This is a genomic window from Sphingobacterium gobiense (assembly GCF_002980575.1).
GTDB lineage: Bacteria > Bacteroidota > Bacteroidia > Sphingobacteriales > Sphingobacteriaceae > Sphingobacterium > Sphingobacterium gobiense.
Genome location: NZ_PVBS01000002.1, coordinates 1038084 through 1095754, shown reverse-complemented (window position 1 = coordinate 1095754; position 57671 = coordinate 1038084). Strand labels below are relative to the sequence as shown.

57 protein-coding genes (2 of these 57 cut by a window edge) are annotated in these 57671 nt (G+C 40.9%); 42 read left to right on the top strand and 15 right to left on the bottom strand.

Features of this window, described 5'->3' with window-relative positions:
• A protein-coding gene (locus C5749_RS13330) for a citrate synthase (protein ID WP_105726655.1) crosses the window boundary here: on the top strand, nt 1-1051 show its 3' portion. 236 nt of this gene lie to the left of the window's left edge; the window shows 1051 of its 1287 coding nt (coding positions 237-1287); its start codon lies beyond the left edge, outside the window; its stop codon occupies nt 1049-1051.
• 44 nt (nt 1052-1095) lie between these two features.
• Here C5749_RS13330 and C5749_RS13325 read toward each other — a convergent pair whose 3' ends face one another.
• On the bottom strand, nt 1096-1875 hold the full coding sequence (locus tag C5749_RS13325; RefSeq protein ID WP_105726654.1) for an META domain-containing protein: 780 nt from the start codon (nt 1873-1875) through the stop codon (nt 1096-1098).
• 215 nt (nt 1876-2090) lie between these two features.
• On the opposite strand from C5749_RS13325, the gene nuoH reads away from it, so the two are divergent.
• From nuoH to C5749_RS13280, 9 genes are all read left to right on the top strand, one after another.
• Entirely contained in the window at nt 2091-3164 is a 1074-nt protein-coding gene (nuoH, locus tag C5749_RS13320) for an NADH-quinone oxidoreductase subunit NuoH (RefSeq protein ID WP_105726653.1), read from the top strand.
• A gap of 43 nt (nt 3165-3207) precedes the next feature.
• On the top strand, nt 3208-3741 hold the full coding sequence (locus C5749_RS13315; protein ID WP_105726652.1) for a 4Fe-4S binding protein: 534 nt from the start codon (nt 3208-3210) through the stop codon (nt 3739-3741).
• Nucleotides 3741-4289: an NADH-quinone oxidoreductase subunit J family protein gene (locus C5749_RS13310; protein WP_105726651.1), complete on the top strand. Its 549-nt coding sequence runs from the start codon at nt 3741-3743 to the stop codon at nt 4287-4289. Before C5749_RS13315 ends, C5749_RS13310 begins: the two co-directional genes overlap by 1 nt.
• A complete protein-coding gene (gene nuoK / locus C5749_RS13305) occupies nt 4286-4591 on the top strand; it encodes an NADH-quinone oxidoreductase subunit NuoK (protein ID WP_105726650.1) in 306 nt (101 codons plus the stop codon). Before C5749_RS13310 ends, nuoK begins: the two co-directional genes overlap by 4 nt.
• Nucleotides 4592-4598: 7 nt before the next feature.
• The gene (locus C5749_RS13300; RefSeq protein ID WP_105726649.1) at nt 4599-6623 is read left to right on the top strand and encodes an NADH-quinone oxidoreductase subunit 5 family protein; all 2025 of its coding nucleotides are present in this window, start codon (nt 4599-4601) and stop codon (nt 6621-6623) included.
• 3 nt (nt 6624-6626) lie between these two features.
• Entirely contained in the window at nt 6627-8231 is a 1605-nt protein-coding gene (locus C5749_RS13295; protein WP_105726648.1) for a complex I subunit 4 family protein, read from the top strand.
• Nucleotides 8232-8247: 16 nt separating this feature from the next.
• On the top strand, nt 8248-9726 hold the full coding sequence (locus C5749_RS13290; protein ID WP_105726647.1) for an NADH-quinone oxidoreductase subunit N: 1479 nt from the start codon (nt 8248-8250) through the stop codon (nt 9724-9726).
• A 410-nt stretch (nt 9727-10136) separates the two neighbouring features.
• Nucleotides 10137-10742: a DUF4254 domain-containing protein gene (locus C5749_RS13285; protein WP_105727051.1), complete on the top strand. Its 606-nt coding sequence runs from the start codon at nt 10137-10139 to the stop codon at nt 10740-10742.
• A gap of 5 nt (nt 10743-10747) precedes the next feature.
• A complete protein-coding gene (locus C5749_RS13280; protein ID WP_105726646.1) occupies nt 10748-11803 on the top strand; it encodes a glycosyltransferase family 9 protein in 1056 nt (351 codons plus the stop codon).
• Here the strand turns inward: C5749_RS13280 and C5749_RS13275 are convergent.
• Entirely contained in the window at nt 11720-12502 is a 783-nt protein-coding gene (locus C5749_RS13275) for a glycosyltransferase family 32 protein (protein WP_105726645.1), read from the bottom strand. The two genes, C5749_RS13280 and C5749_RS13275, sit on opposite strands and share 84 nt — an antisense overlap.
• Nucleotides 12503-12564: 62 nt before the next feature.
• On the opposite strand from C5749_RS13275, the gene C5749_RS13270 reads away from it, so the two are divergent.
• The 4 genes from C5749_RS13270 to C5749_RS13255 all read left to right on the top strand — a co-directional run bounded on the left by C5749_RS13270 (nt 12565) and on the right by C5749_RS13255 (nt 16933).
• Entirely contained in the window at nt 12565-13341 is a 777-nt protein-coding gene (locus C5749_RS13270; RefSeq protein ID WP_219847980.1) for a glycosyltransferase family 2 protein, read from the top strand.
• 73 nt (nt 13342-13414) lie between these two features.
• The gene (locus tag C5749_RS13265; protein ID WP_105726644.1) at nt 13415-14506 is read left to right on the top strand and encodes a glycosyltransferase family 8 protein; all 1092 of its coding nucleotides are present in this window, start codon (nt 13415-13417) and stop codon (nt 14504-14506) included.
• A gap of 24 nt (nt 14507-14530) precedes the next feature.
• Complete coding sequence (locus C5749_RS13260; RefSeq protein WP_105726643.1) at nt 14531-15580, top strand: WaaS/CpsH family glycosyltransferase; 1050 nt, start codon at nt 14531-14533, stop codon at nt 15578-15580.
• A gap of 63 nt (nt 15581-15643) precedes the next feature.
• Nucleotides 15644-16933 carry a glycosyltransferase gene (locus C5749_RS13255; RefSeq protein ID WP_105726642.1) on the top strand — a complete coding sequence of 430 codons (1290 nt, stop codon included), beginning with the start codon at nt 15644-15646 and terminating at the stop codon, nt 16931-16933.
• 56 nt (nt 16934-16989) lie between these two features.
• Here C5749_RS13255 and C5749_RS13250 read toward each other — a convergent pair whose 3' ends face one another.
• From C5749_RS13250 to C5749_RS13240, 3 genes are all read right to left on the bottom strand, one after another.
• Complete coding sequence (locus C5749_RS13250; RefSeq protein ID WP_181151417.1) at nt 16990-17616, bottom strand: glycosyltransferase family 2 protein; 627 nt, start codon at nt 17614-17616, stop codon at nt 16990-16992.
• A 43-nt stretch (nt 17617-17659) separates the two neighbouring features.
• Nucleotides 17660-18841 carry a glycosyltransferase family 2 protein gene (locus C5749_RS13245; RefSeq protein WP_105726640.1) on the bottom strand — a complete coding sequence of 394 codons (1182 nt, stop codon included), beginning with the start codon at nt 18839-18841 and terminating at the stop codon, nt 17660-17662.
• Between the two features lie 191 nt (nt 18842-19032).
• Nucleotides 19033-20469: an MAC/perforin domain-containing protein gene (locus C5749_RS13240; RefSeq protein WP_181151415.1), complete on the bottom strand. Its 1437-nt coding sequence runs from the start codon at nt 20467-20469 to the stop codon at nt 19033-19035.
• 358 nt (nt 20470-20827) lie between these two features.
• On the opposite strand from C5749_RS13240, the gene C5749_RS13235 reads away from it, so the two are divergent.
• Nucleotides 20828-21892, top strand: a complete 1065-nt coding sequence (locus C5749_RS13235) for a hypothetical protein (RefSeq protein WP_105726638.1) — start codon at nt 20828-20830, stop codon at nt 21890-21892.
• A gap of 8 nt (nt 21893-21900) precedes the next feature.
• On the opposite strand, the gene C5749_RS13230 is transcribed toward C5749_RS13235, so the two are convergent.
• Complete coding sequence (locus C5749_RS13230) at nt 21901-22779, bottom strand: hypothetical protein (RefSeq protein ID WP_105726637.1); 879 nt, start codon at nt 22777-22779, stop codon at nt 21901-21903.
• A gap of 99 nt (nt 22780-22878) precedes the next feature.
• Between C5749_RS13230 and C5749_RS13225 the strand changes: the two genes are divergently transcribed.
• Nucleotides 22879-23247 carry a hypothetical protein gene (locus C5749_RS13225; RefSeq protein ID WP_146113754.1) on the top strand — a complete coding sequence of 123 codons (369 nt, stop codon included), beginning with the start codon at nt 22879-22881 and terminating at the stop codon, nt 23245-23247.
• Nucleotides 23248-23502: 255 nt separating this feature from the next.
• Here C5749_RS13225 and C5749_RS13220 read toward each other — a convergent pair whose 3' ends face one another.
• Nucleotides 23503-23886 carry an HU family DNA-binding protein gene (locus C5749_RS13220; protein WP_105726635.1) on the bottom strand — a complete coding sequence of 128 codons (384 nt, stop codon included), beginning with the start codon at nt 23884-23886 and terminating at the stop codon, nt 23503-23505.
• A 682-nt stretch (nt 23887-24568) separates the two neighbouring features.
• On the opposite strand from C5749_RS13220, the gene C5749_RS13215 reads away from it, so the two are divergent.
• From C5749_RS13215 to purE, 6 genes are all read left to right on the top strand, one after another.
• Nucleotides 24569-25255 (top strand): zinc metallopeptidase, encoded by a 687-nt coding sequence (locus C5749_RS13215; protein WP_105726634.1) that lies wholly within the window; start codon nt 24569-24571, stop codon nt 25253-25255.
• A gap of 153 nt (nt 25256-25408) precedes the next feature.
• Nucleotides 25409-26752 carry a signal recognition particle protein gene (gene ffh / locus C5749_RS13210; RefSeq protein WP_105726633.1) on the top strand — a complete coding sequence of 448 codons (1344 nt, stop codon included), beginning with the start codon at nt 25409-25411 and terminating at the stop codon, nt 26750-26752.
• A gap of 24 nt (nt 26753-26776) precedes the next feature.
• Nucleotides 26777-27361 (top strand): NADH-quinone oxidoreductase subunit A, encoded by a 585-nt coding sequence (locus tag C5749_RS13205; protein WP_105726632.1) that lies wholly within the window; start codon nt 26777-26779, stop codon nt 27359-27361.
• 7 nt (nt 27362-27368) lie between these two features.
• Nucleotides 27369-27863 (top strand): NADH-quinone oxidoreductase subunit B, encoded by a 495-nt coding sequence (locus C5749_RS13200; RefSeq protein WP_105726631.1) that lies wholly within the window; start codon nt 27369-27371, stop codon nt 27861-27863.
• 18 nt (nt 27864-27881) lie between these two features.
• The gene (locus C5749_RS13195) at nt 27882-29024 is read left to right on the top strand and encodes a 5-(carboxyamino)imidazole ribonucleotide synthase (RefSeq protein ID WP_105726630.1); all 1143 of its coding nucleotides are present in this window, start codon (nt 27882-27884) and stop codon (nt 29022-29024) included.
• 4 nt (nt 29025-29028) lie between these two features.
• Nucleotides 29029-29538, top strand: coding sequence for a 5-(carboxyamino)imidazole ribonucleotide mutase (gene purE, locus C5749_RS13190; protein ID WP_105726629.1), 510 nt, complete (start codon nt 29029-29031; stop codon nt 29536-29538).
• Here purE and C5749_RS13185 read toward each other — a convergent pair.
• Both C5749_RS13185 and C5749_RS13180 read right to left on the bottom strand, forming a co-directional pair.
• Nucleotides 29535-30125 carry an RNA polymerase sigma factor gene (locus C5749_RS13185; RefSeq protein ID WP_105726628.1) on the bottom strand — a complete coding sequence of 197 codons (591 nt, stop codon included), beginning with the start codon at nt 30123-30125 and terminating at the stop codon, nt 29535-29537. The genes purE and C5749_RS13185 overlap by 4 nt on opposite strands.
• Nucleotides 30126-30402: 277 nt before the next feature.
• Nucleotides 30403-31674, bottom strand: coding sequence for a serine hydroxymethyltransferase (locus C5749_RS13180; RefSeq protein ID WP_105726627.1), 1272 nt, complete (start codon nt 31672-31674; stop codon nt 30403-30405).
• Between the two features lie 273 nt (nt 31675-31947).
• On the opposite strand from C5749_RS13180, the gene C5749_RS13175 reads away from it, so the two are divergent.
• From C5749_RS13175 to C5749_RS13145, 7 genes are all read left to right on the top strand, one after another.
• Nucleotides 31948-32301 (top strand): HesB/IscA family protein, encoded by a 354-nt coding sequence (locus C5749_RS13175; RefSeq protein WP_105726626.1) that lies wholly within the window; start codon nt 31948-31950, stop codon nt 32299-32301.
• 185 nt (nt 32302-32486) lie between these two features.
• Nucleotides 32487-35903, top strand: a complete 3417-nt coding sequence (gene ileS, locus C5749_RS13170; protein ID WP_105726625.1) for an isoleucine--tRNA ligase — start codon at nt 32487-32489, stop codon at nt 35901-35903.
• 8 nt (nt 35904-35911) lie between these two features.
• Nucleotides 35912-36292 (top strand): TraR/DksA family transcriptional regulator, encoded by a 381-nt coding sequence (locus C5749_RS13165; RefSeq protein ID WP_181151412.1) that lies wholly within the window; start codon nt 35912-35914, stop codon nt 36290-36292.
• A gap of 69 nt (nt 36293-36361) precedes the next feature.
• Complete coding sequence (locus C5749_RS13160) at nt 36362-37012, top strand: lipoprotein signal peptidase (protein ID WP_105726623.1); 651 nt, start codon at nt 36362-36364, stop codon at nt 37010-37012.
• Nucleotides 37013-37025: 13 nt separating this feature from the next.
• Nucleotides 37026-37982, top strand: coding sequence for a M20/M25/M40 family metallo-hydrolase (locus C5749_RS13155; RefSeq protein WP_105726622.1), 957 nt, complete (start codon nt 37026-37028; stop codon nt 37980-37982).
• Nucleotides 37970-38893: an SDR family oxidoreductase gene (locus C5749_RS13150; RefSeq protein ID WP_105726621.1), complete on the top strand. Its 924-nt coding sequence runs from the start codon at nt 37970-37972 to the stop codon at nt 38891-38893. The genes C5749_RS13155 and C5749_RS13150 overlap by 13 nt, the downstream gene beginning before the upstream one ends.
• 19 nt (nt 38894-38912) lie before the next feature.
• Nucleotides 38913-39437: an acyl-CoA thioesterase gene (locus tag C5749_RS13145; protein WP_105726620.1), complete on the top strand. Its 525-nt coding sequence runs from the start codon at nt 38913-38915 to the stop codon at nt 39435-39437.
• A gap of 35 nt (nt 39438-39472) precedes the next feature.
• On the opposite strand, the gene C5749_RS13140 is transcribed toward C5749_RS13145, so the two are convergent.
• The 4 genes from C5749_RS13140 to C5749_RS13125 all read right to left on the bottom strand — a co-directional run bounded on the left by C5749_RS13140 (nt 39473) and on the right by C5749_RS13125 (nt 41877).
• The gene (locus C5749_RS13140; RefSeq protein WP_105726619.1) at nt 39473-39880 is read right to left on the bottom strand and encodes an EVE domain-containing protein; all 408 of its coding nucleotides are present in this window, start codon (nt 39878-39880) and stop codon (nt 39473-39475) included.
• Complete coding sequence (gene gldC, locus C5749_RS13135; protein ID WP_105726618.1) at nt 39877-40227, bottom strand: gliding motility protein GldC; 351 nt, start codon at nt 40225-40227, stop codon at nt 39877-39879. Before gldC ends, C5749_RS13140 begins: the two co-directional genes overlap by 4 nt.
• Nucleotides 40228-40300: 73 nt before the next feature.
• On the bottom strand, nt 40301-40540 hold the full coding sequence (locus C5749_RS13130) for a hypothetical protein (protein WP_245893777.1): 240 nt from the start codon (nt 40538-40540) through the stop codon (nt 40301-40303).
• A gap of 5 nt (nt 40541-40545) precedes the next feature.
• Nucleotides 40546-41877 (bottom strand): DEAD/DEAH box helicase, encoded by a 1332-nt coding sequence (locus C5749_RS13125; protein WP_105726616.1) that lies wholly within the window; start codon nt 41875-41877, stop codon nt 40546-40548.
• A gap of 80 nt (nt 41878-41957) precedes the next feature.
• Between C5749_RS13125 and C5749_RS13120 the strand changes: the two genes are divergently transcribed.
• Nucleotides 41958-44096 carry a S46 family peptidase gene (locus C5749_RS13120; protein ID WP_105726615.1) on the top strand — a complete coding sequence of 713 codons (2139 nt, stop codon included), beginning with the start codon at nt 41958-41960 and terminating at the stop codon, nt 44094-44096.
• 132 nt (nt 44097-44228) lie between these two features.
• Nucleotides 44229-44408 (top strand): histone H1, encoded by a 180-nt coding sequence (locus C5749_RS13115; protein WP_105726614.1) that lies wholly within the window; start codon nt 44229-44231, stop codon nt 44406-44408.
• 76 nt (nt 44409-44484) lie between these two features.
• Here C5749_RS13115 and C5749_RS13110 read toward each other — a convergent pair whose 3' ends face one another.
• Nucleotides 44485-45276, bottom strand: coding sequence for a GLPGLI family protein (locus C5749_RS13110; protein ID WP_105726613.1), 792 nt, complete (start codon nt 45274-45276; stop codon nt 44485-44487).
• Nucleotides 45276-48041, bottom strand: coding sequence for an outer membrane beta-barrel protein (locus C5749_RS13105; RefSeq protein ID WP_105726612.1), 2766 nt, complete (start codon nt 48039-48041; stop codon nt 45276-45278). The genes C5749_RS13110 and C5749_RS13105 overlap by 1 nt, the downstream gene beginning before the upstream one ends.
• 224 nt (nt 48042-48265) lie before the next feature.
• Here C5749_RS13105 and C5749_RS13100 point away from each other — a divergent pair, with 224 nt between their 5' ends.
• The 11 genes from C5749_RS13100 to C5749_RS13050 form a co-directional block, all read left to right on the top strand.
• Nucleotides 48266-49636, top strand: coding sequence for a dipeptidase (locus C5749_RS13100; protein ID WP_105726611.1), 1371 nt, complete (start codon nt 48266-48268; stop codon nt 49634-49636).
• Between the two features lie 49 nt (nt 49637-49685).
• Nucleotides 49686-50426 carry a lysophospholipid acyltransferase family protein gene (locus C5749_RS13095; protein ID WP_105726610.1) on the top strand — a complete coding sequence of 247 codons (741 nt, stop codon included), beginning with the start codon at nt 49686-49688 and terminating at the stop codon, nt 50424-50426.
• Between the two features lie 32 nt (nt 50427-50458).
• On the top strand, nt 50459-51217 hold the full coding sequence (locus tag C5749_RS13090) for an ABC transporter ATP-binding protein (protein WP_105726609.1): 759 nt from the start codon (nt 50459-50461) through the stop codon (nt 51215-51217).
• 123 nt (nt 51218-51340) lie between these two features.
• Nucleotides 51341-51562, top strand: a complete 222-nt coding sequence (locus C5749_RS13085; RefSeq protein ID WP_017258669.1) for a DUF2795 domain-containing protein — start codon at nt 51341-51343, stop codon at nt 51560-51562.
• Nucleotides 51563-51623: 61 nt separating this feature from the next.
• Complete coding sequence (locus tag C5749_RS13080) at nt 51624-52082, top strand: hypothetical protein (RefSeq protein WP_105726608.1); 459 nt, start codon at nt 51624-51626, stop codon at nt 52080-52082.
• 243 nt (nt 52083-52325) lie between these two features.
• Complete coding sequence (gene trpD, locus C5749_RS13075; protein WP_105726607.1) at nt 52326-53315, top strand: anthranilate phosphoribosyltransferase; 990 nt, start codon at nt 52326-52328, stop codon at nt 53313-53315.
• A gap of 1 nt (nt 53316) precedes the next feature.
• Complete coding sequence (locus C5749_RS13070) at nt 53317-53937, top strand: phosphoribosylanthranilate isomerase (protein ID WP_105726606.1); 621 nt, start codon at nt 53317-53319, stop codon at nt 53935-53937.
• A complete protein-coding gene (gene trpB, locus C5749_RS13065; protein ID WP_105726605.1) occupies nt 53930-55114 on the top strand; it encodes a tryptophan synthase subunit beta in 1185 nt (394 codons plus the stop codon). Before C5749_RS13070 ends, trpB begins: the two co-directional genes overlap by 8 nt.
• A gap of 5 nt (nt 55115-55119) precedes the next feature.
• Complete coding sequence (gene trpA, locus C5749_RS13060) at nt 55120-55890, top strand: tryptophan synthase subunit alpha (RefSeq protein WP_105726604.1); 771 nt, start codon at nt 55120-55122, stop codon at nt 55888-55890.
• A gap of 125 nt (nt 55891-56015) precedes the next feature.
• Nucleotides 56016-56453, top strand: a complete 438-nt coding sequence (locus C5749_RS13055) for an HYC_CC_PP family protein (protein WP_105726603.1) — start codon at nt 56016-56018, stop codon at nt 56451-56453.
• 111 nt (nt 56454-56564) lie between these two features.
• Nucleotides 56565-57671: the start of a TonB-dependent receptor domain-containing protein gene (locus tag C5749_RS13050; RefSeq protein WP_105726602.1), read on the top strand. The gene runs 1458 nt beyond the window's last position; 1107 of the gene's 2565 nt are visible here — the first part of the coding sequence; the start codon lies at nt 56565-56567; its stop codon lies off the right edge, out of view.

Sequence of the window (57671 nt, the reverse complement as noted above, 5' to 3'; positions counted from 1 at the left end):
GTCTACTTTTCTTGAAGTGGCTTACTTATTGATATACGGAGTACTTCCTACCAAAGACGTCCTAGAAAAATTTCGTTCCGATATCAGAAAGCAGATGATGATACACGAAGATATGAAGAATTTCTTCGTCGGTTTTCCTTCCAAATCTCACCCTATGGGTCAGCTGTCCTGTTTGGTTGGTGCGTTATCAGCCTTTTATCCTGAATCGTTAAATCCGAACGCAACAGAAGAAGAGGACAACAAGACGATTATCAATCTGATAGCAAAGATGCCGACTATTGTTTCATGGATACAGAAAAAATCACTGGGTCAACCCGTGGTTTATCCTAAAAACAACTATGGCTACATTGAAAACTTCCTGAATATGATCTTCGGAGAAGTGACGGGAGAAACTAATTTTGATCCCGTCGTTATTAGCGCAATGCATAAATTATTGATCTTGCACGCGGATCATGAGCAGAATTGCTCTACATCTACCGTCCGTATAGTGGGTTCATCCAACGCTAATTTATATGCTTCTATTTCAGCAGGTATCAACGCGCTATGGGGTCCGCTACACGGAGGCGCAAACCAAGCGGTTATTGAGATGTTGGAAGCCATTAAAAATGATGGTGGTGATGCGGAGAAATACCTTGCAAAAGCGAAAGACAAAAATGATCCATTCCGCTTAATGGGTTTTGGACACCGTGTCTATAAAAACTTCGACCCTCGTGCTAAAATCATCAAAAAAGCTTGTGATGATATTTTAGAAAGACTAGGCGTCCAGGACCCTGTATTGGATATTGCGAAAAAGTTAGAAGAGGCAGCACTAAACGACCAATACTTCATCGATAGAAAACTATATCCTAACGTTGATTTCTATTCAGGTATCATTTATCGTGCTTTAGGTTTTGAGTCAGACATGTTTACCGTATTGTTTGCCTTGGGTCGGCTTCCGGGATGGATTGCACAATGGAAAGAGATGCGCGACAATAAAGAGCCTATCGGGCGTCCACGCCAAGTATATGTCGGCGAGACGAAACGCGATTACGCCAATTTCGATAAGCGATAAACAAAAAAGACACGATTTTGATCGTGTCTTTTTTGTTTATCGTTTTATTTTTTCTGCCAACGCATCACCACAATATCGTCCATAATCATGGTCAATGTGGAATCCTGTACGTCAAATGATGTCACACGCTCGATATTTTTAAAGAACACTTGCTCACCATTTCCCGGACAAGCCATCTTGGTCGACATCAGTGGACCAAATGAAATAGCATGCCCATCGATGCTCACCGTGCCCGAAAAATTATTACAGCTGCTGTTGCCATTCACTTTATTTTTTGCCAGATCAAACGTAATTGTTGGTTTCCGGGTGGCATACAACGTATTAAAGTCGGTTTCGGGTTCCATAATATAGTCCAGTTCCCAAGTGCCGGTCAACTTATCCGATTGATCCACAACCAATGTAAACTTAGCCAATGCATCTCCGTCTCTCCCTTTCGATAGTATCATGGTGTCTTCCATTACTTTATAGGTATCTGCTTCATCAAACAGCGTACGTAATCCGTTCTCGATGCTCATATCTTCACATGCCATCATTGTTGACATACCACGTGAGAATGAGATTCCATTGTTCTTCTTTAAGCTATACTCACCTCCTACACCATTACAACCTCCGCTCGCACCATAACGTCCACTTTCTTCATCCAATTCCAAATACGGCATTTTCCCGTTTACTGTCGCCGGAACGACGCTGCCGTTCAGTTCGACCAATTGCCACTTCTTTCCTACTAACGTCGGTACACTGTTACTCGCCGACTTTCGGACCGCACAACCTGCCAACAAAATCATAATCAAGAGGCCGACATAAATAAAGTTATTCTTTTTCATTTGTATGTAGTTATTTGTAAGTATACGAAAAGTATTCGTTGTTCTTTCATTAAACAACCCTTTAAACGAAAGGTTTGAGAAGGGCGCTACAAGGTTAACATTTAATGGCCCGAAATAAAATCTACTATTTCAGTATATTTTTTTTAAATATTATGGCGTTTTGCTACGTTTTCCGTATGTTTGCATCTAATTAAGAACTATTCTAAAAAGACAAATTGGCCGATTTCATTGTCCATATTATTGTGCCTGTCGTAATCTTTGCTTTCATTGCGGGGTTCACGCTGTTTGCCGTATATGCGGAGCGTAAAATCGCAGGCTTTGTACAAGACCGTTTAGGTCCAATGGAAACAGGGAAATATGGTCTTATGCAAACGTTGGCAGATATTTTAAAACTACTCCAAAAAGAGTTTATTACACCATCGGCGGCCGATAAGGTATTGTTTGCAATTGCCCCAATCGTGATATTTGTCGCCGTATTCATCGGCTTTAGCGTCATCCCGTGGGCGCCTGACTTCATCCCCGCGAACACCAATACAGGGCTCTTTTTCATCATGGCTATTGTAGCAATTGACGCTATAGGTATTTTGATGGCCGGCTGGGGCTCTAACAACAAATATTCGTTGTTGGGATCTATCCGCGCCATTGCACAGATGGTATCCTACGAACTACCTGTAGGGCTTTCACTTATTGCGGCGGTCATGATTACACAGACGTTAAACCTTAATGACATCGTCTACCTGCAAGGAATTGCATCACCCGAGCAAATCTATTTTATGGGATTTTGGAATGTAACCGATATCGGTGGAATTTTCGCTTGGCACATTTTTCAAGCTCCCCATCTTCTGATTGTTTATGCCATTTTCTTTATCGCGTCGCTTGCGGAATGTAATCGTGCTCCTTTTGATATTCCAGAAGCAGAATCAGAGCTTATTGGTGGCTTCCACACGGAATACGGCGGAATTAAATTTGCTTTTCTGTTTCTAGCAGAATACGCGATGATGTTCTTAGTGGCGATATTGGGCGTGGTGATTTTCTTAGGGGGATGGAACAGTCCGCTACCCAACATCGGGAGTTTACGTCTTGCCGACTGGACAACAGGACTAGGCTGGGGAGTTGTATGGACACTGTTAAAATCACTGACAATCGTCGGTATACAGATGTGGATTCGTTGGACACTACCTCGTTTTCGGGCTGACCAACTGATGACCTTATGTTGGAAAATTCTAATCCCGCTAGCGTTCGTTTGTCTCGCTATATCGGGATTATGGAGAATATTAGTTATGTTGTAAACGTAAGATAGCTTTGGTATTAAAAACAACCATACAAGGATTTATGACTGCCGTTAAAGGCTTATTTTTAACGGTCAAACACCTGTTTGGTGCGCACAAGTCCCGTAATACGTTCGATATTCGTGACGAAAACTACTTCAAGCAACAAAAAGGCGTTACCACGGTACAGTACCCAAAGGAAAAAATGCCTATTCCCGAAGTTGCACGTTATCAATTGCAAGTTGACATTGAAGATTGCATTGTCTGCGATTTATGCGCGAAAGCATGTCCGGTAGATTGTATCGATATCCAGGCCATCAAATCGGTAGGTGTCATCGGGAAAACGTCAGATGGTAGTGTTAAACGGCTATATCCTGAGAAATTTGATATTGACATGGCAAAATGCATGTATTGTGGCCTATGTACAGTCGTATGCCCTACAGAGTGCATTACCATGACCGACCAATACGACCGCAGCACATCAAAACTGACGGATCTAATCTATGGTTTTTCCGATATGACAGACGAAGAAATTGCTGAACGAAAAGAAGAGTGGACACGCTTTCAAGCTGATAAGGAGGCAGCTAAGAAAAAATAATGACGATAGAATCCTTATTATTCTACGCTTTTGCCTGCATGGCCATTGTTTCCGCTCTTTTGTTAGTCAACATACGTAATACTGCCCGTGCACTGTTTCTGCTTTTCATCGTGCTTTTTGCCATGGCAGGGCTTTACCTTTTCGCATTGGCAGATTTTATAGCCATAACCCAGATATTAGTATATGTAGGCGGAGTGCTTATTCTCCTAATATTTGCTTTTATGCTATCCAATAAAGAATTACTTAACGATTTGCAGTCTACATCTAAGCATTTTATTTCATTGCCTAATTGGCAGGCACTGGTTCTAGCTTTCGCTTTTCTCGGCGTTATGGTATACAGTTATATCAGCTGGTCGCAACACATGCCGCAATGGATTGCGCAATCCGAAGCCAAAGGGTCAATTATCTTGCCTACAGACAACAATATCAAAGCATTGGGATTCAAGTTTATGACCCAATACGTATTACCATTTGAAATTATATCTGTTTTCTTAATGATGGCCCTTATCGGAGCTGCACACGTATCGCGGAAGGAGGACGATATATGATCAGTCTTACCCATTTTTTAGTTGTTAGTGCGTGTATTTTTTGCATCGGTTTGTATGCGGTGCTTGCTAAACGCAACACCATTATGATCTTGGTGGGCATCGAACTCATGATTAACGCTGCTATACTGAATTTTGTGGCGTTCGGAAAATACGATAAGATAAATTACGGCGGCCAAGTTTTCGCTTTATTCGCCATCGTTCTTGCAGCTGCGTCCGTCGCTGTGGGGTTAGCCCTTATCTTAAACGTATATCGGCATTTTAAAACCATTAATCCCCAAGACATCCACGAATTGAAAGACTAAAGTGAACATGCTTCTCCCAATATCGCCCATTATTGCCAGCATCCTCGTGATGTTATTTCCTTTGGTGGCCTCCGTTCTACAGGCCATGCTCGGTAAAAAAGCGATTTCAGGCAATATGGCTTTAATAGCTATCTTAGGAAGCACCATCATCAGTCTATTTGGTGTATTCTTGCCTGTGTGGAATAGTACATCGCTGCAACAAAAATGGGAGTGGTTTACTATTGGAGACCATACGCTTCATGTAGGGATACTTGTAAATAACCTCACAGCATTGATGCAACTGGTCGTCTGTGTTATTGCGTTACCTGTACATATTTACTCACGCGCCTATATGAAAGGTGATAGCGGTATACACCGTTATTGGATGTACCTAAGCTTATTCTGTTTCGCCATGTTGGGGCTCACGGTATCTCTCAATCTGTTGCAACTCTATATCTTCTGGGAACTAGTGGGTTTCGCCTCTTACTTGCTGATAGGTTTTTGGTTTACTAAAGAAACTGCTGCACAGGCCAATAAAAAAGCGTTTCTAATTAATAGAATCGGAGATCTTGGTTTTCTTATCGGGATAGCCCTTGTTTATGCTCATTGTGGCACACTAGATCTAGCTACCTTGTTTAATCAAACAGGGTTCTTTAAAGACATTGATATCGGTCTTATATCATCTATTGATAAGAACGCCACTTGGGTTACTTTCGCGGGGTTAGCATTTTTCTTAGGTGCTATGGCTAAATCAGCCCAATTCCCGCTGCATGTATGGTTACCCGATGCGATGGAGGGCCCTACCTCTGTATCATCCCTTATCCATGCGGCAACGATGGTGGCAGCAGGTGTTTTTCTACTATGCACTGTTTTTCCACTTTTCAATGAAACGGTTTTACTCATCATTGTTATTATCGGCACCCTCACTGCGCTTTCCGGAGCTCTTTTTGCTTTGGGGCAATATGATATAAAAAAAGTACTGGCCTTTTCGACCATTTCCCAATTGGGCTTTATGATGGTCGGCGTTGGCATTGGTGCATGGGATGCCGCCATGTTCCACCTTACTACCCACGCCTTTTTTAAATGTTTACTGTTCTTGTGCGCCGGAGCACTCATACATGAAATGACACATTGGAAAGCAAAAGCACAATTGGATTTCGATCCAAAGGATTTACGGCACATGGGAGGTCTACGCCGTTTTATGCCCAAGACCTTTATTTGTATGGTAATCGCTTCCTTATCCCTTGCCGGATTCCCGTCCACTTCGGGATATCTTTCCAAGGATAGTATCGTGATTACTGCATACGAATGGGCAAGTCATCTTGGCGGTGCTTATGTGTTGATTCCGATATTGTTGATTATCATCAGCATACTAACAGCATTTTACATCGGACGACTTATTTTAAAGGTGTTTTTTGGTTCTTTTAAATACCGCTCTCATATTAAAACCATTAAATTCCATGAGGCGCCGAAGGCAATGCTTATACCCATGGTTTTTCTTGCTGCAGCTAGTCTATTCCCACTTTTCGGATTGTCATTAGCGGATTATCATAGCTCCTGGATTATGCAAACATTGGACGCTAATACCATCTATCCTACGCAAGCACAAGCTCATTTATTCATCCCTGCTCTTTTAACGGGAGGAGCTATCTTGGGATGGCTCGTCGGGTGGAGCTGGTACGTAAAAAAGAAATATCCATTGTCCGAGAACAACAGGCTGGTACACTTCGCAAATAAACAAGGTTATTTAAACGAGTTTAACGAAAGCATATTCGTAAAAGGAACACTAGAACTTAGCCGTATACTATATATTTTTGATCAATACATGGTAGACGGAATCACCAAGTTTTTTTCGTGGTTTGTACGTGGGCTTTCTGCGGCCGTCTATTGGTTTGACAAATATATCGTCGACGGGCTGGTCAATTCGTTTGCCCAGGCGACGTATTATATCGGCCACCTTGTCCGGCATGTTCAAAATGGACAGTTACAGGGATATCTGGGCTTCGCGCTGACGATTGTTATTTTGGGAATACTTTATCTGATAATTACATAAGAAATGGGCTTGTTATCCATATTGATCTTTTTACCACTGGTTGCTACGTTACTGATCCTAGCCATACCATCGTCGGCGAAAGCGACATATAAATACATTGCTTTATGTTTCACCCTTCTGCAATTCGGTATTTCGCTTTATCTCTACGGAAATTTCGATGCCAAGTTGGGTGGTATCGAACAAATGGATGCTTACCAGTATGTCGAGCAATTAGCATGGATACGCATGGACCTGGGCACCGTAGGGAAATTAGAAATAGATTACTTCATCGGTATAGATGGTATTTCGCTGCCCCTTATCGTATTAAGCACACTGGTGATGCTAATGAGCGTTGGCGCTTCGTGGAACATCGATAAAAGCCCGAAAGGTTATTTCGCCCTGCTGATGATATTGAATATGGCGGTGATGGGTGTTTTTTCCGCATTGGACTTTTTCTTATTCTATGTATTCTATGAGGTGATGCTGCTTCCCCTTTATTTCCTCATCGGCATATGGGGAGGCGCTCGGCGGGAATATGCTGCTATCAAGTTTTTTATTTATACCTTATTAGGATCAGTACTCATGCTTTTGGTTATCGTGGGGCTTTACTTCTCGGTCATCAACCCAGCAACGGGAGCACATACGTTCAATATGTTGCACATGATGAACCCCGCTAACTATGTCGATGGTTCTTTCTTTGCTCATATCACCAATTACCATGAAGTCTTTGGTATACCCGCTCGTCTGATCGGCTTTATTGTTTTGTTTTTCGCTTTTGCTATCAAAGTACCGATTGTGCCGTTGCACACCTGGCTACCGGACGCACACGTAGAGGCACCTACGCCCGTCTCCATTATTCTTGCCGGTGTATTGCTAAAAGTCGGTGGATATGGTATCATTCGGGTCTGTTACAGCATTTTTCCCGATATAGCTGCCAACACCAACTGGTGGCTCGCACTGATCGGGGTCATATCGATAGTATATGGCGCACTCAACGCATTGGCACAAAAAGACCTAAAACGCATGATTGCCTATTCCTCCGTATCCCATATGGGATTCGTACTATTGGGAATCGCCTCGCTCACTGCGGAAGGACTCGCAGGCGCTATGTTCCAAATGGTTTCTCATGGATTCCTCAGTGCGGCACTATTTTTCTTGGTCGGCGTGCTTTATGACCGCGTACACGACCGCTATATCTATAACTTCCGCGGCCTCGCCTCGCTGATGCCTAAATATACCGCTTATGTGGCTATAGCATTTTTTGCCTCATTAGGTCTGCCCGGTTTCTCTGCTTTCATTGGCGAAGCTTTTGTCATCATTGGTGCGTTCAATGCCGAAAGCATGTCAACCGGCATACCTCGCTGGATGGCAGTGGGTGGCTCTATTGGCATATTATTGAGTGCGGCATATTTCTTATGGACACTACAACGTATGTTTTTCGGCCAAACACGACTACAAGGCGGACAAGCCTGGCAAGAAGCATTAACCGATCTGAACACACGCGAACAAGTTGTCTTGTTCCCCACAGTTGCACTGGCATTGCTGCTCGGTATTATGCCTTCCCTGGTGTTCGGCAACCTCAACGCTTCCGTAATACAACTCATTGATTTAATAAAACCCTACTTGTAAAATTAAGCATAGCAACGTGAACGTCTCCATACCCCATATACTCGATCAGATCATCGCTTCCGTTCCGCTTTTCAAACCGGAACTAGTGCTGATTATCGGTTTTATCGTGTGCATCTTCACGGCCCTTTTCTTCGAAAAACGTTGGAAAAACAGCACTTTTATTGCTTGTATGGTTACGCTGGCATTTTCACTGTACTACCTCATTGACCAAATGCCTAATACGGGAACAGGATTTTCAGGCATGTGGCTAGTCGATCCACTAAGTACCTATGCCCGTCTTGTGATTATTTGCAGTACACTGATCATCGCTATCTTTCTACAACAACGTCACTCCAAAAAAAACAATGGAGATGTATACAGCATACTGTTGGCTGCTACATTAGGCATGCATGTATTGAGCAGTACGAGTAATTGGTTAATGGCTTTCATCGGAATAGAAATGGTCTCTATCGCTTCCTATATTTTGGTGGGGTATTTTTCGCAGAATAAAGTCCAATCAGAAGCCGCAATGAAGTATGTTCTTTTTGGGTCGGTATGTGCCGCGGTGATGCTCTATGGTCTTTCGCTCGTCTATGGATTAACGGGCAATCTGGATTTCCAGTCGGCCATGCATTTACAAGGACTAATGGATGCGCCCAAAGCTATTATCACGCTCGCTTTACTTTTTATATTTGTCGGGATAGGATTTAAGCTTAGCTTTGTACCTTTTCACGTATGGAGCCCCGATGTCTACCAAGGTGCGCCTACCGCTATTACCGCTTTTTTATCCACTATACCTAAAGTGGGCGCAATTGTCTTATTTGCGCGTCTTTACCAATCGTGGACATCTACCGCATTTTATTTTTCAGAATTAAGCACTTGGTTTATCATCGGAGTGGCCATCGTCACGATGCTTATCGGTAATCTCGCTGCGCTTCGACAGCAGGACGTTAAACGGATGATGGCGTATTCATCCATCGGACATACCGGCTTGCTCCTCATGGCCGTATTTGCTTATCAAGATGCTTTCAGCTACTTGTTATTCTACATTGTTGCATACGTCGTCATGAATTTAGCTAGTTTTATCTTTATCGACCAAATTGAGCAACAAACAGGCTCTACTTCCCTCCTTTCCTACGCAGGTCTAGGCAAAAAGATGCCGTTATTATTTACGGCATTTACGTTGGTTGCTGTCTCGCTTATCGGTATACCGCCAACGGTAGGTTTTGTAGCGAAGCTGATGGTATTTACCTCCACATTTTCCTTTTTTCAATCTTCCGGTGACACAGGTGTTCTCGTAATGCTTATTGTCGGCGCATTAACATCGGTTATCTCGCTTTTTTTCTATTTCAAGATTCCGTTATACGCCTTTTTGCGTGACACCGATCAGCCCGTAGCGGTTAAAAAACAGATTAGCGTTTTGCTTTGTATCGCATATACCTTAACCATATTGGTTATTCTATTTGGGATATTTCCTAATTGGTTAATGGCCTATTTATCAACTTCTTTTTCTTGATAAAAAGAAGCAAAAAATCAAGGCTGAGTATCGTTCGGCTATCTTTGTTGTCTATTCCTGAACAGAACGAAACTCCCTTCGGTCAAACAACGTTCTGTTCTATACGGAATAGTCTGCTCAAAGATGACCGCCGAACAATACAAGGCCAATTTAATCCGCCTAATCGCAATTGTTTATTAACCGTTTTGTTTACGCAATTGCACAATCCCTCCTTAATAACATTCAATGTCGCATGCGAATGTTTTACAACTGTATAAACTCATCCTTAGTACTATCCCTAATGTAAAACATTCGAGGCGACGAGCTTTATGGATTCGTGTTTATTTTTGGTGTCCATGAACTCACTTTGTTCGGTTTTGCTTCTTTTTCGCGGAGAAAAAGAAGATAAAAAAATCCTTATCTTTGCTTTTATGATCAGTGCAATTGCCAATAACATATTTCAACGTGCCATTGAGGATTATCATCGTTACGATGACATTGACCATCCTATGGAGAATCCGTACGACAGTCAGTCGTTAGAACATCTACTGTATCTAAAATGCTGGATAGATACCGCGCAGTGGCACATGGAAGACGTTGTCCGCAATCCGGATATCGCACCTGAAGAGGGGCTGAACTGGAAGCGCCGTATCGATAAGCAGAATCAGGTACGCACGGATACCGTAGAATATATCGATAGCTACTATTTACAGCAGTTCCATGATGTGCGTGCCAAAGAACATGCGCGAATCAATACGGAAAGTCCAGCTTGGGCTATCGATAGGCTATCTATTTTGGCGCTGAAGATATATCACATGGAACAAGAAACCAAACGCACCGATGTGGACCAGGCACATATTGCATCTTGTCAGTCGAAATTAGAAATATTGCTTGAGCAACGCAAAGACCTGTCACAAAGCATTGATGAATTACTTACCGATATAGCGTCTGGAGATAAATACATGAAAGTCTATAAGCAGATGAAAATGTATAACGATCCATCCCTGAATCCGGTACTCTACGGAAAAAAACAATAAGAAAGATGGAGACAGTCCGCGTATTGGTTATACGCTTCTCGGCGATGGGGGATGTGGCGATGGTGGCTTCTGTCTTACGAGAGCTCAGCGCGCAAAATAAGCGGATACAGCTCGTGATGGTAAGTCGTCCACAGTTTGCCGCATTTTTCGACGGCATTCCGAACCTCACTTTTCACCCTATCTTTCCTGATGAACAACATAAAGGAGCCAAAGGGTTATGGCGGCTTTTTAACGAGCTGAAAAAGTACGATATTGACTACGTAGCCGATCTGCATAACAACATTCGTTCACGGATTCTTACCTTGTTCTTTAAAACTGCCGGTTATCGTCTGGCCATCCTCGATAAAGCACGCCATCGAAAAAAAGAGCTAATAAGAAAAAGACATAAAGTTTTCAAGCCACTACGCCGTACTGTTGAGCGTTATGCCGACGTTTTTAGAATGCTCGGTTTTTCATTGAAATTAAGCCATCAACTACAAAGAGAAGTGCGCCCCGTACCCGATACCTATTCCTCTTTACTAACATCAAAAGCGATCAAAATCGGTATTGCACCGTTTGCGCAGCATCCTTACAAAGTCTGGAATTTGAACCACTGGGATATTATTTTCAGCACATTCCCGGCCTCTACATATAAATTTTTCATTTTTGGCGGCGGAAAACAGGAACTCGAGCAGGCGACAACATGGAGCAAACAGCATCCCCATGTTCATAATACGATCGGCCAGTTTGGCGTAAAGGCCGAACTTGACCTCATCAGCCATTTAGATTTAATGATTAGCATGGACTCCTCTGGTATGCATATGGCCTCCCTAGTAGGTACGCGTTGTCTATCTATCTGGGGAGCCACACACCCTTATGCGGGATTTTTAGGCTATGGACAATCGAAGGATGATTGTATCCAAGTAGAACACCCGAACCGGCCCAGCTCCATCTATGGAAATAAATCCTGTATTTGTAATGGTGTCGAAGCTATCAATCTAGTGACGCCGAAGATGGTGGTCGAGAGGATACAAAAAGAAATTCTTCCTATTTCCAAGGGTATAAGCCAATCGGGAGGCTAGTATTAACGGTGTACGTTCTATTTTTCGGGACAGCGATCGCCAATAGTAAGCGATATTCTTCTTTTTATTCCCCCAAGAATCCTCCCACCAATGGATCGCAATTGTATTCGATGTAATACAACTTTCATCATACGTTTCCATCCACGAAAAGGGATAAAAGTAATCCTTTGTAAGTACGAGCACATCTTCTAATCGTTGGGTTTTATAGGTGTCTACACCGTATCTCTTCATCAAGAGTTCGCTTGAGACGACCGGTGCTGCCATAGGGTGATATTTCATACGCTGCAGCTTCTCGGTTTCCTGCAAGCAAAGTTCGACAAAGCTACTACCCTTTTCACATCCAATAATTGCCGTATTAAAAGGAAACCTCGACACCCCCATCTCCGTTTGGAATCCAATAAAGGCTTTTTCACCGAGTAAATGATCAAATGTCTTTAATACTTCTACATCCGTATCGAAATAGATGCCTCCGTGTTTAAAAATAGCATATAAACGCATATAATCCGCAATAAATGCCCATCGCTTCTGTTTATACAAAACTTTTAGAAAAGGCATGCTGTCGAAAGGTGTATTGGATTCGTCCCATCTAATAACCTCGTAATCGGGCAAGTGCCTTTTCCACGATGTAATACACTTTTGAATGGTTTCACTATATTCCCCTCCCCCATACCAACAAAAATGAATTATTTTAGGAATCATCGTTTTGCTTTCTAATTTATTTATCTTTGCCCAAACTTAGGTAAAATGCATAGCATTCACCAATGCCTAAAGAAAAAATTATTGATATGGGCGTAAGCGGACTGGTTATTACCTTCAACGAAGAAAAACATATTGAAAAATGCATCAAGGGTTTACAGAAGGTCTGTGATGAGGTTATCATTATCGATTCTCATAGCCAAGATAAAACCGTCGAAATCGCCACATCGCTAGGAGCAACCGTTATTTCTCAGCCTTTTTTAGGCGACGGACCGCAACGTAGCTTCGGGCTACAATTCTGTAAAAACGAGTGGATATTAAATGTGGATACCGATGAGTTTCTGGATGACGATTGTTATCCGTTCTTTGAGAAAAAGGAATATCTCCAACTTCCTTATGATGCTTATAGCTTCAAAAGGAGAAACTTTCTAAAAGACAAAGAGATAAATTTTGCAGATTGGTATCCGGATTATGCTTGTCGTTTTTTTAATAGAAACACAGCTCATCCTTCCGTCCACCTGGTACACCAACGCATCGTTGCTACTAACCTGAAAAAATCCAACATGCACTTATTACATTATGCATGGGGTAGTTTCCACCAATTGATTGCCAAAAAAAACCAGTATACCGATTGGCAAGTAGAAGAGTTTATCAAAAAAGAAAAAAAAGTGAATGCCTTTTCTCCCGTAATACACGGCGTTACAGCCTTCTTTAAAGCCTATTTTTTAAAAAAAGGTATATTTCATGGCATAGATGGTGTAACGTTTTCGTTAATCCAATCGTTCTTCTCTTATATGAAGTATGCAAAAATGCTGGAAGTACAGCGGCAACGTAACAAATAGGTGGCATATATTTTGCAACTTCAGACACTTCATATATATATACTGGGGTGAGATACGGACTAAACATTAATAGATGATAAATTTTTTACCAACGCTTAAACACAGTACACAACCGGCAAGAAATAGAAGGGCTGTTGCATTATGCGTGGATAGCGCCTATCTGCCATATGCCTCCTTCGTTGCAAGCCAGATTCTGGAAAAAGAGACAACGCGCGATTTCGACATTGTAATCTGTCTGCCCGATACCGACAAGATTCCGGCATCTACCCGCGAGGATATCCGCTATTGTACCGTTGATTTCTCCGTAATCGATGGGCTTCCGGTCGGCCGGCTTTCATCGGCAACTTACCATAAAATATTTTTACCTGCTCTTTTTAAAGACGAATACGAGCAAATCTTATATCTAGATGCCGATGTTTATGTAAGTGCCCCTTGTATTTCACAGATTCTGGACAGTAATCAAGAAGGTAAAGGACTCATGATGGCTATCGATATATCGGAAATCGAACGTAAATCGGGCTTTAACTTCCATAATGCGTATCTAAACCGCTATATCGCTTTAAAGCATCAATACAGAAACGCGGGCGTGATTCTATTTAATACCAAGCGTCTACTTGAAATAGGCTATTTGGAAAAAATGATGGCGTACGCACGAAAAAACAGACAAAAACTTTTACGGCACGATCAGACGTTGATTAACACCGTGCTATATGACGAAATTGGATCTTTATCTTTTTTATATAATTACCAGCTTATCGATACAACTATACCTTTATCAGCAGAATTTCAGCCTAAAATCTTTCACTTTGTAGGTGAATTGAAGCCGTGGAATACAGAACATGGTTTTATTGGCTCCTTCCACACCGAATATGAGCGCTATATCGGACAACATTTCCCTGCTCATCAGATAACCTCTAAAACGGAGTTTGAACTGAAATATGAAAGCCGTAAGAAAAAACGCAAATACAAGAATGTTATTCGCGAACGGATGTCCTTGGGTGTATTTGTTGGCAAGGAAAAATTGAAACATGTGCTTTCTTTCTTTGACGAGAAATCTCCGGATAACGTTATGAATAGCCCCAAGATACGTCAGATTGTATCACGATTCAGAAGTACGATCGATACCTCAATTTATGAGTGTGAAATGGGTGCTTCGAGGGTTTAAGGGATAATTATGTTGGTATAAAATATGGAGTATTTTAAAGAAAAAAAAATAATACTCGCGATTCCGCAGAGCTTTTCGTTACACGAAGCTTTTATAAAACAATTAGAATCGCTAGGGCTTCAAATTATCGATATTAGCTATATCGTAGATAATTTTAAATACAAAAATCTACAACAACGTCTTTATAATAGCTTTCGAAAACTATTTTTAAAAGATTATGAATATAAGAATACATTAAAAGCCAAATTGGCCGAAGACAAAATTCAGAAAGCCCTCTCTGGTATAGATAAGGTAGATTACGCATTATTTATTAGACCCGACTTCTATACTTTCGATATTATAGAAAAGGTAAAAAAAATAGCGGACAAAACAGTGGGATATCAATGGGATGGACTAAATAGATTTCCTAACGCCTATTCCAGAATTAACCTATTTGAACGCTTTTTTGTATTCGATCCCGAAGATTTGCGCGCATCAGGAACACTCCCTATTACTAATTTTTATTTCGATTATTCTTTAGATGAAAATGGTGCAGCAGCATCAGATGTATTCTTCCTAGCTACTTATATAGAGAGCAGAATGGAGGAAATTTATAAGTTTTTTAACACAGTAAATTTACTATCGTTAAATGTAAATGCGCTTATTTATACCACAAAAGAAGAAATAGCAGACTACGTTCACAAAGTTTGTCCATCACTGAAGGTAATAACAAACACAATACCTTATGACTCCAATTTAAAGCTTGCTAAGCGTTCGAATATTATTATCGATTTTGCTCACAATATACACAATGGATTATCCCTTAGAGTTTTTGAAGCAATAGGATACGACAAGAAGCTTATAACTACAAATAAGTTCGTAAGAGACTACGATTTCTATAACCCTGCTAACATTTTGGTTCTAGAAGATGAATACACTCCGGAATCGATAAAAGAATTTATCGAAATACCTTATGAACCTTTGGATTCACAAGTCAAAGAGAAGTATGGCTTTACGAATTGGATAAAGTATCTTTTTAATATTGAAGGTCATATTCCGATTGAACTTCCCGTGGCTATGCATAAAACTCTGTAACCAAAGAAAAATCAAAGACGGACATTAATAAAGATTCTATCATAACCAAAAAAAGCAAACAATATGTCATTAGAGCGCGGCATTAACATATTAGGATATATAAATAAACAGTTTGGACTCGGCGAGGGAGTGAGAAGTAATATACGATCGATATCCAGTACAGGAATTCCATATGTACTCAACGATTTTAAAGAAAAAATTTCTCCCGATATCAAAGATGAGAATACCGACGGTCTAGTAATCACGGAAGAAAATCCCTATGACATAAATCTCATTCAAATTAACGTTGACAACTTTGAAAGACTATTAAATTCAAATGGAGCTTCATATTTTGCGGGAAAGTATAATATCGGCTTTTGGGCTTGGGAGTTAGAGTTGTTTCCCTCCTCATATCAAAAATATATAGATCTTTTAGACGAAATTTGGGTACCGAGTAATTTTTGTTTAAATGCTATTTCACAAATATCCAATAAACCGGTTCTTCGTTTTATGCATTCTATCGATATTCCGGAAAACGATATTACCAGAAATGATTTAGGCCTACCTGCAGATAAGTTAATTTACTTAACTATTTTTGATTACCATAGTAGTCTACACAGAAAAAACCCTTACGCTGTAATTAAGGCTTTTGAAGATGCTTTTGGAGACGATCACTCTAAGCTTCTTGTCTTAAAGGCGTCCATCGGTGTGGAATATCCAAATGCTAAAAATGAGTTATACTCCTACATCGAGAATAAGAAGAATATCATGCTTATAGAGGACATTCTTCCCAGAGAAAAATTATATGGTTTAATAAATAATTGTGATGTTTTTGTTTCAATGCACCGTTCAGAAGGTTTTGGACTGACCATGGCCGAGGCTATGTATTTAGGGAAGCCGGTTATTGCGACAGCATATTCAGGAAATACAGAATTCATGTCTGCTTTCAACAGCGTGCTTATTCCGTATACATTAATACCAACTGGGGATAACTATATGTATAGCGATCTGAATAACTATTGGGCAGATGTCGACATAAATGAGGTTAGTCTCGCCTTGAAACGCCTAGGAGAATCTCCGTCTGAAAGGAAAAAACTCGGTGATAGTGCTAAAAAACACATTAAGGACCTCCTTTCCCCTAAAACAGTAGGCAAAGGAATGAAATCACGAATTGATTACATTTATGACATTTGCTTACCTCGGCGAGAAAAAGATCTTCAAGAAACTCTTTCAGAGCTCACAATCGAGAACATTAACCTCAAACGCAAAGTAGACGCTCTAAAACAAATTAAAATGGTGAAATGGAAGTTGGCTTTCAAAAATTTAAAAAATAAACTGTTTAAACGAAACAGAAAGTATATTTGGGAAGATTAACTTCGGCAGGTTCTTATATCTGGACTCATGAACGACTATTACTCGCCTGATTTACACTACATTAAATCATCATAAAAGTCATTCTGAGCTTCCTGTCGCTTAATATTTTTCTCATGGATCAGACAAAATCGATAGTCTTCATCCGGTAGATTCATAAAAGTTTGGTATCCTGCCAAAACTTCGTGCACCTTATTGACCCAGTGAATATTCCTTTTTGTTTTTAGCTTAAAAATTCTCATCTGAAAATCAGGGAAATTGACATATCCATCTTCATTTTGTTTCCAATTCCATTTTGTAATATGCTCGTCGGTAATACCATGCACAATGTTAATCCTTGGCACGCAAAAGCAGTCTACCTTTTCGCTTTTCTGCAATTGCTGTTTCAAATTTTGTAAAAGTGACTCGGACGGAATTTCGTCTGCATCTATCTGAAATAGGTAATCACAGGTAGCACGTGCCACCAAATTATTTTTAAAAGCTGAAAAATCTCCATCAAGTCGAGCAGTCAAATGCAACACGGCATTTTTAACTTCTTCAATTAAGTTGGATACCCCTTCATGTGGATTCGTTATATCCTGTAAAATAATTATTTGATCGTCATCGTCCATATGCTCGAAAAGACAGTCAAGCAGATTTCGTAATTCTTGTTCTTCATTACATACTGTTATTCCGTATGTTATCATTGGTTTCTTTCTAAAAAAATTAAACCAGCTCATCAATTAAATTTCAATTAAGATTTCTTACTATCAATTCTTCTTCAGATGCTTTTAAATTTTCAATCTGAAAATGAAGATTACCTTTTTTAAATCTTTTTCTGTTAAAGAAAAGCTTTTCAATTAAAGATGTTGACTGATAAAAGTGTCTATGCAGAATTTCTGGAAGCCAAAGCAGATTTTTGAAATCTTTTTCGTCTAACTTATTCATATCAAAAGAAACCAATACATCATGCGATTCTATTTGATCAATATGTGCAAAACGGCTCGTTAGATCAAACGCTGTATTTTGTTGCTCATCTGCAATATAGCCATTACCGTCTGCATCAATATATATCTTCGCAAAATAGGGCTCTATTTTACGAAGATTCGATAAATCTGCATGATATACTATAGCAGCTATGTCATACCTTTTATGAAGAGATGAAGAAGGTGCAAACCGCCATTTCCTATAAAAGTTTCGTATAGCATTTTCCTCTATCCTTTTCGTTCTGTCTTGATATTCCCGAGAAAATCGAGAAGTCTTGCTTACAAAATGATACACGATTGCTTTCGGCACTTGAAACATTGTAGCATTTTGGAGTTTAAATCGTATTAACAAATCACTATCTTCACAAAACATCGGGTTATATAGCGGATCCATTCCCCCCATTTCCAGTAACCATTCTCGTTCAACGCAAAGGAAAAAAGAAGCATCTTCCGTTATAAATGGCTTTAAATTGGCCTCGGCTTGTCTTCCTTTATTATATTGACAAAATTCTTCAGTTCTAAAGGTTTCGAGATCAGTTCCGAAATCTATGACAACTTTCCAATCATGTTTATCTTCGGCAAAGATTGGTGGCTCGACAACGGTATAAAACAACAGTTGTCCCGGCTTCCAGGCATCAATAAGCTGTTCCACAAATCCCTTGCCCATAATCATATCGTTATGTAAAAATGCGACTAGCTTACCGCTCGCAAGCAAAACCCCTGTATTATAGGTATCCGATAAAGTTTTCGATTTTTCAGAGTAAAAATATTTGACAAAAGGATCTAGCAGGCCATCTAACCATTCATGAGTATTGTCACTACTGCCATAACTCACAAACACAATTTCCACTTCTGGATATAATTGTCTGACGCTAGCATAAAATGCTTTCGTATAATCTAAATTATTTCTAAGACCAACAATTAACGATAAATCCCTTTCTTCCATATCTAAATACAAATTTAGATAAAATATGCTCTATTGCCGCATCATGATATCGTAGAAATTCTGAGATATGACGACAATAGCCATTTCGGAGGATATCATACCCACAGGAATTCGCTATGGAGATCTTTTTATATATTAAGAGAGGCCAAAAACACTGTTCTTGGCCTTCCCAAACTTATGTACTTCACTTTTTATCTAGGCACATAAAATTTAACTCCCTCATACTCATAATTCACATGGTTACCTCTGACTAGGGAATAATAATGATCCGTATAATACTGACTATACCATCTGTGGACAGGTTTTAATTTAGAATTGCTAGAATTGTTAGGATATGCGTAGAATGCTATTCCTTCATAAGTCATATCAGCCATATACTCAGCTCCAGGATTAAGTGTATAGAAGTTGTTACTATTACTTTTCGCTAAATATCTATAAACTGGCAAAGTCCCTGGTACCTGATAGTCATAAGCATAAAATGCAATACCTCGGTTCTCGGCTGAATGGTACTCATTCGCAAGATCCATTGATAACACATGGTTATTATCATGTCTCGTTGGTCTAGGCAACCACATACCATCGATATAAAGAATATAAACAGGTTTATCCTTATAAACATTTTTTACAACACCATTTTCTAAATAATTTTCAAATGCGGACTTCAACGCACTTCTTTTACTCGCATCCGCAACGAGTTCATAAATTGGGATCAAGCCGTCGCGACCGAAATCTACCAATACTGAATTCTCGGGTGTCACACTATTTTGCCAATTCTTTATGTTAATCTTGGGCGCGCTTGCATCAAGATCAATTACTCCTCTTAATTCTTTCGTAGGATCACCTCCTAAAGTACTATAAGATAACTTCTTCGAAAAATTCTGGTTGGCAGCACTTGTATTTACATCACGGGCACCGTCCACTTCGACATCGAAAATAGCTTTCGCACCGACCTTGATTCCGATACGAGCTGCCTGCGTACGATTGGAATTTCTTGTTTCCGACTGAAATTTCATATCGAATTTCCCTCCTGTATAAATATCCGTCAACACAAAAGGTCCGTATTTTCTGACAATATAGGCTGCAGATTGAGTAGATAGATCTGTCGAAAATTCGTCCGTTAAGTAGGTCCTTAATAATTCCGTTGGAGCATTTAAGCGGTATCTTTTTTGTTTAATTACCAAGTTATAGCTACCATAAATATATTTGCCATCAAAAGAAGAACTATCATTATTCTCATAATTAAATTTGGAGGAAAGTTCCCAACCAAAGAGTTTAAAACCCGCCGTTGCACTCGCTTTGTTAGAAACACTTCTAGAATATTGTTCAGCGTTTTCTCCGTATTCCTCTGTGTATTCCTGTGATAATGGTCTCCCTTCAATCACACGATTAGGATGATCATTTTTTAATCGCTCAATGTCTATAATAGAATTACCCTGTGACGCTGCATTAGCATATTGGCCCAGAACATCGTAACCGTACCCCAGTAAATCATAAGGCCCCATACCCGCAGCAAGTGGTCGTACTGTTTGGGCGGAGAGATCTCCGTCGGTTAATACAGAATCGACACTTTCCGGAGTGGCCATTTCTTTGTTACAGGATGCTGCTAAGCCTACTACGCAGAGCAACAATAATCTAGAGATTTTTTTCATAAAAGAATTAAATTAGTTGATTGTATAAACAATCGGTTTGTAAATTATTTCAATAATAACATTATCTTAATGCTTTTGCAACTTTTTTCAAAACCTATGGTAAATAAAGTCAATAAAATCAGGAATAAGGAACGGGTTGATAATATTAATAAAAGAATAACACTACCTTTAAATGGTGTTAAAATAACTGACTATCACAAATATGATCTTCTGTGAATACAATAGATTCTTCACGAAAATCGACATACCAGCCCCGTTTATTAAGGGAAAGAAACACGAATTAAAATAAATGCATTATCTTGGCGCTTTAATGCAAACATTCCATTATTCTTAAGCAATGCACACACCAAAGATCAAATCAATACTCCCATTAGCGCTAACAGTTGTTATTGCACTAATCTCCTGCGAGAAAAATACATTGGACGAGCCCAAAACAACAAACCCTGAAACTATAGAACCGGAAACAAACAAACCGACGGAGCTTAAGTTTGCGGTCAAGAATCTATCAGACAACAAAAATACCACAAATAAAGAAGGATATGGAGATTACAACTTCTTGGGATTCGGCTATGATGTAACCGGCAAGCATTCACATAAGACTTCCATTAAAGAACCTATAATTAATACACCGTCATTTGTGCAGGAAAGTTCGGGTCGTTTCGCTTCGCTCCGGGTGCTAACTTCCAGTTTCAAATCCATATATGCCACTGACGCAGAAGAGTTAACTAAATGGTTAGCAGAAGGCACACCGAATACAGGTTACTTTAAAGGAAATATCACACATCCGTTCCCCGATACAGATCCACAGGAAGATCAATACATCTATGGTTTGTATGATTCGTATATCAAATACAGACGTCTCACACTCTATGGCAGGAATAGTCAACTAATACCCTATTTAACCGCAGACTTCCAAGTAGACAGCAAATCATTGGAACCAGCGGAACTTGTCAAAAAATATGGCACCCACGTCTTACTTTCTTTGTTTACAGGAGCAAAGTTTAGTCTCGATTACCGCGCTGAATATACGGGTACAAACCGGCGTAATGCCGTAGAAAATAGCTTCCGAGTAGGTTTAGGTGATTGCTTCGAATTATTTTCGGGATTTCTTGATCCGCTGGATTCCGCAGCATTCAAAGATATTCGTAATCCCACCATAGCGTTTGAAGCAATCGGTGGGGATCCGTCTAAAATTTTGATAGATGAAACTTCGATTTCTAAACCGATAGTTGATAGAACAGCATGGGCAGAAACCATCAACGAAGATAATGCTAGATTTATTTACATTGATGGTTTGGACAACTTGTTGCCGATTGCGGATCTTATCGAAGATTTAGGTAAAAAACAAGAAGTACAAGCTTATATAAACGAATATATCAACACAAATGAGGTAAAGCTGTAGTTAATCGATCATATCGGCTCGGCGTGTATTTCGTATCCAAAGCCATTGACATCCGTGTCTTCACTCTTGATCAGCGCGATAATGGATTTACCGGTAAGCCATATCTTTAAAACCTGCTCTTCTTTAAATTTTGTTTTGAAAAGCCTCAACAATTCATTAAGGGGGGATCCTTCTGCTACATGATATTTTGCTTCTCCATATAATTCCGTAATATAAGAATCAAGCAGTTCCGCTTCCCGATCTCCAATCTCCGCATTAGGTCTTCTATAATCAAACGAATCAAATCTCACGCTAAGTCGGGATGATAATACATCATCTCGTAAACTGGTAAAGATCTGCATCGAATAATCTCTCATATGTTCATTGGTAAATCCCACCATTTTGTTTGAGTCTTCACCCAATCGATCCCAATTGATATTTAAAAAATCACCATCTGCAAAAATCTCCGTTACAGCAGAATCCTGCACAACAAGCTGTCCGTCCTTATAACCGTACAAAAACGTCTTATAGTTTCCCGGCAGGTAAAAATAGTGACTCCATTCAGTCCTGAATTGAGAATTAATCGTACCATTTTTTTCTAGAAGATGTACCCCATCTTCATTTCCTTCTACCTGCCATATCAAAGAATCCAAAGCGTCAGCATAACGTATTAAAATAGCAAATCCTCCATTAGGCGCCGTATAGGTACTGTCCTCTAAGCTAAACCCCACCTGCTCATAAATATGTCCCTCACTCTTATCAGTCGTCAACATTAAGGGTAACGACTGGATTTCTTCTTCTGGTTCTGGATCGAGCCCATCGTCTGGCAATACTACATTATCATCCTTGTCAGAACAACTTCCAAACAACAGTGCGGACATCACCAAAAAGCAAATCTTTTTTAACATACAAATCAGGATTAGAATAGGAGTAAATATAAAAAACATTTCAACCAATCATTAATCTTTTACCATTAATCCCAGTCAAATAAAATAAATCAAAAATCTATGCATAAATTATTCACTTATCTAACCGCTGGTGTGTTATTATTTTTGGGATCGTGTGCCGCATTAAGGCACGGAGACATGAGTTTGATTAGCTTGGGAATGTCAAAGGAAACGGTTGTTAAACGTATTGGAAAACCCAACATGGTGGTCATGGCACAATCCACCGAAGAAGGGCCCCTAGAGGTATACGAGTATATGCCTGTTGACCGCAACTCGTATACAGAAACAGTCGAACGTCGTCCTGTTTGGGTGTATTTCCTCAACGGAGAAGTTATGGAGTGGGGTCCGGGAGAAGACTGGCAGATTGATAACGCGCTCACGAAACGAATGCTGGAGCGATACCGAGAGCATAAAAGAAATAGGCGTTAAAATTATTTTTTAATTAAATGAAATTAAGTTTCCAAAGTTCAAATGGCTGTCAGAAAACTTGCCTCGGTAACTTTTCAAAAACCGACTTGGAGTTTGGAAAGTTACCGCGGTCGTTTGCGCAAAACAAACTTTCATTATAGAAAAACAAGCTATCATTTGTTTTAGTGACCGCGGTAATTCCCAGACATCTAAGCACAAAAAAAGCCGGCATCCTAGGAACGCCGGCTCAACCATTAAACTATAAAAAAACGCGAATTACTCGCTTTTCCTGAAAGTTAAATCCGCTATCGCCTTCTTGATTCGCATACCGTTCTGGAACAGCACACGTTTGCGATGGATATTGGCAGCAGTCACCTCTTCTGCTGTGTCACTGCCAATACTGCCCGTCCCTAAGCGGAAGGAACCGAGACTGCCCAAACGGACAATGTAGCCTTGCGAGATATTACGCGGGATTTCCCGCACCAAGCTGTATAATACCGCCATGACGTCCGATTCCGTGACGGACGAGGCATGGGATATGTCGGAAGCCAAATCCTCTAGGGTGATCTCACCACTGCTTACCGGACGTGCATAGAACTTTTTAGGGGCAGCCGCATCCTGCGGGTTGCCGATTTCCTGTACATTAAATTTAATTGCCATAATACTAAAATTTAAAAAATGTTTGTCGGTAGCGGTTCACTACTCCGTCGGCGAGCTCTTTCCGTTGGACGTTCCCGTTACCTCCTCTTCTTGTTCGTCTCCTCGCGAGTGGATGAACAGCACAAACGTAAAGACAGCAATCAAACAAAATGAAATTTTGATCCGATTTGATCTAAATTGATAGGATTTGATAAAAATTAACCCTAACGAAACCACTGTATCTGTCTGTCAACTCTTCGCGAGACGATCGAACAGCACAAACATAAATCTTCCTCCAAATCTCTTTGGCCGAAATGGCCGGAAAAGGCCGAAATGGTAGTAAATGTCCGGATATGACCGAAATGTCCGAATTTGGTATTCTTGCCCCGTCTAGACCTGCGATTGGCTATCTAATCCGAACAGCCGTCGAACAAATATCGAACAGCTTCCGATTATTTCCGGAGAACAGCCGATAGCCCGTAGAGCAATCTTCGAAAGCAGGCTAGATTATTCCGTTCCTATTCGATATACTTCTACTCAAAAACACATCAACACAAGCAATATTGACAGCTTAACATCAAATTTTCTATTTTAAGCTGACAAAATGAATCGTTTTTGTTATCTTCAAGCCAAATCATAACGAATGGAATATGGTTTGTAGAAGAAAGAGAAACAGCAAAAGATTTAAAAAGGAATAACGACTATGTATTGGATTATATTTATTGGGATTGCGGTTATCAGTTGGATCGTGCAATCCAGGTTTAAGAACAAGTTTAAAAAATATTCAGAGACCCCTTTGAGTTCGGGACTTTCGGGCGCTGAAATTGCTCAGAAAATGCTCCATGAAAATGGGATTTACGACGTGAAGGTTCTTGTAGCTAACGAGGGCGGTCTGTCTGATCATTATAATCCGGCAAACAAGACAGTGAACCTCAGCAACGAAGTATATTATGGCCGTAGCGTCGCTGCCGCTGCGGTTGCAGCGCACGAAAGTGGTCACGCCGTACAACATGCAACTGCCTATTCTTGGTTACAGTTCCGTTCGGCGATGGTACCTGTTGTGAGCGTAGCCTCTCGCCTAACTTCTTGGGTATTGATAGGCGGTGTTTTGCTAATGGCCTTTAGCGGGAATCCATGGATCCTAGCAGTTGGTGTGGGGGCGCTTTTTTTGACGACACTATTTGCCTTCGTAACCTTACCGGTGGAGTTCGACGCATCGGGCAGAGCGTTGAAATGGCTGGAGTCAGCTAATATTACACACAGCCGAGATGAGCACGACGGGGCGAAAGACGCGTTGAAATGGGCCGCAATGACCTACGTTGTAGCCGCTTTATCAGCACTCGTAACATTGCTATATTATGCCTTTATCCTTTTCGGCAGAAGAGATTAACGCTAAAGAGCATACAAACATATAATAAAAAAATGCGACAGAATAAGTCGCATTTTTTATTGTTTAAATAGATTCCCCGTTGAATAATGAAATAAAATTCGACACTATTTTGTAACTTTGGCACTTAGCACATTTTAAGACGAGAAATAAGACATGTTTCAGAATTTACAGGATAAACTGGATAGAGCCTTTAAAGTACTAAAAGGACAAGGAAGTATTACTGAAATAAACGTCGCAGAGACGATGAAGGAAATTCGCAAGGCATTATTGGATGCCGATGTGAATTATAAAACAGCCAAAGCATTTACCGACGAGGTTAAGCAAAAAGCGTTAGGTCAGAATGTACTTACTAGTATTTCGCCAGGGCAATTGCTGACTAAAATCATGAACGATGAACTGACTTCCCTTATGGGAGGAACAGTTACCGATCTGGATATAACACACAACCCTACGGTTATATTAATAGCGGGTTTGAACGGTGCGGGTAAAACCACGTTCTCTGGGAAGCTAGCCAACTATCTCCGTGATAAAAAAGGAAAAAAGCCGTTGTTAGTTGCAGGAGACGTTTATCGTCCGGCTGCGATTGACCAATTGCAGGTGTTGGGCGAGCAAGTGGGCGTTCCGGTTTATGTCAATCGCGAATCCACTGACCCTATAGCAATTGCTGAGGAAGGCGTAGCAGAAGCCAAACGCAACGGAAATAATATTGTCATTATCGATACTGCCGGACGATTAGCCATTGACGAAGCTTTAATGACCGAAATAACCGCAGTTAAAGAGGCGACCCAACCGCATGAAATCCTTTTTGTCGTGGATGCCATGACGGGGCAAGATGCGGTCAATACCGCTAAAGCGTTTAACGATCGTTTGGATTTCACGGGTGTAGTGCTCACCAAGTTGGATGGTGACACCCGTGGTGGTGCTGCCTTATCGATTAAATCCGTAGTCAATAAACCGATTAAGTTTATCGGTACCGGCGAGAAAATGGAAGCGCTAGACGTGTTCCACCCTGACCGTATGGCATCCCGTATCCTAGGAATGGGTGACGTGGTTTCTTTGGTAGAACGTGCCCAACAGCAGTTTGACGAGAAAGAAGCAGCGGAGCTACAAAAGAAAATCCGCAAAAATAAATTCGACTTCAACGACTTTAAGTCCCAGATTCAGCAGATTAAGAAAATGGGAAACATGAAAGACTTGATGGGGATGATTCCCGGCGTCGGCAAAGCCATTAAAGATGTAGAAATAGAGGACGATGCGTTCAAACCGATTGAAGCGATTATCGACTCTATGACGCCTTTTGAAAGAGAAAATCCAGATGCGATTGACACAAAACGCCGCATGCGTATAGCAAAAGGCTCAGGAACAGATATTAACGAGGTGAATAAGCTCATGAAGCAGTTTGCGGACATGCGCAAGGTCATGAAGCAAATGTCCAATCCTGCTATGGCAGCTAAGATGATGCGTAATATGCCCAAAATGCCTGGAAAACCTTTTTAAAATAATATTTTGTAATTTTGCCCTATGGATGACCCCGCGCAGCTCTCGGAATATGGAAAGATACTATTAATAGCGATAGTAGGTATCTTTTTGGTATGCGCAACCATTTTGTTGGCGAAAATATTATCGCCAAAGAAACCGAATCCTCAAAAACTAAGTACATACGAATGTGGTGAAGAAGCCACCGGAAACGCCTGGATACAGATAAACCCACGGTTTTATGTAATTGCTTTGGTCTTCCTACTATTTGATGTGGAATTGATCTTCGTATTTCCTTGGGCAACGGTTTTCGGGAGTAGGGAATTGGTCGCTGCCGATGGGCGCTGGGGATGGTTTACCTTAGTGGAAATGGGTATGTTTTTGGGTATTCTGGTAGTAGGATTAGTATATGTATGGAAACGGGGTGACATTTCGTGGATTAAACCCGCACATGTAGAACCGCGCGTTTCTGTCGGTATTCCGGCTACGGCCTATGAACAATTGAATAGCAAAAAATACCATGTTCGCGACTATAAGGAAACTGTATCGTCGGAAACAGTTGATACCGATACAAAAGCGGCTCGCAGTGGAGGGCTAGGGTTTCGACCAAAATTCAAGAAGTCAAATTAATTAAAACATGGAAGCAGCACAAAGTGGAGGAGTCATAATTGCCAAAATGGACGATTTGCTGAATTGGGCAAGGCTATCATCTATGTGGCCGGTCAGTTTCGGAATCGCTTGTTGTGCGATAGAGATGATGGGCGCTATGGCTTCGACCTATGACCTAGATCGCTTAGGCGTGTTCCCGCGTCCATCTCCCAGACAATCGGATGTGATGATCATTGCGGGAACGGTGACTTTCAAGATGGCGGATAGGATAAAAAAACTATACGAACAGATGCCTGACCCCAAATATGTCATATCGATGGGTTCGTGTTCAAATTGTGGCGGTCCGTATTGGCAACACGGCTATCATGTGGTGAAAGGTGTAGATAAGATTATCCCTGTGGATGTATATGTACAGGGATGCCCACCGAGACCAGAAGCATTAATCGGCGCATTCTTAGAACTTCAAAAAAAAATAGAAACAGAAAATATATTACAAGATCAATATTTTTCTGAACACGCTTAATATATTTTTAAAAACACTATGGCAAAAGATTTTTATGGCGAGTTGCAATTAGGTATTCTTGGCGGAGGCCAGTTGGGTCGTATGCTCATACAAGAAGCCATCAATTACAACGTAAACGTGCATATATTAGACCCTGATAAAAATGCACCGTGCCGTAAATTATGTAACCGTTTTGAATGCGGTTCGTTAAATGATTTTGATACGGTCTATAACTTTGGTAAGGATTTAGACATGATCACCATCGAAATCGAAAAAGTGAATGTGGATGCTTTAGAAAAGTTGGAGGGCGAAGGCGTTATCGTATATCCGCAGTCCCGGATCATTCGATTGATTCAAGACAAAGGTCTGCAAAAACAATTTTTTAAACAGAACGACATTCCTACCGCAGCTTTTCAACTAATTTCTAACAAAGAAAATTTATATGAAACGGCTATCCCCCTACCTTATATACAGAAGCTCCGCAGGGATGGCTATGATGGCAAGGGAGTTAAAAAGATCAATAATACCTCAGCAATAGAACAGGCTTTTGAAGAGCCTTCTTTGATAGAAGAGTTAGTTGATTTCGAAAAAGAGATTGCCGTAATTGTTGCCAGAAACGATAGAGGCGACGTATCTACCTTTCCGTTGGTAGAGATGGAGTTTAATCCCGATGCGAATTTGGTGGAGTTTTTGATATCTCCATCAACATTACCTTTTGAAATCCAGACGCAAGCTGATGAAATTGCTAAAAAGATAGCAGAGGACCTACAAATTGTCGGTCTTTTGGCTGTCGAAATGTTTCTCACAAAAGATGGTGAGATTTTAGTAAATGAACTTGCTCCTCGCCCACACAATAGTGGACATCATACGATTGAGGGAAATATCACCTCGCAATTCGCACAGCATTTACGTGCTATTTTCAATTTACCGTTGGGCGCTACGACAGCGAGGACAAATGCGGTGATGATAAACCTGCTAGGCGAACCACGGTATGAGGGACTTGCTAGATACGAGGGCGTGGAAGACGTACTTGCCGTTGAAGGTATATTTGTTCATTTATATGGAAAGAAATATACAAAACCTTTTCGCAAAATGGGGCATGTATGCATTGTAAATGACGACCGTGATTTAGCGATAAAAAATGCACGCTGGGTACAGAAAACATTAAAGGTAAAGGCTTAAAAAGATGAACCGAGAAAATATTGCACAAGTAGGTATAATCATGGGTAGCAAATCTGATCTTCCCGTGATGCAGGATGCCATCGAGGTATTGAAAGCGTTAGGAGTGAGTTTTGAAGTCTCCATTGTTTCGGCCCATCGTACGCCCGAACGCATGTACGAATATGCGAAATCAGCCGCAACACGCGGACTGAAAGTTATTATCGCAGGAGCCGGCGGTGCCGCCCATCTACCGGGAATGGTGGCTTCGATAACCCATTTACCTGTAATCGGTGTTCCGGTAAAATCCTCCAACTCTATTGACGGTTGGGATTCGGTGCTTTCTATATTACAAATGCCTAATGGAATTCCGGTAGCAACCGTTGCATTGAATGCCGCAAAGAACGCCGGAATTTTGGCTGCTCAAATTTTAGCCACTTCTTCGGAGGAATTGGCATTGGCTATTCTAGCCTTTAAGGCGGATCTCAGAGCAAAAGTAGAAGAAACTGCTGAAGAAGTAGAGAATATGGGGTTTTAGCCCATATTCAATAGCATATTATGCTCCTCAATCATCTTTCGCAAATTATTGAGTGCATAGCGCATACGCCCAAGTGCCGTATTGATGCTGACATCGGTTATTTCAGCAATTTCTTTAAAGCTCATATCACAAAAATGGCGCATAATAAGTACCTCTTTTTGGTCATCAGGTAACTTTTGAATAATCTTTCGCAAATCAACATCGCGTTGATTAGTCATTAATTTAGACTCCGCGTTATCGTCAGTAAACTCCAGTACTCCAAAAATATCATACCCGTCACTACTCACCACCGTGGGGCTTCGTTTTTCTTTCCGAAAATGGTCAATCACCATATTTTGAGCAATACGAACCACCCAAGGCAAAAACTTACCTTCATCATTATAACGTCCAGATTTTAGTGTTTTGATTACCTTTATAAAGGTTTCTTGAAAAATATCTTCCGCGAGATATTCGTCTTTCACTTGTAGATAGATGGATGTATATATTTTTGTCTTATACCTATTCAGTAGTACCTCTATCCCCGACTCATCCCCCGATACATATGCCTGAATCAACTCAAGGTCACTCTTATCTTTTAACGTTTTCATAGTAAATCCCTAGATTTATGTTTGAATTTATTTTAAAGAGTAAAGTGTTTTATAGGCGTCCTTTCGTTTGTATAATCATACCTCAAAGCAAATGAAAAATAACGATGATTCAAATTAAACGCTTATTTTTTAACATTTATTCACACATCTTTCGCATTTGCGTATACAACAAATAAACCCGTAAAATAGTTTATTTATTCGCCGTTTTATGCCGTATATACCATAAAAAAGGTGAGCAGTATGTGCCCACCTTTATATAATTTAACGATACTCGTTATTACTTATATAATGGAAACTGTGCCATCAAAGCTTTCACTTTGCCATGGATAGCTTCTAAACCACTTTCATTCGCTCTATTGGCCAAAGCTTCATCAATCAACTCACCAATTTGAATGATTTCGTTCTCCTTAATACCACGTGTGGTAACAGCTGCCGTTCCGAAACGTACACCTGAAGTTACAAAAGGTGATCGCGTATCAAACGGCACCATATTTTTATTCGTTGTGATACCAGCTTTGCCTAACACCGCTTCGGCATCTTTCCCCGAAATATCCTTGTTACGTAAGTCGACTAACATCAAATGGTTGTCTGTACCACCGGAAATGATCTTGTAATCTCGGTCTACAAAGAATTGAGCCAATGCTTGTGCATTCTTCCGAACTTGTTTAGCATATGTCAAGTAATCATCACTCAATGCTTCCCCATATGCTATCGCTTTAGCTGCGATTGTATGTTCCAAAGGCCCTCCTTGTGTACCTGGGAATACAGCCAAATCCAACAATTGAGTCATCGTACGGATCTCTCCTTTCGGTGTTTTAATACCCCAAGGATTTTCAAAATCTTCACCCACCATAATCATACCGCCGCGAGGACCACGCAATGTTTTGTGTGTAGTTGTGGTTACAATATGACAATGCGGAAGCGGATCGTTCAACAAGCCTTTTGCAATCAACCCGGCAGGATGTGATATATCTGCCAATACGAGTGCTCCGATTTCGTCAGCTACCTTGCGGATACGGGCGTAATCCCAATCGCGAGAGTAAGCAGAAGCACCACATATGATCATTTTAGGCTTTTCGCGTAACGCGGTCTCTTCTAACTGTTCGTAGTCAATAAGTCCCGTATCTTCTTTTACTCCATAAAATAACGGTTGGTAAATTTTACCCGAAAGATTTGCCGGTGATCCGTGTGTTAAATGTCCTCCGTGCGATAGATCAAGTCCTAAAATTTTGTCACCCGGTTTTAATGTCGCTAAGAAAACCGCCGCATTCGCTTGCGCTCCAGAGTGAGGCTGTACGTTTACCCATGTTGCACCAAATAGCTTTTTTGCACGATCAATGGCAATCGCTTCAACTTCGTCAACCACTTCACAACCTCCGTAGTAGCGTTTCCCGGGCAAGCCTTCCGCATACTTGTTCGTTAAAACCGAACCAGCGGCTTCCATTACTTGTTTACTTACAAAGTTCTCAGAAGCAATCAATTCGATGCCTTCTTCCTGGCGCTTTAGCTCATCGGCTATTAGGTTAAAAATGACCTGATCTCTTTCCATTATGTTATTGTTAAGGAGTACTATAAAAAACTGCTAAATTTTAGCGCAAACCTAAATAAAATCGTGATTATATGCAATTTAATTCTACAGCATATAACCATGAATTTTCATTTCGCTCTCCGCTGCCTTAGAAATAGATACTTCAGCGGAAGTGTACGATAGATCCATAAAAATTTAGGAATGTTGTATTATTGTCAAAAATAGACAGCTTCCAAAAGCTTCTTTAAAGAAAGATGTAAATTTGTAACAACGACATACATAAAACGACACGTAATGAGTACAGAAACGATAACAAATACTGCTCCCGTAACCTTGACTGAGGGGGCCGTAACGGAACTGAAAAAGTTGATCGACCAACAGGAAATCGGCGCAGATTTCGGCTTGCGTGTTGGTGTAGAAGGCGGAGGCTGTTCAGGGATGAGCTACATACTGGGATTTGACCAAAAGAAAGATGGTGATAATGAATATATGATAGCGGGAATACGCGTTTTCATGAATAAGTCCCATGGGCTCTATTTGGCGGGTATGGAAATAGACTTTAAAAGTGGTTTGGAGGCCCGCGGTTTCACATTCAACAATCCAAACGCCTCAAGTACATGCGGCTGCGGAAGTTCGTTTTCAGCATAATTTAAGATGGCGGGTTGATGTTGCCCGCCTTACTTTTAAAAACATCGCTTAACCTCCCAGCAGAAACCACAGTTAGCCGACACCTCGACGTTTCCTCAGTCAAGGCACAAACCAAACCAAGTACTACTATTTTCAATTTAAAATCGCTAAATTAGCGACCTTTAAAAAAACAATCGCAATTTCGGATGTATAAGGAATATAAGCAGTTAAACCTGCCTGAGATAGGTAGAGAAATACTAGAACGGTGGGAGTCGAATAATATCTTTGAAAAAAGTATATCAAATCGTCCGGCCAACAAACCCTATACTTTTTACGAGGGCCCTCCCTCCGCGAACGGTATGCCGGGCATCCACCATGTAATGGCACGCTCGATCAAAGACATCTTTTGCCGCTATAAAACCTTAAAAGGTTTCCAAGTGAAGCGTAAAGGTGGATGGGATACACATGGCTTGCCTATTGAGTTGGCCGTTGAAAAAACATTGAACATCACCAAAGAAGATATTGGTAAAAAAATCAGCGTCGAAGCTTATAATGAGGCCTGTCGGAAAGAGGTAATGAAATATACCGACGTGTGGAACGACCTCACTCAAAAAATGGGCTATTGGGTCGACCTTGGTGATCCGTATATCACGTATCAAAACGAATATATCGAAACCCTGTGGTATCTACTGAAAGAACTTTACAAAAAGGGCCTTTTATACAAAGGCTATACGATACAACCTTATTCTCCGGCAGCGGGAACCGGGCTAAGTTCGCATGAACTAAATCAACCGGGAACGTACAAAGATGTAAAAGACACCACCATTGTTGCTGAATTCCGGTTAGACAAAGCACAGGTACATCCACTCATGGCTACCTTGGTAGAATCTGAGGATGAAGATGTGGTCTTTATCGCGTGGACGACAACACCGTGGACGTTGCCGAGTAACACAGCTTTGGTCGTTGGTAAAAACATCGACTACGTCAAGGTAAAAACATTCAATCAGTACACAGGCCTACCAGTGTCTGTTATTTTGGCTAAAAATCTTGTCGGCAAGCACTTTAAGGCGGAAGGGCAACAAGCGCCGTTCCAAGATTATAACGTCGGTGATAAAATCGTGCCTTGGGAAATAGCGGCGGAATTTAAAGGTGATGCGTTGGTAGGTTTACGCTATCAACAACTAATGCCTTATATCACCAGTGAAGAGTTGATCGAAAAAGCTTTCCGAGTCATCCCAGGAGATTTTGTTACCACAGAAGACGGTACCGGTATTGTGCATGCTTCCCCTACCTACGGGGCGGATGACTTTCGTGTATGTAAGGAGAATGACGTTCCTGCTATTTTGGTACGAGACGAAAATGGCAAAGATATGCCTACCGTCGATCGTACAGGTCGTTTCATCAAAGAGATAACCGATTTCGCAGGCCGTTTTGTTAAAGAAGAATACTATTCCGCAGAAGAGCGTGGCGATCCAGCTTTTCGCCCGACGGATGTCCTTATAGCTATCAAGCTCAAAGAAGAAAACAAGGCTTTTGATGTCAAGAAGTATGAACACACCTATCCGCACTGTTGGCGTACCGATAAGCCGGTATTGTACTATCCGTTAGATAGTTGGTTTATCCGAACGACAGCCGTAAAAGAAAAACTGGTTGCACTAAACCAAACCATCAATTGGAAACCAGAAGCTACCGGCTCCGGCCGTTTCGGAAACTGGTTAGAAAACTTGGTAGATTGGAATCTTTCCCGCTCTCGTTATTGGGGCACCCCCCTTCCAATATGGCGTTCAGCAGACGAAAATGAAGAGACCTGTATCGGTTCGTTGCCAGAGTTAAAAACATTGCTCCAGCAAGCGATACAGTCGGATGTATTGAGCGCAGAGGAGAAAGCCGTAAATCAATCTTATCTGGATAAATTTGGAACGGACACGTTAGATCTCCATCGCCCATATGTAGACGATATTGTCTTGGTCTCTGACAATGGCCAAAAAATGTTTCGTGAACCCGATCTAATTGACGTATGGTTTGATTCTGGAGCCATGCCCTATGCACAGTGGGGAATCGATCACGACAAGCTAGCTCAGGGCGAAGAATATCCGTTCAACAACGGCTATGAGCAGGCTTTTCCGGCTGATTTTATTGCTGAGGGTGTCGACCAAACACGCGGTTGGTTTTTTACACTTCATGCAATCTCCACCATGATTCGCGGATCGGTAGCATTTAAGAACGTGGTATCTAATGGCTTGGTATTAGACAAAAACGGAAATAAAATGTCCAAGCGTCTAGGCAATGCTGTTGATCCATTCATTACCATCGATAAATACAGTGCTGATGCAACCCGGTGGTATATGATCAGCAATGCAGCGCCTTGGGACAACTTAAAATTCAATGAAGAAGGACTAGACGAAGTTCGCCGTAAATTCTTCGGCACCCTATATAATACCTATGCTTTTTTTGCGTTATATGCCAATATCGACAATTTCAGTTACAGTGAACCAGATATCGCCATCGAAAAGCGTCCGGAAATTGATCGTTGGGTTATTTCTTTACTGAACAGTTTAACCAAAGAAGTAGATGAACACTACGCTGACTTTGAACCCACTAAAGCCGCACGTGCTATTCAAAATTTTGTCGACGAGCATTTGAGTAACTGGTATGTGCGCTTATGTCGTCGTCGTTTTTGGAAAGGAGATTATACGGAAGACAAAATTTCAGCTTATCAGACATTATACACCTGTTTAGATACGATCGCCAAATTGATGTCTCCTATTTCACCGTTCTTCTCGGATCGTTTGTACCTCGATTTAAACGCTGGTGCTCAAAAAGAATCTACCGAATCGGTACACTTGGCAGATTTCCCTGCTTATCATGCGGATCTAGTAGATAAAGATCTAGAGGAACGTATGGCGCTGGCACAGGATATTTCGTCTCTGACATTATCTTTGCGAAAGAAAACAGGTATCAACGTTCGCCAACCGCTAAATAAGATTTTGGTGCCGGTATTGAATAATACTTTTCAGGAAAAAGTCGAAAAAGTCAAGGAGCTTATCCTCTCGGAAACAAATATTAAGGAAGTAGCATTTATTACGGACACAGCGGGCATAATCAAAAAGAAAATAAAGCCCAATTTTAAAGTTCTTGGCGCAAAAGTAGGGAAAGACATGAAAATGGTAGTAGCCGCTATCCAAACCTTAAGTGACGAGCAAATTGGCGAATTGGAAAGCCAAGGGGCCTTGGAATTGAGAGGTACACCCTACCATATCACACCGGAAGATGTGGAGATTATAGCCGAAGATGTCGCTGGTTGGCAGGTTGCAAATCTTGGGAAATTAACCGTAGCATTAGATATTCATATTACACCGGAACTAAAAAAAGAGGGCCTATCTAGGGAATTGATTAACCGTATCCAAAATCTCCGGAAGGAGAAAGGTTTCGAGGTCACCGATAGAATTAATGTTGTAATAACGCATAATACTGAAATACAACAAGCTGTAGAAGATAATTTATCGTATATTTGCACCGAAATTCTGGCAAACTCTATTGATTTTACAGAGGCATCATTGGAGTCTGGAGATACTATCGAAATTGATGGTAAGGAGTTAAGAGTAATTGTTGATAAAATTTAATTATTAGAATGAGTACAGAAAAAACACGCTACAGTGATGCTGAACTTCAAGAATTTAAAGATATTATTCTTGAAAAGCTTCGCATCGCAAAAGAAGAGCTCGCAGCTTTAACTTCAACGCTGAGCAGCAGCAATGCTAATGGAACAGATGATACCGCTGGAACATATAAAACATTGGAAGATGGTTCAGCCACATTAGAAAAAGAACAAACAAACCAGCTTGCAGCTCGCCAAAAAAAGTTTATTGACAATTTAGAAGCTGCCTTGGTTCGTATCGAGAACAAAACGTACGGTATCTGCCGCGAAACCGGTAAATTAATCCAAAAGGAACGTTTAAAAGCGGTACCGCATACGACCTTGAGCATTGAAGCAAAAAACAAACAGTATTAACAATTAACATGAAAATAAAATGGAGATGTTCAAAATACAACTTTTAAACGTCTCCACTTTTATCTAATTATGAAAGGCTATAACCGACCACTCTTACTGATTGCCGTTATCTTGTTCATCGACCAAGTATCGAAGTTTTGGGTGAAACTCAATATGACCATCGGGCAAGATTTCAATATCATTGGCAACAAGTTCCTCATTCATTTTATTGAGAATAACGGAATGGCCTATGGTATGGAATTTGGTGGAGAGTTCGGCAAACTTTTCCTCACGCTGTTCCGAATCGTCGCCGTGATTGGTATAGGGTATGGATTGCACTATATGGTTAAAAATAAATACCATCGAGGCTTTATCCTAAATGTGGCATTAATATTTGCCGGTGCATTGGGCAATATTATTGATTCGACTTTTTACGGTACTATATTTAGCGAGAGTACGTTCTACGAAAAAGCGGTCTTATTTCCAGAAGGTGGAGGATACTCCTCTTTGTTTCACGGGAAAGTCGTGGATATGCTTTACTTCCCGTTAATCGAGGGAAATTTTCCCGATTGGTTTCCTATTTGGGGAGGAGAACATTTCCTCTTTTTCCGACCAGTATTCAATATCGCAGACTCCGCCATTTCCGTCGGCGTATTCCTGATTTTGATTTTCCAGAAACGTTACTTCAAAGAGGAACACGTGGAAAAAGAAAGTGTGAACAGCGAAGTTTTGGAAGATTAACTATCTTTGGGACATGAAGAACAAGTCCCCATTTTTCTTTTACATAATAGCATTACATTTTCTATTATTTATTCCCTTCCAGTCTGTTTTTGCGCAGATTAATCAAGAAAATCTTAAAAGGCATATCTATTATCTAGCCGACGACAAAATGAAAGGTCGTGGCACAGGCTCTAAACAGGTAACAAAAGCTGCAAAATATATCGAAAGACATTTCAAGAACTACGGGTTGGTTCCAAAAGGCGAAAAGGGCTACCGTCAGTCATTCGAAGCGCGGGTACGCCGTGTCGTGGTAAAAGACAGTATCCGCCAAGCGGACAATGTTATTGGCTACATTGATAACAATGCTCCATATACCATCGTCATAGGTGCTCATTACGATCATCTAGGAGACGGACGTCAAGGCGGTTCGAGGGATTCGCTCGGTGTAGGCGAAATACATAATGGAGCTGATGACAACGCGTCGGGCGTTGCTGGTTTATTAGAACTTGCCCGTCATTACAGCAGTAATGCCATCAAAGAACCCTTCAATTTATTGTTTATTGCTTTCGGAGCGGAAGAACTTGGATTGGTAGGCTCTCGATATTTTACGGAGAATCCTACGATTCCACTGGAAGACATCCATTGGATGTTGAATATGGATATGATTGGTCGATATAATCCCGATAACGGAGTTGCTGTTATCGGCTACGGAACCAGTTCAAAATTTCCGGCTATTTTTAAAACGATAACGAGCGACATCAAGTTTAACCTTAATCGTGATGGAAACGGCGGTTCCGATCAGACGTCTTTTTATAAAAGAGATATTCCCGTTTTGTTTTTCCATACCGGAGGACACGAGGACTACCATAAACCGGGTGACGATCCCGAAAAAATTGATTACCATGCGCTGGAATCTATCTTAAAACTAGAAATCGATGTCATCGACAATTCCATGAAACAGGATAAAATGGATTTCCAATGGACCAACTAAAGCAAACGATTCTTATTACAGGTGCCAATGGGTTTCTCGGACAGAAGTTAATCGAAAGATTGACCGATAAACCATGTTATCGTATAGTAGCTACTTCGAAAAGTGAGAACAGGAATTTTATCCAAAAGGGATACACCTATATTCCATGCAACTTTACTGATGATGTTTCTCTTCAATCCTTATTGGACGAAGTTCAACCGGATTATATTATCCATACCGCCGCAATGAGTAGCGTGGAGACATGCGAAAACGACCCTTTGCTATGTGAAAAGGTAAATGTAAAAGTCGTCTATAAATTAGGCCAATATTGCGCGCAACATGACAAGCACCTTGTCCACTTATCGACCGATTTTGTATTTGATGGAAAAGGAGGACCCTATAAAGAAACTGACCAAACTAACCCTTGTAATGCATATGGGAAAAGTAAGTCGGTATCAGAAACAAAATTACTGTCTACTGACTGCCGCGCTGCTATCCTACGGACTATTTTAGTGTACGGAATAAACGGAGACACAAAGCGTTCCAATCTAGTCTTATGGGCGAAAGCACAGTTAGAAAATAACAACCGCATCAACGTGGTAAGCGATCAATGGCGAATGCCTACGTTCGTAGACGATTTAGCCGGCGCTTGTATTGCAGCAATGGAAAAAGAAGCACAAGGTATATATCACATTTCAGGCGACGAAATGATGTCTATATTGGATGTCGTTTATCAAATAGCAGATTTTTGGAAATTGGATAAGTCTCTCGTTAATCCTATTAAAGCAGCAGACATTGGTCAGGAAAACAATCGACCAAGAAAAACCGGCTTTATCCTCGACAAGGCAAAAGCAGAATTAGGTTACGCTCCTACCCCATTTGTAAAGTCGCTAACGGAAATAAAACAACAGTTTAGTTTTTATAACAGATAGAAAAAACAACAACCAACGCATGAATAAAAAATTCGCAAAAGAATCTTACACGGAAATGAACGAGCTCGTTCTTCCTAATGATACGAATACCTTTGGCAACCTGATGGGAGGACGATTATTATATTGGATGGATATTTGTTCGGCTATGGCCGCCCAAAAACATTCCAACAGCCCGGTCGTGACCGTGTCTGTGGACAACGTTTCTTTTAAACGCTCGATTAAACTAGGCGAAGTCGTTACTATACAGGCAAAGGTGTCACGCGCGTTTAGTTCGTCAATGGAAGTACGCATGGAGATTTTCGCCCACAACCTCCCCAAAGGGACGCGTGTAAAAACCAATGAAGCCTATTATACATTCGTTGCTATTGATGAAAACACTAAGCCTAGAAAAGTGGCAGAATTGATTCCAGAATCGGAGGAGGAAATAAGGCTATTCGACGAGGCATTACAACGTCGGGAACTACGGTTAATTCTAGCGGGAAAGATGCAAATGAAAGATGCGAAGAGTCTCAAAAAACTGATTGACTCCGCATCAACCCATTAATCATATATTTCTTGTACATGTCCCCAGCGCCCCGATTATTTACTTCCTAACTCCACGATCCGGTCAAATTCTTCCGGTTTTAACGGCATAACTGAAAGCCGCCCCTGCTTAACCAACGCGATATCTTGCAGGAGTGGGTCAGCTTTTACCATTTCTAAGGTTACGGCTGTTTTGAATGCTTCAACGGGAGCTAAATCAACCACCACCCAACGTTCATCATCTGTCGTGGGGTCTTGGTAAAATTCCTTAACAACCTTGGCTACCCCTACTACCTCTTTTCCTTCGTTACTATGATAAAATAACACCAGATCATCTTTCTTCATTGCTTTGAGATTGTTTCGCGCTTGATAGTTACGCACCCCATCCCAAAATGTTTCTCCGTCTTTATTGAATTGTTCCCAGCTATATTTAAACGGTTCGGATTTTACTAAGAAATAGTTCATTTTTCGTCCTCCAACACTTCCATTTTTTCCGCAAAATGTGCGCAATAGTCCCGCAGATCTCCAATCACTTTATCCGCCATGGGGTCGCCACCCGATGCACGTAGAAATGTGTCTCCCAGGGTTTGCAATGTTTCATAAAAGAACCGCTTCATTTCATCGTAAGGCATATCCTTTGTCCAAAGGTCAATACGCAAAGAATTTTTATATTGGGCGTCCCAAAGCGCCAAGAACATAGCCTTTGACGGCATTTCTTCGGAGGTTTCCCCATCCGTCGATGACCAATCAATACGCTCTGGAATGTTCTGTTCGTCTAACGTGACGTTTAGTTTTATTTCTGCTTGTTTCATATATTCTTTATGCTTTAGACAATAAGCCATAGGCTCTTTAACCTATAACTCATCATTTATAATTCATCACTTATCACAGCACCCGTATAACCACCATCAAGATACCTACTACCAGTATAAACGCAATCTGGGCAAACCACAATTTTTTCAAATCTTTGAAAATCATACGAAATCCCAAATCTATCAACGACAAAATTACACATAGTGTAATTAGCCAACCCCATGAGAATGTCATTTCGGTGTCCAAATTCATTTCCGAAATAACCCAAACTAGCACACAGGCCAACGTAATATTCAAGGGAGTGAGCTTCATTGGGATTATTTTTTTCTAAGCTTAGCTGGTTTACCGTTACGGCTTGTCGTTTTTCCTCTCGCAGGCTTTTTTGCCCGTGAGTTATCCTTCAACGCATGCTTCTTTTCATGAAAAGCACCTTTAAAATCTGGATTCTCTTTCCGCTTCTGATTGTCGATTTCGCGCGCGATGGCCTGGCTTTCTTGATAGTCTGTTTTTTCGACAAAAACCTCGTCAGGAATTGAATATACTGGGATTTTTTGCCGAATGAGTTTTTCAATTTTATCGACGTAATATTTCTCTGCTGGATTACAAAACGTTATCGCGTCGCCCTCATGGAACGCCCGCCCTGTTCGGCCAATTCTATGCACATAATCTTCGATCACAATGGGCACATCGAAATTGAACACATGGCTAACATTAGAGACATCCAAACCACGTGCAGCTACATCTGTCGCGACCAAAATACGGATATTCCCCTCCTTGAAAGCATTAATCGAATTTATCCGTGTGTTCTGCCCTTTATTGGCATGAATAACCCGAACCTGTTCTTGCCCATATTTTCGCTCTAGATAATGGAAAACGTTATTTGCAACTGTTTTGGTTTTACAGAAAACGATTATCCGATGGAACGATTCATCATCTCGCAAAAGATGTTGCAGAAGGTTGAGCTTTGTCTTTAGATTAGGCACTTCGTAAAGTGCTTGCGTTACAGTTTGCGCAGGGGTAGCCTGTTCGGTAACTTCTATTACCGTAGGGAAAGCGAGGAAGTCACCCGCTATTTTACGAACGAGCTCACCCATCGTAGCAGAGAAAAGAAGATTTTGTCGTTTTCGGGGCACGACCTCCAATATGCGATGAATTTTACTGATAAAACCCATATCCATCATCTTATCGGCCTCATCCATCACTAAGAATTTCAAAGATTTGGTATTAATATCACCTTCCAGATAAAGATCCAGGAAACGTCCGGGGGTTGCTACAATAATATCGCATCCTTTTGCTAATTGCTCTTTTTGCGTCTTGGGTCCTAAGCCTCCGTATAACAGCACCGTGCGCAAATCGAGATACGCAGAAAACAAGCCGATATGTTCTTCGATTTGCATGGCTAACTCACGCGTAGGTGACAAAATCAAAGCGCGAGGATCATCCCCTTGCGCATATTTCAATTTCATTAACATGGGTAACACGAAAGCAGCTGTTTTTCCTGTACCCGTTTGTGCAATACCCATAACATCCTGCCCCGCTAGAATAGGTGTGATTGCTTTTTGCTGAATTTCTGTAGGAACAGTGTAGCCCGCCTCCGCAATCGCATTTTGCAATTGCTTGTTAAGCTTGAAATCTTCAAATGATGCCATCCAACAAAGATACGGAAAAGCACAATTATTTTGATTTAATCAGGAATTAAATCAAATTTGCATATCAAAATTGGTTGAATATGAAGAAAATTTGGATTTTTATACTCCTTACTGCGGTGAGTATGACCACTTTCGCTGATGAGGGGATGTGGTTTTTAATGCATTTAAAACGCCTAAACGAGGCGGATATGCAGAAAAAAGGGCTGAAGTTGACAGCTGAAGAAATTTACAGCATCAATAATTCCTCCCTTAAAGATGCCATTGTACAGTTCAACGGTGGCTGTACAGCGGAAATCGTTTCGGGTAAAGGGCTGGTGTTCACAAACCACCACTGTGGCTATGGAGCTATCGCCGAACTCTCCTCTCCGGAGAATGATTATTTAACAAATGGATTTTGGGCCAAGTCGCTGGATGAAGAATTGAAACCAAAATCACTATATGTTCGCTTCTTTGTACGAATGGATGATGTTACGAAGCGTATATTGAGTTTGGTAAATGATAACATGAACGAAAAAGAACGGGAAAAAATCGTTAACCAAGAGATCGCCAAAATTGAACAGGAAAATAGCGAAAATGGTAAATATGTCGTTTCTGTAAAATCGTTTTACAACGGAAACGAATACTACTACTTCGTGTATCAAGATTATACGGATGTACGTTTAGTCGGTACGCCTCCCAATAGCATTGGAAAATTCGGTGGAGACACAGACAATTGGGAGTGGCCAAGACACACGGGTGATTTTTCTATCTTCCGCGTATACGCAGATAAAGACGGCAACCCCGCAGCTTATTCGGAGGATAATGTACCGTTAGTACCGAAACACTTCTTACCTATCAGCATCCAAGGAGTCCGAGAAGGTGATTTCTCGATGATTTTAGGCTATCCTGGACGCACAAATCGTTGGATGCCTGCTGCCGGGATTGATCAAAATGTTCAGTATGCTTACCCTGCATGGGTAGAGGCCTCCAAGGTAGGGATGGACGCGATGAAGACGCACATGGACAACGATCAAGCGGTAAAGCTAAATTATGCTTCAACCTACTCTGGAGTTGCGAACTATTGGAAAAACCGTCAAGGAATGATTGACGCTTTGACCAAACACCGCACAGCAGAAACCAAACGTAAGCAAGAAAGAAAGTTCCAAAAATGGGCGAAGAAAAAAGCGAACAGAGAGAAATACAGTACCGTACTTGCCGATATCAATGCATATTACACCGCGACCAACGAGAAAGCAAGACACGACAACTACCTGATCGGTATGCTCCGTTCCTCGACATTTGCTCCGCTCCCATACAGCTTGGGGAATGCTTTAAAAACCTATGCCGCTGCTAATGAAAAAGGCCGTGCAGATATGCTCCCACGTTTGGAAAACGGGATTGCAGAAACGTTTGAGAACCTGTATCTCCCTTTGGAAATAGATGTATTGTCTGACGAACTAAATCTCTATGCCGCGAAAGCAGGTAATATTGCTCCATATATTCAGGAGCTTGCATCCAAAAATAACGGTAATTTCAAAACAGATATCCAAACAGCTTTCGACCAAAGTGTTTTTGCTTCGGTTGACAAATTGAAATCATTCTTAATCAATCCGTCAGAGGAGGCAATAGAAAAAGATCCGCTTTACCTAATTTCTGTTTCTTTAATGGACAAATACCGCGAAACAACGCCGGAAATAGAAGCACTAGAGGATAAATTCCAGTCGGCTTATCGTAAATACATAGCTGGGACATTAGAAGCTAATCCGAAGAAAAAGTACTATCCGGATGCAAACTCCACACTGCGGTTGACTTACGGCACCATCCGAGCTTTACCTAAAGATTCCCGCAACGATGCAAAAATCAATAACTATACAACCTTAAAAGGTACAATCGCAAAATACCAACCGGGTGATGAGGAATTTGATTTACCACAACGTTTGATAGATCTTTATGAAGCAAAAGACTATGGACGGTATGCAGATAAAGACGGTTACATGCCGGTGAATTTCTTAAGTGATCAAGATATTACGGGGGGCAACTCGGGGTCTCCAGTGTTGAATGGTAACGGCGAACTAATCGGTTTGGCTTTCGATGGAAATATAGAAGCAATGGCTGGAGACGTTATTTTTGACCCTGCGCTACAGCGCACCATATCGGTTGATATCCGTTATGTATTATTCATCATCGATAAATTTGCTGGAGCACAAAATATCATCGACGAGCTTAAAATTGTAGAATAATACCGTCAAACGAAATTTATTTTTTGATTTTCATACAAAAATTGCACTTTACAGCGTTGTTTTTGTATATTTAGCTTGTATTTTTAATCAGCTTAAATATAATATTCATAAAAACTAAATTATTTTTAAAAAATGGAAAACTACAACAAACTAAAGGAATTGGTAGCATCTATCGAAGGGGATGCAGATAAGTTCTTCAACAATGGTAATTCTGCGGCAGGAACACGTGTACGTAAAGGTTTACAAGAAATCAAAACCTTAGCGCAGGAAATCCGTAACGACGTTACGGAGAAGAAAAACGCAGGAAAATAATCTTTTGGCTTTTCGTTTATAGAATCCCGATTGGTATACACAATCGGGATTTTTTGTCAAGAACGTTTTCGCTTCTCTAAAGAAACATGGCTGCTAATAACAAATTAAATTGTTGGTCAGTCATCCAGCGTCCTAAAATGTCTTTCAACCGACCGTGCGCTTCTTTCCGTGTCATCGGTTGATCCCTTTTCCGACCAGTAACAGTTTTTATATCCGGAGAACCAAACTTCACATCTGTAGCATAAATATTGAAATGCTGTTCTGGCACAACCAATCCCAAAATCATTCCGGGAAGCCCATGTACCGTACCGGGTCCAGCAGACAATGGAATTTGATCGGTGTAGAAAGCGACTACATACACAGAATCTAAGGTAACGCCGTTTGCCCTTCGGCAATCATATCCTGCAATATTACGGTATTCATTTGTAATTTTCCATTTTACATGAAGCAGTGAGTCCTGGATTAGAACCGGAGACCCTCCTATCTCAAAGGTGGATTTTGAAATAGATTTTGAAAGATCTTGATAGAGGGTCTGCTGGTAATCCAACAAGCCTGACCGCAAAAGATTTGAAAGGATAGGATCATGCGTTTCCGCTATACTTTCCATACTCATCTCGTTTCCACGGAACGAAACCTTCTTTTTTAAAACAGCTGTTTCGGAAACCCTATCCATCAGTTCCTGATAATATGTCCGACTAAAATTATCATCTTTTAGCGTCGAAATGTGTCTTTTCAACAGATTCTTAACATGCACCGTCTTATCGTAAGTTATAGTACCTTCCGTAGGGAAATATGCGTGTTGCGCCATTGTCTGTCCCTTAATCAAAACAAACGCCAATAGCGCCATCAAAAATACTGTCTTTTTCATTATTCTTTCCCCCCTTTCATGGATGTAAAGTCCCAACTAACCTTGAGCATAAAATACCGCGATATCGTGTTATACGTATTTTGTGAAATCATACTTCCCGACTGAAATCTTCTGAACCCCTTATTCTGGTTAAAAATATCATTAACATAGACGTCTACCACAAGGCTTTCATCTTTTAAGAACTTTTTGGATATTCCAGGTTTAAATAACAAGAGCTCAAACTTCTCGTTTAGCGCCTTCGTCGGCGCTTCGTAATTATAAGACATATCTCCGTAAAGACTAAGCTTCCATGGCAATTTCCATGAATACCAAACATTGGTGCGGTAAACGAATCCAGAGCTATTCAATTCCGGTTGTAAGGAGGTTTCCATTAATCGCCATCCTGGGTGGAAACCAATGTTAAAATCAATATTTTTCGTTGTATTCTTGGAAAGATTCAATCCAAAAGAATAGTCATAGTTTGTATTCTCATTCAGCTGTGCATTGATATAGTTATAAAAATTATTGTAACTTCCGTTTCCTGAAATGCGTGCTTTCAACTGCATTTTCTTACTGATGTCAAAACCTCCACCCAGCCAAATGCGGCCATTATTAGCTACATACCCATCTAGATTTTCATAAAATAATGTCCGCACGCCGTTTTCGATCATCACATTCTGTTGAATTGCGTTTCTGGTTTGACGCCATTCCAGGTCGACATATAAATTAGTGCCCCTCATCATATTATAATTGCTGTAAAACATATTATATCGGTCGTTACGTGCCGGAGTCAGATCCTCATTTCCCACGACTATATTTAGTGGATCCTGGTTTTGTCGAAGCGGCTGAATCTGCGAGAGCGAAGGCAGCGTATTCGAATGATTATAATGAAACCCGATCCGTTTATTGTTACTTAAATTATAGCGTAATCTTGCCGACGGATTATACGTGAAAAAATCACGGCTTGCGTTGAGGTCTTCATAATTATTTTGTTGGAACATATCGTCGTTCCTAAAATTGTTCGTGAAATTAACTTCAAACTTTTCTAGTTTATAATTAAAAGCGACATTCACCGCGTTTCTTACCGTATTGAAATTAAAATCGCTACTAAATTCCTCATCAAAATCTGTATAACTGCCATTGCCGTCATTGTTATAAGAAGTATGGATAGCATGCGCTCTGGACATATTGTATTCATATCCAACCGAAGAGTTCAATTTGGAGGTAATCGGCTCGGTATACGTTAAGGAAGTGGATATACTGTTCGATTGGCGGTTTATTTCTTTTTGTTGATCAATAGGATTAGTCAGCGTATTCCCGTCTTCATCATAGATGTTAAGGATTGAGTTCAAAAAGCCGGACCCTTTATTTTCGCTGACATTGCCCCCAAACCGAAAGGATACCGAACGTCCCATTTTTTTGAACCGCCGAGTAAGATAGCCCCGATAGTTAAGATCGGTATTATCGGATATGGAACTTTCCGTTCGTTCGTTGTCGTTTATAGCGTCACCACTTTGATTCCTAGACGAAGCTGTTGTAAGACTATTCGATTCTGATCTGCCTTTATTTGCTGATAGATTGAATGTAAGCGTGGTCAACGAGTCTATTTTCCAGTCATATTTTGTATTAAAACGGTGTCTGCGCGCATCCGTTTCTCTATTGGATGTACTGGATGTATTCAACTCCTCATTATCGGGCAAACTATTTCTAGATATGAAGCTCTCTCCTACATCATTTTGAATCATGCCGTATTTATAACTCCCGTTCAGCTTATGCTTATTCTCTTTCCATGCATCCAGAAAACTGACGCCCGTACTTAGTGCTTGCGGCCTACCCTTGCCATCCCAATAATCAAAACTATCACCGGATGAAATAAAATACATTCCTCCGTCGTCTGTCATCCCCGACTCCATAGTCGACATGCCAAATTTTTCGGCTTCCTGCCAATTTAAGCTTAGATTACCATCATTTGCCCCCATGAGGTAAGCTCCTATTTTCTGACTTCCGTTAAATTTATTAAGAGCAAGTTTTCCTAAGTAGAAATCATCCGTTCCTCCTGCACCTTCAACTTTTCCAAACATCCCTTTTTTTGCATCCTCTTTTAATTTTACATTGATGGTCTGTATACGTTCTCCGTCATCCACACCCGTCCGTTCTGTTTCCTCCGATTTCTTCTCATATAGTTGCACTTTATCTACCATATCTGAACGGATGTTGCGGGTTACGAGTGTCGGATCATCACCGAAAAATTCCTCACCATCCACCAGTACTTTCTCCACAGTCTTGCCCTGCGCTGTTATTTTTCCATCCGCATCCACCGAAATACCGGGTAGAACTTTTAATAGATCCTCTACTTTAGCATTCTTCTCTACGACGAAACTCGATGCGTCATATTCCGTCGTATCTCCCTTTATAACAACGGGGATTCTGCCAGTCACAATAACCTCTTCAATTAGATGGCTTACGCTCGTCAATTTCACATCCCCTAAATTCACGTCGGCATCTTCCTCAATATGCTTAAAATAATCGCCGTATTTAGGGTAGCTGATAATTAGCAAATACGGAATAGTATCTGGCTTGTGTAATTCAAATACGCCATTATCACGGGCTCTTGTGTGCCCCACAAGGATAGAGTCTTTTGCCTGCAATAACATAATGGTAGCATTGACAAGCGAAGTTTGGTCACTTTCATCCAGTACCTTACCTCTGATGTTGGTCTGTGCTCGTAAATGCGTGGCACAAGCCAGAAGCAAGAATACAAAAAGCGATATGGATAATCTTTTCATTAAATTGGTAGCTAAAATTCAAACGTTTAACACATCTACGAAAATATCATAATTACATGACAATTTTTCTTTATTCTAAAAATTTAGCATTTTCTTAACATTTTTAAGACAGCTCTTCAGCGATGAAAAAAATAAAACCTGCATAAATTACCATAAACAAAAGGAGATAAAACAATTTATTTTAATGAAAATTATAATTGGTACCTTTGTAAAAACACAACATTATGCAGACGATAAAAGAATATGTCCAATCCAATAAGGATAGATTTTTAGAAGAATTATTCGCATTATTACGTTTCCCATCCATAAGTGCCGATTCCAAATACAAAGAAGACATCGTAAAGACGGCAAGCTTCGTTGCCGATAAGTTGAAAGAAGCAGGCGCTGATAAGGTGGAGGTTTGTCCCACCGCCGGAAACCCCATCGTGTACGGAGAAAAAATAGTAGATCCTTCTCTCCCGACTGTTCTGGTATACGGCCACTATGACGTGCAACCAGCCGATCCGTTGGAATTGTGGGATACGCCTCCCTTTGAACCAACTGTCCGTAATGGAAAAATATACGCTAGAGGGGCTGCAGATGATAAGGGGCAATTCTATATGCATGTCAAGGCATTTGAATACATGATGAAAAATAACGCCTTGAGCTGTAACATTAAATTTATGATCGAAGGCGAAGAGGAAGTGGGTTCCGCGCATTTAGGCGACTTCGTTAAAGCCAATAAAGACCGTTTAAAGAACGATGTTATTGTCATTTCTGACACCTCGATGATCAGCCTTGAACAACCGTCGATAGAAACCGGATTACGCGGTCTTTCCTACGTAGAAGTAGAAGTGACGGGCCCTAATCGCGACTTGCATTCCGGGGTATACGGTGGCGCAGTCGCGAATCCCGCAACCGTCCTCACTAAACTGATAGCTTCATTGCATGACGACAACAATCACATTGCTATTCCGGGGTTTTATGACGATGTGATAGAACTAAGCAAAGAAGAAAGAGAGGCGTTGAACAAAGCACCCTTCGATATCGAAGAATACAAAGCAGATTTAGGTATTGACGAGGTGTGGGGAGAAAAAGGTTATACGTCCATCGAACGCGCCGGAATCCGTCCGACGCTAGAGGTAAACGGTATATGGGGCGGTTATATCGGAGAAGGCGCAAAAACCGTATTACCTTCGAAAGCTTATGCTAAAATATCCATGCGGTTAGTTCCCAATCAAAATTCCGAAAAGATCACCAATCTGTTCAAAAAACATTTTGAAACGATCGCACCGGCTTATGTAAACGTCGAGGTAAAACCGCATCATGGCGGCGAACCGGTGGTTACCCCGACAAACAGCATAGCTTACCAAGCGGCGGAAAAGGCATTGGAAGAATCTTTCAATAAAAAACCTATTCCAACACGTGGTGGCGGTTCCATCCCAATTGTCGCATTATTTGAAAAAGAGCTTAACGTAAAAACAGTATTGTTAGGTTTTGGCTTAGATAGTGATAATTTACACTCACCAAACGAAAAATATGGCATAGAAAACTATCTGAAGGGTATCGAAACCATTCCATTATTCTTCAAATATTATGCTGAATTAAACAAATAATAGCTTATAATTGTAGAGACGCTATACATGGCGTCTCTACCTTTCAATTATGGCCCGATTCTTAAGAAAGATCCATCTTTATGCCTATTATGCTGCGGTCCTATTTTTCTTTTGTTTAGGCTATCCTTTTCTATACTTCTACGCCCGAAACCCTAAAAAGCATTATCGAAAGCTCGTATTCTTTCGGAGATGGATAAGTTTGGCGGGAATCTATGCCGTTGGTATCCGTATCCAGGTAAAATACGAAACACCTATTGACTGGTCCAAAAACTATGTATTATGTGCCAATCATACTTCTTTTCTCGATATCACTATTCTAAATTACCTATGTAAACACCCTTTTTCCTTTATGGGGAAAATAGAACTCTTAAAAAATCCGATCACGCGCATATTCTTCCAGACTATTGATATCCCTCTCAAACGGGACAGTAAAATATCGGCCTTTAATGCCTATAAAAGGGCGCTCGAACTTCTTCAGGAGGGTAAGTCATTGGCTATTTTCCCCGAGGGAAAAATTGACGATGATTATCCGCCGCACTTGCATTCCTTTAAGTCCGGTGCTTTCCGAATGGCCAGTGAAAATCAGGTACCAATTCTTCCCATTGTCATTCAGGATGCGTGGCAAATACTATGGGATGATGGAAAAACATACGGCGCAAAACCTGGTGTCATCCATGTGAACGTACTCGCTCCTATTGCGCCCAACGCGGAAGGTAGCGAGGCCTTCAGCTCCTTGGAAGCCGAGGTATACCACAAAATGCAGGAAGCATGGAAAATCTATAACAAATAAATTGTATCTTAAGCCCACTTAACGCGAAACGCATGGAAGAACATTATTTAATTCAAATAGAAGATATTGGAAGAGAATACGTCATCGGAGCAGAAAGAATACACGCCCTCAAATCGGTATCGCTCAATATAAAAAAAGGTGAGTTTGTGGCACTAATGGGGCCATCGGGCTCTGGTAAATCCACGCTGATGAATATTTTAGGTTGTTTGGATACACCGACTAAAGGACAGTATATATTGAATAACATTAACGTCTCCGAGATGAGTGAGAACGAGTTGGCAGAGGTCCGTAACAAAGAAATCGGTTTTGTCTTTCAAACCTTCAATCTCTTACCGAAAAATTCAGCGTTGGAAAATGTGGCCCTCCCCCTGATTTATGCAGGTTATAATAAAAAAGTACGGGAAGAAAAGGCACTGCATGCTTTAGAAAACGTAGGATTGGGAAATCGTGTCGACCATAAACCCAACGAGTTATCCGGTGGACAAAGGCAACGGGTAGCCGTAGCGCGCGCGCTCATCAATGACCCTTCCATCATTCTGGCCGACGAACCAACGGGAAATTTGGATACCAAAACATCCATCGAAATCATGGGGCTGGTGGAAGATATACATGCAAGAGGCAACACGATTATCTTGGTAACCCATGAAGAAGATATCGCACAACATGCACACCGCATTGTCCGCATGCGCGACGGGCTCATCGAGGATGACTATCCTAATCCTGACATTAAATCTATACATCCCCGACTCGATACACTGAAAGAAAAGGGCTCTGATTTCGAAAATATATAATTTTATTTTACTGTATTACAATCAATTACATCAGAAGTAAATTAATAACAATCGTTTGACTTGATTTAGTGGATAATAATGTTATTTTTGCGAAAAAAAGGAATTCATTAAAATAGTAGATATATGTATTGGACACTAGAACTTGCTTCACATTTGGAAGACGCGCCATGGCCAGCGACTAAAGATGAGTTAATTGACTATGGCATTCGTTCAGGGGCTCCAGTTGAGGTCATTGAAAATCTCCAAGCCTTGGAGGATGATGGAGAGCCTTACGAGAATATTGAAGAGATTTGGCCGGACTATCCAACAAAAGACGATTTCTTCTTTAACGAAGACGAGTATTAAAAAGGAGAAGGTATTAATCCTTCTCTTTGAAAAGCGGTCTTACTTAAAAAGCACGCTTTTTATGCAAAAAATATTACAAGTTTTTTTTCTTCTTTTCTGTTCAATTCAGCTCGTCACAGCACAAACCACGGAAGCAACGGCCCAACATGATATCGCTCTTATTAAAGATTTTATCGCTGATATAGCGGATGAGAAGCAACGACCGGATCTAATCTTAAGTAGGCATGTATTATTGGAGCAAACAGAAACAGATGAAGAATACGACTATCTGGAGGCTAGTATAGAGGAAATACGTATTAACCTCCAACCGAAGAACCTCAATGAAATAGAATACATTCCTTTTCAAGCCTTACCCAAACGGGAAACCCGCGACATTGATCCAGAAGGAAAACCCACCGATAAGATGTATTTCTTGTGGTACCGGAAGCGTCAAATGCTCGCTGTGTACATCGCACAGGATAAAATAGCGTCTTTTACCCTTGTATCGAAAGGCAGCAAAGCACATTTTGTGACTTATTGAATAAGACCGTAGACGTGTTTTTGAATAATTTTTCACAATTTTCCTTGCATTTGATTAACAAATATTAGACATTTGCTATTGAATAGTGTTAAAAATGAAATTTAGTAATGTAAATAGAGCTTGGTGGTGGCACAACAGATAATGTTGTGGCGAAAACCTATTGCTTGAAATTTTTACATCAAAGGATAGTGGGCTTGCCTGAATTAGGCAAGCCCTTTTTTATAGACTTTTGTCCTGCATAATATGAAAGAAATACTAGCTCATTTATTTGAGTACAAAACATTCACAACGGAAGAAGCTTACAGTATTCTTACGAATATCGCGACGGGTAAATATGACCCACATCAAATAGCGGCTTTCATGACGACATACGGTATGCGAAGTATTCGCGTAGAGGAACTTAGCGGCTTTCGCAATGCCATGTATGATCTCTGTCATAAAGTTGAATTCCCCGGATATGATTTGATTGATTTATGTGGTACCGGTGGTGACGGTAAAAACACGTTTAATATTTCCACATTGGCATCTTTTATCGTAGCAGGAGCGGGTTATCATGTAGCGAAACATGGCAACGTAGGCGTCTCTTCTGGATGTGGTTCTTCCAATGTAATGGAACATCTAGGTTATTCATTTACGAATAATCGCGATAAGCTTCAGCGTCAGTTGGATGAAGCAAATATTTGCTTTTTGCATGCTCCGCTTTTTCACCCGGCAATGAAAACCGTTGCACCGATTCGACGTGCATTGGGTGTCAAAACATTCTTTAACATGCTAGGTCCCCTTACTAACCCTACAAATCCTAAATTCCAAGCAGTGGGTGTGTTTAGCTTGGAACTTGCCCGTTTATACCATTATTTATATCAAGAAACGTCCAAACAATACAGCATTATACATGCGCTCGACGGTTATGATGAAATATCGCTGACGGGCGATTTTAAAATTATCGATAATCAAGGCGAAAAATACGTTAAGGTAGAAGACCTCGGTTTTTCACCGATAGCTCCTACCGATCTAGCAGGAGGAGACACTGTAGAAGAGGCGACTGCGATCTTCCGTCGTATTATCAGTGCAGAAGGTAATGACATGCAAAATAACGTAGTACTTACCAACGCCGCTTTTGCTATAAAGACGATACATCCTGATAAGACATTTGGGGACTGTTACTACGAAGCAGAATCTTCCTTGTTAGGAAAAAAAGCATTGCAAAGTTTCCATAAATTGGTTTCAGCGTAAAATGAAAGATGTAAAAATAAAAGTTTGTGGTATGCGCGATCCGGCAAACGTTGAAGCCCTCGCCTTGCTTCCTATCGACTATATGGGATTCATCTTTTACGAAAAATCGGCCCGCTACACACCGGAACTACCCAGTGTTTCCGTTCCAGCTTCAATAAAAAAAGTAGGCGTATTCGTGAATGCCGAGGTGGCGCGTGTAAATGAAAAAATCGCAGAGGGACTGCAAACTGTACAACTACACGGACAAGAATCACCTGCGTTCTGTGAGCAACTAAAAAAAGAGGATATTGAAATCATCAAGGCTTTTGGAATAGATGCCGACACATCTTGGGAAACCTTTGCGTCTTACATCGGGATCGTCGATTATTTCCTATTTGACACCAGCAGCCCCCAACACGGTGGAACAGGCCGCCCATTCAACTGGGAATTATTAGAAAGCTATCCCTATGACGTACCCTATTTCTTAAGCGGCGGACTTGATCTTACCAATATCCCAAATGCGTTGGCTATTGACGACGAGCGTTTGATCGGTTTAGACATCAACTCAAAATTCGAGGTAAAACCCGGATTAAAAGACATTGACAAATTGCAGACAGCATTGAAAATAATCAGACATGAGTAAATATCACGTAAACAAAAAAGGATATTATGGCCCATTCGGAGGAGCTTACATTCCCGAAATGTTATATCCAAATGTAGAGGAACTTCAACAAAAATACATGGAGATTATGCAGGAAGAGAGCTTCCAACAAGAATTTCAGGAACTGCTGAAAGACTATGTAGGGCGCCCCTCCCCCTTATATCTCGCCAAACGCTTATCAGCACGTTATGGTGCGAATATCTTTCTTAAACGAGAAGACCTAAACCATACCGGAGCGCATAAAATCAACAATACAATCGGACAGATACTCCTCGCTGAGCGTTTAGGTAAAAAAAGGATTATAGCAGAAACCGGCGCCGGCCAACACGGTGTCGCTACGGCCACTGTATGCGCCCTAAAGGGATTAGAATGTGTGGTATATATGGGTGAAATCGACATCCAGCGCCAAGCTCCTAACGTCGCACGCATGAAAATGATGGGTGCCACGGTAGTTGCCGCACAATCTGGGAGCAAGACCTTGAAAGATGCTACCAACGAAGCATTACGCGATTGGATAAATAACCCTATAGACACACATTATATTATTGGCTCGGTTGTAGGTCCACACCCTTACCCTGATTTAGTCGCTCGCTTTCAATCGATTATATCCGAGGAAACAAAAAGACAGCTCACCGAAAAAACTGGTAATAGTTTACCTGATTACGTTCTCGCCTGTGTGGGCGGCGGTTCTAACGCAGCAGGCATGTTCTACCATTTTTTGGAAGATGAACAAGTAAAGCTTATTGCCGTAGAGGCTGCCGGGCACGGAATAAAGAGTGGTGAATCAGCAGCTACAACCGCTTTAGGTAAAGAAGGTGTGTTGCACGGAAGCCGTTCCATACTGATGCAAACGGAAGACGGACAGGTCACTGAACCCTACTCTATATCCGCCGGCTTGGATTATCCCGGCATAGGCCCCCAGCATGCTTGGCTGTATAAAAGTGGGCGTGGAAAGTATGTTAGTATTACAGATGATGAAGCGATGCAAGCTGGATTGTTGCTCACAAAATTGGAAGGTATCATACCCGCGATCGAAAGCTCGCACGCCTTAGCCTATCTAGAAAAAATGACGTTTCAGGGTAATGAAAACGTCGTAATTTGTTTATCGGGCCGTGGTGACAAGGATTTGGACAACTATATGAAATATTTTGGATTTTAAACACTATGCACACACAAGATATATTTAAAAGCGATAACTCAAAGGGATTACTATCCATCTATTATACGGCAGGTTACCCGAATTTAGATAGTACAATTGCTATTGCAAAGAAGCTGGAAAGCGCAGGTGCAGATTTCCTCGAAATTGGTTTTCCTTATTCTGATCCTATAGCAGATGGACCGGTTATCCAACATAGTTCCGAGGTCGCCTTAAGGAATGGTATGACGCTCCAATGCCTTTTTCAACAATTGCAGGACTTACGATCTCATGTATCCATTCCTGTTTTTCTGATGGGATACTTTAACACCGTTTTACAATACGGTGTAGAGAACTTTTGTAAATCTTGCCAAGCGGTGGGTGTGAATGGTGCCATTATCCCAGATTTGCCGATATATGAATATGAGGAGCTATATCAAGATACGTTTAAACAATATGGGATTAACAACATTTTCTTGGTCACGCCTCAGACATCCGAAGAAAGGATACGAAAAATAGACAATCTCTCTCATAGCTTTATTTATCTTCTATCATCCAATGCCACCACAGGTAAAAACCTAGAAGTCGGAGCGCAAGCGGAACAGTATTTTCAACGTTTGAAGGATATGGACTTGAAGAATCCGCTGGTGATCGGTTTCGGAATCTCGGATCGCGAAACATTTCGGAAAGCTACCACTTATGCAAAAGGGGCCATTATTGGCAGTGCATTTGTTCGGGTATTATCGGATGACGACTACATGAATAAGATCGAATCTTTTATTAAAGGCATCAAAACGTAATAGCTAGAATAAAACGTTTGGCCTGTCCTTAACTCCGGTTTTAGGACGGGCTAAATTTGCAATATCATAGATCTGTTTTTGAACACAATTTTCCAGAGATAAAAATCTTTTCTATCTTTGTTGTAATGAGAGCATTCTTATCGAGCATAGTTTTATTCTTTTACATGTTGACATGTACAGGAGCAACTATATACATGCATCAATGCCATGGGGGATCGTTAATTATGCTACAGGATAAAGCCGATGAACATCATCAAAGCTGTCCTATTTGCATGGATCATGGACATGAAAAAGAAGCTTCTTCATCCCATGCCTGTAATACGGAGGGTGACGACTGTTGTAAAGACATCAAAATTGATCTAAAAAAAGGACAAGAAAAGGTTGAAAGTACACCTGCTGCTTTTAGTTTCTTGACATTATCACCAGCGACGCTTTCTATCATTTGGATAGTGGTTTTTCAACCACATTTCGACACACAAAAAGCAAGCACCGGACCTAGTCAGTTCTCACTGGCAAAACGGTCTACACCGACCTATCTCCTTCATTGTAACTTCCGAATTTAATCCTGTCTTCTTAACGGATTAAACAGCGACGATACTACGCATTTCCATTACAGGGAAACACATGGAATGTGAGCATCATTTTATTTAATGGTTATCAAATGAAGAAATATAATGAACCGAATATATACAGGGCTTATTACCTTATTTTTTATCAATATATATACAATCAGCTTTGCCCAGCAAGATAGTACTATCACTTTTGAAGTGGCAGGAAATTGTGCCATGTGTAAACAACGGATTGAGAAAGCAGCAAAAATAAATGGTGTTTCTAATGCTACCTGGAATATCCAAGACGGCATGGCAACAGTAAACTTCAATTCGAACGTAACATCCTCCAATGATATTAAGCAGTCGATAGCTGACGCGGGACATGACACCGATGAAGTGCGCGCGAAACAAGAAGTGTATGAAGCGCTTCACGAATGTTGTTTATACGACCGTCTTGGAGAGGAAAAAAGCCACAACAACCATCAGAACCATGATCATGAACACATTGTTCGAGGCGTGGTGGTACAGGAAAATAACCGTGGCGATCTCACACCTATTGCGGGTGTAAACGTGCATTGGCTTGAAAATAAGGCGACGCAAAGACAAAGTAACGCAGAAGGTGTTTTTGACATCAAACATGAAAAAGGTTACAGCCATCTTGTAATTACCTACGCGGGGATGCAACCTGACACCGTCGAAATAAAGAACCTACACGAGATAGTAGTCATCCACGCGAAAGACAATGTATTAGGCGTAGTAGTAGTTTCCAGAAGACAACGTACTGCCTATGTGGATAAAATGAACGCCAACCGTGTAGAGACAATAACGGCAAGGGAACTATTCAAAGCGGCTTGTTGTGATCTCAGTGAAAGTTTTGAAACCAATGCATCCGTGGACGTAGTGGCAAGTGACGCCGTAACGGGCGCTAAGCAAGTACAGTTGTTAGGCTTAAGTGGTATTTACACGCAGCTAACAGTCGAGAATCTTCCGGGCCCACGGGGATTTGCTGCACCATTGGGTTTAAATAGTATGGCCGGACCATGGATTGAAGCCATACATATAAGTAAAGGTATGGGTTCGGTGGCAAATGGATTTGAAAGTATGTCAGGGCAGATTAATGTGGAACTAAAAAAACCACACAATACAGACCGGCTTTATTTTAATGCATATGCTAACAATATGGGGCGCACAGATGTCAATTTAAACCTTGCGCAAAAACTAAACGACAAA

Coding starts and splice junctions, on each gene's coding strand:
- C5749_RS13115 (WP_105726614.1), top strand. CDS start 44,229: ATGGAAAACTACAACAAACTAAAGGAATTGGTAGCATCTATCGAAGGG.
- ileS (WP_105726625.1), top strand. CDS start 32,487: ATGTATAAGGAATATAAGCAGTTAAACCTGCCTGAGATAGGTAGAGAA.
- C5749_RS13100 (WP_105726611.1), top strand. CDS start 48,266: ATGCAGACGATAAAAGAATATGTCCAATCCAATAAGGATAGATTTTTA.
- C5749_RS13225 (WP_146113754.1), top strand. CDS start 22,879: ATGCATAAATTATTCACTTATCTAACCGCTGGTGTGTTATTATTTTTG.
- purE (WP_105726629.1), top strand. CDS start 29,029: ATGAACCGAGAAAATATTGCACAAGTAGGTATAATCATGGGTAGCAAA.
- C5749_RS13160 (WP_105726623.1), top strand. CDS start 36,362: ATGAAAGGCTATAACCGACCACTCTTACTGATTGCCGTTATCTTGTTC.
- C5749_RS13215 (WP_105726634.1), top strand. CDS start 24,569: ATGTATTGGATTATATTTATTGGGATTGCGGTTATCAGTTGGATCGTG.
- C5749_RS13235 (WP_105726638.1), top strand. CDS start 20,828: ATGCACACACCAAAGATCAAATCAATACTCCCATTAGCGCTAACAGTT.
- C5749_RS13200 (WP_105726631.1), top strand. CDS start 27,369: ATGGAAGCAGCACAAAGTGGAGGAGTCATAATTGCCAAAATGGACGAT.
- C5749_RS13145 (WP_105726620.1), top strand. CDS start 38,913: ATGAATAAAAAATTCGCAAAAGAATCTTACACGGAAATGAACGAGCTC.
- C5749_RS13315 (WP_105726652.1), top strand. CDS start 3,208: ATGACTGCCGTTAAAGGCTTATTTTTAACGGTCAAACACCTGTTTGGT.
- C5749_RS13110 (WP_105726613.1), bottom strand. CDS start 45,276: ATGAAAAAGACAGTATTTTTGATGGCGCTATTGGCGTTTGTTTTGATT.
- ffh (WP_105726633.1), top strand. CDS start 25,409: ATGTTTCAGAATTTACAGGATAAACTGGATAGAGCCTTTAAAGTACTA.
- C5749_RS13325 (WP_105726654.1), bottom strand. CDS start 1,875: ATGAAAAAGAATAACTTTATTTATGTCGGCCTCTTGATTATGATTTTG.
- C5749_RS13295 (WP_105726648.1), top strand. CDS start 6,627: ATGGGCTTGTTATCCATATTGATCTTTTTACCACTGGTTGCTACGTTA.
- C5749_RS13105 (WP_105726612.1), bottom strand. CDS start 48,041: ATGAAAAGATTATCCATATCGCTTTTTGTATTCTTGCTTCTGGCTTGT.
- C5749_RS13150 (WP_105726621.1), top strand. CDS start 37,970: ATGGACCAACTAAAGCAAACGATTCTTATTACAGGTGCCAATGGGTTT.
- nuoK (WP_105726650.1), top strand. CDS start 4,286: ATGATCAGTCTTACCCATTTTTTAGTTGTTAGTGCGTGTATTTTTTGC.
- C5749_RS13070 (WP_105726606.1), top strand. CDS start 53,317: ATGAAAGATGTAAAAATAAAAGTTTGTGGTATGCGCGATCCGGCAAAC.
- C5749_RS13120 (WP_105726615.1), top strand. CDS start 41,958: ATGAAGAAAATTTGGATTTTTATACTCCTTACTGCGGTGAGTATGACC.
- C5749_RS13250 (WP_181151417.1), bottom strand. CDS start 17,616: ATGATAACATACGGAATAACAGTATGTAATGAAGAACAAGAATTACGA.
- trpD (WP_105726607.1), top strand. CDS start 52,326: ATGAAAGAAATACTAGCTCATTTATTTGAGTACAAAACATTCACAACG.
- C5749_RS13055 (WP_105726603.1), top strand. CDS start 56,016: ATGAGAGCATTCTTATCGAGCATAGTTTTATTCTTTTACATGTTGACA.
- trpB (WP_105726605.1), top strand. CDS start 53,930: ATGAGTAAATATCACGTAAACAAAAAAGGATATTATGGCCCATTCGGA.
- C5749_RS13165 (WP_181151412.1), top strand. CDS start 35,912: ATGAGTACAGAAAAAACACGCTACAGTGATGCTGAACTTCAAGAATTT.
- C5749_RS13195 (WP_105726630.1), top strand. CDS start 27,882: ATGGCAAAAGATTTTTATGGCGAGTTGCAATTAGGTATTCTTGGCGGA.
- C5749_RS13175 (WP_105726626.1), top strand. CDS start 31,948: ATGAGTACAGAAACGATAACAAATACTGCTCCCGTAACCTTGACTGAG.
- C5749_RS13080 (WP_105726608.1), top strand. CDS start 51,624: ATGCAAAAAATATTACAAGTTTTTTTTCTTCTTTTCTGTTCAATTCAG.
- gldC (WP_105726618.1), bottom strand. CDS start 40,227: ATGAAACAAGCAGAAATAAAACTAAACGTCACGTTAGACGAACAGAAC.
- C5749_RS13260 (WP_105726643.1), top strand. CDS start 14,531: ATGGAGTATTTTAAAGAAAAAAAAATAATACTCGCGATTCCGCAGAGC.
- C5749_RS13275 (WP_105726645.1), bottom strand. CDS start 12,502: ATGATTCCTAAAATAATTCATTTTTGTTGGTATGGGGGAGGGGAATAT.
- C5749_RS13140 (WP_105726619.1), bottom strand. CDS start 39,880: ATGAACTATTTCTTAGTAAAATCCGAACCGTTTAAATATAGCTGGGAA.
- C5749_RS13085 (WP_017258669.1), top strand. CDS start 51,341: ATGTATTGGACACTAGAACTTGCTTCACATTTGGAAGACGCGCCATGG.
- C5749_RS13090 (WP_105726609.1), top strand. CDS start 50,459: ATGGAAGAACATTATTTAATTCAAATAGAAGATATTGGAAGAGAATAC.
- C5749_RS13205 (WP_105726632.1), top strand. CDS start 26,777: ATGGATGACCCCGCGCAGCTCTCGGAATATGGAAAGATACTATTAATA.
- C5749_RS13180 (WP_105726627.1), bottom strand. CDS start 31,674: ATGGAAAGAGATCAGGTCATTTTTAACCTAATAGCCGATGAGCTAAAG.
- C5749_RS13095 (WP_105726610.1), top strand. CDS start 49,686: ATGGCCCGATTCTTAAGAAAGATCCATCTTTATGCCTATTATGCTGCG.
- C5749_RS13265 (WP_105726644.1), top strand. CDS start 13,415: ATGATAAATTTTTTACCAACGCTTAAACACAGTACACAACCGGCAAGA.
- C5749_RS13285 (WP_105727051.1), top strand. CDS start 10,137: ATGATCAGTGCAATTGCCAATAACATATTTCAACGTGCCATTGAGGAT.
- C5749_RS13300 (WP_105726649.1), top strand. CDS start 4,599: ATGCTTCTCCCAATATCGCCCATTATTGCCAGCATCCTCGTGATGTTA.
- C5749_RS13245 (WP_105726640.1), bottom strand. CDS start 18,841: ATGGAAGAAAGGGATTTATCGTTAATTGTTGGTCTTAGAAATAATTTA.
- C5749_RS13280 (WP_105726646.1), top strand. CDS start 10,748: ATGGAGACAGTCCGCGTATTGGTTATACGCTTCTCGGCGATGGGGGAT.
- trpA (WP_105726604.1), top strand. CDS start 55,120: ATGCACACACAAGATATATTTAAAAGCGATAACTCAAAGGGATTACTA.
- C5749_RS13310 (WP_105726651.1), top strand. CDS start 3,741: ATGACGATAGAATCCTTATTATTCTACGCTTTTGCCTGCATGGCCATT.
- C5749_RS13230 (WP_105726637.1), bottom strand. CDS start 22,779: ATGTTAAAAAAGATTTGCTTTTTGGTGATGTCCGCACTGTTGTTTGGA.
- C5749_RS13270 (WP_219847980.1), top strand. CDS start 12,565: ATGCCTAAAGAAAAAATTATTGATATGGGCGTAAGCGGACTGGTTATT.
- C5749_RS13220 (WP_105726635.1), bottom strand. CDS start 23,886: ATGGCAATTAAATTTAATGTACAGGAAATCGGCAACCCGCAGGATGCG.
- C5749_RS13185 (WP_105726628.1), bottom strand. CDS start 30,125: ATGAAAACGTTAAAAGATAAGAGTGACCTTGAGTTGATTCAGGCATAT.
- C5749_RS13130 (WP_245893777.1), bottom strand. CDS start 40,540: ATGAAGCTCACTCCCTTGAATATTACGTTGGCCTGTGTGCTAGTTTGG.
- C5749_RS13125 (WP_105726616.1), bottom strand. CDS start 41,877: ATGGCATCATTTGAAGATTTCAAGCTTAACAAGCAATTGCAAAATGCG.
- C5749_RS13255 (WP_105726642.1), top strand. CDS start 15,644: ATGTCATTAGAGCGCGGCATTAACATATTAGGATATATAAATAAACAG.
- C5749_RS13155 (WP_105726622.1), top strand. CDS start 37,026: ATGAAGAACAAGTCCCCATTTTTCTTTTACATAATAGCATTACATTTT.